Below are 57671 nucleotides of genomic sequence, written 5' to 3'. Positions count from 1 at the left end.
ACATCTAAATTTCCATCCTTATTCACATCCATGGTCACCATGGCATTTATAGAAGCCAACTGAGCAAAATGGTCCAACATAGATAATTTAAACTGCCCATCCCCTAGGTTTTTCATATAATAATGGGCAAAGCTTTTAACCTGATAGTGGGTAGATTTTTCCAAATGTTCAGTAGTATAAATGTCTTCCAAACTAGCAGTTGCATAGGCATGATAATCTTTAAATTTTGCCTTAATAGCAGGAATCTGTTGGGAGGAACACTCTCTGCCTCTGACAGGTACATTGATACCCTGTTCTTTATCAACGTAACTCAGTACCAGGTCTTGTTGCTCATTGTTATCATAATCGTAGGCATACAAGCTAAATGGAGATTCCTCTGATGCTTGGTATTTATAATTTTTTCCTAAGTTTCCTACAATAAAATCTTCCAGCCCATCCTTGTTAAAATCATCCATTACAAGACCAGACCACCAACCTGTGGCCTCCCCAATTCCCATTGCCTCGCTTTGATCAATAAATTGCCCTTCTATATTTTTCAAATAGGTGATTCCCATCCATTCTCCAACTATCATCAAATCTAGAAATGAGTCTCCATCGAGATTTACCCATTGGGCCTGTGTGACCATTCCTAAGTCTGCTAAAGTAGGTGCAATGACTTCAGTCACATCCACAAATTTAATTTTCGAAGGACTACTATCATTTCTCAGAATATAACTTTTTGGTGCATTTGGGTAGGCTCGGGGACTCACCCTTCCTCCAACGAATAAATCCAAATCCCCATCATTGTCATAGTCAGCCTGTACCACAACTGCACTACTTGCACGCATTTCTGGGATGGCTTCTTCAATTTTTTCAAAGACACCATTCCCCATATTTTGGTAAAATTTATCTTGATAAAATGGGTCTTCTTGTCTGTATTCATTCCCTCCACATACTACATACAAATCCAAAAGTCCATCCCCATTCGCATCAAAAAATACAGCTCCTGTATCTTCCTGCATTTTATCTGTTTTCCAAAGATCTTCAGACACTTCTGAGAAAGTGCCTTCAACGTTTTGACGGTACAGCTTTCCTGCAAAATTATGTGCCCCTCCAATATAAAAATCATCCAAACCATCATTGTCTATGTCCCCTACCGCCAAAGCAGGACCATATTCTGAAATTTTATGGGGTAGCAATACCTGGTATTGGAAATCATTGAATTTGTTTTCTTCGTGTTTATGGTCCAACAGTGCTTCTTCTGTAATGTCTTTGAAAAATTTCGGCTGATTTTCAACGGGCTTCTCATTGCTTGGACTGGCATTTATATAGGCCAGTTCAATTACCTGGTTTACTGACTGGTTTTCAATCACCTGGACTTTTCCATCAGGCCATAAAACTTTCAATCTGGTAATATTTTCCTTTTTCCCTACACCAAAATGAACAACAGGTTCGACGGAAGATTGAAAGCCTCGTGTGATAGACATTTCCTGAAACTGCATCTGCGATCCGTCCTCAATCCATATTTTACAGCCAATGCCAAAAACATTGCCTTCTGGACCTTTAAATTTTATTCTTAAATAATTGTTCAAGTTTTGATCACTTGCAGTGTTTTCATACAATGCACTTTCTTCATCCAGGTTATTAACCACAAGGTCCAAATCTCCATCATTGTCTAGGTCAGCATAGGCAACACCATTTGAAAAGCCGTTAAAGTTGATTCCCCAGGCTTTAGATACATCCGTAAAGGTTAGGTTTCCATTGTTTTTAAATGCAAAGTTGTCGATTTTTTCAGAAGGAATTTCCAATGTTAATTTCAACGCGTTTTCAGAATCGAAATTTTTCACTTCATCACCTCTGAAATAATCGCTATTGTTTATGTCCCTCCTAACCCCGTTGGTCACATATACATCTTTCCAACCGTCGTTATCAAAATCTGCAAACAGCGAAGCCCAGCTCCAATCTGTAGCACTCAAACCTGTAAACTTAGCTATATCTGCAAAAAATGGCAGTCCCGAAGGATTATTTCCCAGGTTCATTTGTAAGGTGTTTATAGAATATTGATGATGCATGTCATTGTCTACTATATTATAAAACCTTTCCGGATCCATGCTGTCCATATTTTCCTTAGCTCTACGGTAACTTTTTGGCATCATGTCAACTTGGTAAATATCCAATAAACCATCATTATTGAAATCCGAAACGTCAAGTCCCATTCCAAAATAGGAAGTATGGTTGGTAAGGTTCAAATTTTCATCAGTAAATGTTCCGTCTTTGTTATTGATTAAAAAATAATCTGGTGTGCTGAAATCATTTGAAACATATATATCAGGCCAATTGTCCTGATTAAAATCAGCCACTGAAACGCCAAGAGATAAGCCATATTTGGCCAATCCAGCAGCCATCGTAACATCGGTAAACTTCTGGTTGCCTTCATTCCTGTACAACCTGTCACTTCGATGGTAAGGGGCCAGGTCTCTATAGCTTAAAAACTCCAATATATTGGTTCTCGATGAAACGATTGGATAATTTATCACATAGAGGTCCATGTCACCATCCATGTCGTAATCAAGAAAAACTGCCTGTGTACTATTGCCTTCGTCTGCTAAGCCATAAGCCTCTGCTGACTCTGTAAAAGTCGGTACCCCTTCTTCATTGGCATCATTGATATAAAGGAGATTTTTGGTCGTTTCCCATTTTCCCGAAACACTTACATAAATGTCAAGCCAGCCATCTTGATTGGCATCCCCCAGGGTCACACCTGTGGCCCATCGAGCATCTCCTCCCACTCCTGCCTCTTCGGTTATGTCTTCAAATTGCATGCTTCCTTTGTTCAGGTAAAGTTTGTTTTCTACCATATTTCCGGTAAAATAAACATCTTGAAGGCCATCGTTATTTAAGTCGCCAATGGCCACTCCTCCTCCCATATAGATGTACATGTAATTGAAATAATTTACCGAATCATTCTCCGTCAAAATATTTTGGAACTCAATACCTGATTCCTTGCTTGATAATTGTTTGAATAAATGTGTCTCCTTTTTAACGGCTGAATTGTTACAACTGAATAACACTAAAAAGCCAAGGGTACAGCACCATAATTGACCTGCTTTAAATTTTCTGTTTAGCATTAGGGAAATGGAAGTACCTATAATTGTCTTACTCATTTTTTATTCTTGTTCCAATATTGACCACACCCAGAATATACATTTTATTTTAACTCCCACTAAAATCAAGAACAGAAAGTCTATTGACTATTTTGGGTTAAAATTTTAAGGCTAGATCGAATAATCAGAAATTATAAAATAACCACAGATTCAAATCTGTAATGATCTGATTGAATCTGTGGTTTCATTGTATTTAAATCAATTAAATCTTAGTCACCATAGCCAGGGTTCTGGGTAATGTTATTGTTACTTCTTTGTATTTCTTCTCTTGGAATAGGAAACAAATAGTAATAATCACCGGGCCATGGAAATCTAGGATCCACTTCATCTATAGGACCATAAGTGAAATTTAATTCCCCTAACAAATCGCCCTCCTGAGCATTTGTCCAATCCATGGTAACTTTACTCAAACCTCTTATTGGAAATAAGTCTATTTTTCCAGGTGCATCTTTCCACCTTAGCAAGTCCCAAAAATGTATGTCTTCAAGATGTAATTCAATAGCCCTTTCATTTTTATAATCCCTCATCAGCTCAGTTCCAGAACTGGTAATATCAGGCATATTCACAGAAGGCCTGCTCCTGACTTTGTTGATATATTCTCTGGCGACTTCCTCATTTCCCAAAGCAATCTGGGTTTCGGCATAATTCAAGTAAAATTCGGGAAGCCTCATAAAAACCATCAGCTGGCTATAATCGAAATCAAAACTCGCTCTTGGCCCGTTAAAATCCAGTAATTTTCTAAAGGTATATCCTGTTTGAACCCTCCAATGAAATGGGGTTAGCCCTTTGACCCAATAGGTCTCAGAATCCCTACCAAAGTCAAACAATTCCTGGTTGTTATTTGGATCAACTTTATTAGGGTTCTGATAGGGAGGTAAATTGTCTGCATTTGGATTGGCATCCTCCCAATATTCATACAACCTCATGGTGCTTTTTGATCCGTCAATAATATTCACCGGACCAGCCCCAGGATAAAGAATGTAACTGTAATACCTTGGGTCCCTGTCTATATTGGGCTCTTGCTCATCATAACCGGATGCAGGATTTACCGTGATGCCATCGGGAAGATATGGATACTCACCATTCTTCATCTGAAACATATTGATGAAGGTTTGGGTTGGCATAATTCTTTGTCTTGCATCGAAGCCACTGGGCCAGAAATCATAGTTGTAGCCCCAATCAGGAATCCTTGATCCTGCAGTAAAAGAGCGCCCAAAGATAGTTTCATCTGTTTTAACAGGTTGCTTGAACAAATCCTCATGGGTGGGATGCAAGGTATATCCAGCATCTATTACCGCCTTATTAGCGGCAGCCGCAGCCTGCCATTTGGACATGTCATTTGATGGATTATTTAATGGACTCGCCATGTACAAAAGCATTCTGGCTTTTAATCCCAGGGCAGCATTTTTACTAATCTTACCAGGTTCTTGAGAGTAACCATCCAGTAGCCCAATGGCCAATTCTGTTTCAGACAAAACAAAATTTGCACACTCTTCATAACTATTTCTACTGACGTCAAAGGAATCGTCACTCAGGCTAAAGCTGCTGGTAATTATAGGCACTCCACCAAAGGTGCGAATTAGCTCAAAATACATCCATGCTCTCAGGAAATGCACCTCTCCTTTCATTCTATCCAAGGTCTGCTCATCAATTTGAGAATCCGCTACCTTTTCAAAAAATATGTTGGCCCTCCTGATATAATCATATTCCTCTGCCCAAATATTGGTAAGTTGTGTAACATTGTCTGAATTTATATTTCCTTCTAAATACTGTCTGATTCCTCCTGATCTATTGTGCGTATCAGGTGCAGATGCAGCAATATCTGTCATGCCTATATACCCACCTGTTCCCGGGCTCCAATGGGGTTTTATTCCATTGTAAATATTGTACACATAATTTTGTAAGAACACCGGATCCGTAAATACATTTTCTTCAGAAATTGCATCTAGAGGCTGGCGTTCCAGAAGATTTTCATTGCATGAGGTGAAAATAAAGCCGGAAACAATTAGAACAACTAACCTCTTAATCATATCGATTTTATATATGTAATTTTTCATAATATTTAAAAAGTAAGGTTAAGTCCAAATCCCAGAGAGCGCATATTTGGGTAAATCCCTCCTTTACCACTAAGAAATTCAGGATCCCCTGCTCCAAACTTTTCCAAACTGTTATAAATTAGGAATAGATTTTCACCAGATAAATAAAGCCTGGCTCCGGAAATACCGATTTTATCCGAAATATTATTAGGTATGCTATAGCCCAATTCAGCAGATTTAAAACGTATCCAGGTTGAAGTATGGTACCAGAAATCATTGTTATTGGCGGCAAATCCAACAGGTCTTATCCTAGGTAATATTGTATTCGTATTATCTAAATCATAGCTGTTGTTGGCAACATATTCAAGTCCATTTCCATTGGCCCCAGAATCAAAGCCATTGTCAAGTCGAAACTTTCCTCCATCCTGCCCTTGTAGCAAAAAGGTAAGGTCAAAAGTCTTGTAGTCGAAACCAAATGTTAACCCAAATTGGGATTTGGGAAAGGGATTTGTATTGTATCTGTACCTGTCGTTGCCATCGATAACATTGTCATTGTTTAAATCCTCGAAAATTAATCCTCCCAAAGATGCATTCGGATAATTGATGTTGTTATCTAAATCTGCCTGGCTCCTATAGATACCAATTGCTTTATAGACCAGTTCCGAACCAAATTGCCTGCCTTCCTGCTTTTGATAGGGTTCGGCTTGTGGAACCTCATCAAAAAAGATCACCTTGTTATCATTGTAAGAATAATTAGCACTTACTCTGAAGCTCACCTCCCCGAGATATTGGCGGTAGCCTAATTGAAACTCTATGCCTTTGCTTTCCATCTCACCAATGTTTTCATCGGGTAACACCAAGCCTGTATATTGAGGTATTGAGGCTTGTCGTGCACCAAGGATATTGCTTGTCTTGGTTTTATAAATGTCAGTTTCAAAAGTAATTTTATCTTCTAGGAAAGCCAGTTCAAGTCCAATATCTGTCGTTTCTGAAACTTCCCAGGTTATATTTGGATTAGGCGTTGTCAATGCTGCTATTCCACGTACATCGTTTCCATCCACTACCCAGCCGGTTCCATAGCCAAATCTTCCTATGTACTGAAAAGGATTTACGCGGTCATTTCCCAGCTGACCCCAGGAAGCCCTCAGTTTAATATTGCTAAAAAGCTCATCTGAAACAAAGGATTCATTGCTGATTACCCAGCCTGCGGATACGCCGGGAAAAAATCCCCACCTGGTTTCTTTAGGAAATATAGGTGAGCCATCATACCTGAAATTGAAACCCAATAAATATTTGTTAGCGTAATCATAACTTACTCTACCAAAATAATTTCTTCTTGCACTCTGACCAGCTCCTCCACTGTTGTTCCAATTGCTCCTGTTTTCACTCCCTGCAAAAAGTTGATCTATTTGTGGTGAATCAAAGCCCAATCTTTGTGCCCAGAAAAAATTATCTTCATAGGACATTTGTTCGTAGGCCACAAAGCCATTTATTTTATGCACTTCGTTTATCGTCGTCAGGTATTTGATCTTAGAATTGAGGGTGATCCTGGAACTTTGATTAAAATCTTCCCTTAATCCAATGTCCTCTACAGTTCGAGAAGTCCTTTTGACAATTTCCCCTTGAGAATTTTTTTCATAATAATCCCAGACAAAGTCAAAGGATTTATTGTAATTAAAGGTCTTTACTATAGAAGCAAACCCATCTATACTAAGTCCTTCAAGGAATGGTACTTTGTATTCATATCTGAAAGTACCATTAATCACATCATTGGTATACTTGCGATATCCTGGGCTTAACAATCTGGCTGCCGGATTTAAATGTGACCACCCTTCTCCAGGGTACCGATAATCTCCATCAATATAAGCTTCCTGAAGGGGGCTTGTAGAAGCAAATGCTCCTATCGCTCCTGATCCTCCTTGAGGTGACCTGGTGAATTTTTCGCGTAAGGATAGATCAAGGCCCACCTCCAAATCGTCCGTTACCGTAACATCTAGGTTTGCCCTTATATTGTATTGTTTTAGTTTAGTTATGTCATCAGCTCTAAGAATCCCCCCTTGTGACACTGTTCCTATAGATGTAAAATACCTGATTTTATCAGATCCACCTCTCATGGTAAGTGATTGTCTTCCAATTATTGCAGGAGGATCTACCAGAGCCTCCCACCAGTCCTCCGCTCTTCTATCACCATTTCTAAATGCCTGAATTAACTCATCTGGAAAATCCGGTGCAGTTCCGTCTAATGCCCTACTCTGATTTAAAACATTGATGTAATCAAAAACATTGGCGGTCCTTACCCTTGTCGTAGGAGCTTGAAACAAATGACTGGTAGAAAAGTTAAAGGTAGGCTTTCCAGTTTTTCCCCTTTTGGTTGTCACCAGGATTACACCACCCGCAGATTGAGCTCCATATATGGCCGCTGATGCATCTTTCAACACGGAGATTGATTCGATATCATTGGGATCTAATCGGTTTAAACCGTCGGGATCTGCATTGGCAATTCCGTCTATTACTATTAATGCGGAATTGTCTCTAGTGGTATTGAATCCTCTAATCAAAATTTGGGCATCATCAAATCCTGGCATCGCACTTCTTTGATTGACATACAGGCCTGCTAACTTACCTGATAAGGCATTGGAGAGTGAAACAGCCGAAGACTTCTTGATATCTTCTCCTGATGCCTGAACTACGGCATTTGTCAACTCTGATTTTTTCGCTGTTCCATATCCGACCACAATCACCTCATCCAAGGCCTGGGCATTTTCTAAAAGCGTAATGTTTATGGTTGTTTGATTGGCAACGGCTATTGTTTGGGTTTGAAACCCAATAAATGAAAACACCAATGAAGCACCTTCAGGAACTGAAATGGAATATTTCCCATCTAAATCCGTGGCAGTACCTATAGTAGTACCTGGTACAGAAATGGTTGCTCCAGGGATCGGCTGGCCTCCTTCATCTAAGACAGTTCCCGACACATTGATGTCAAATACCTGTTTAGCAGTTTTGAAATTTTCATCTATAATTTTGTGTGAAAGTCCATCCAATGCCATCGCATTGGAGGTGACTACTAATTGAATCAAAAAAATCAATAACAAGTGATGAGAATGTTGATTGAAATTCTTCAATGTATACTTTGTCATTTTTAAAATAGTTTAAGTATTTACTAACATGAGCAATGTGCTTCTAAAAAGAAGTAAACTAAAAAAGATTTAGTCAACTATTTAAAGAGACAAACCTTTCTTTTGATGCTTATAGCAATACTCAATAATCCATTTACATGAAGCCATGAAAATCAATAGGATTCTACCTAAACTAAATTTTTATTTGGGCAATGTATGAAATCTGTAAGTAGGTTTTAAAGAACGTTAATTCTTCAAAACCAAGGCTATTGGGTGTATTGCATTAATGTTTTGTCAGTAAGAGTCTTCTCCTCTGGCCATACTGGGTTGTTTCATTGGGTTTACTATTAAGTTAATTCGTTTTTTTAACTAATTCTATACAAAGCTTTGAAAGCTATTTATTCCTTGAGAATGGAAATCTCTTTTTAATTGTGGGTAAATTAAAAAACCACCCTAATCAGCTACTTATTCCCATCTTTGAATTTAATTATTCAAGTTCAATGAATATAAACTTATTGTTCTATACAATTCTAAATATTACGAATAATAATTAACTTTTTTTAACTTTCACAATGTTTTAATATAAAAAATTATATTTAATACCCTATTAGTCATTAAATCTTGATTTTAATCAAACTGATAGTACATTGGAAAAACAGAGGTTGCCTTCTTAATTAAATAGTTTTAAACAGAACCTGATTGAGAATAGTCAAAATCAAAAAATTACTGGGCATTAATACTTTGCCATATTTAATAAAAAACAGGTGTTTTTAGGGAATGGAACTGGCTTTAGTTCTGAAATATGCAATACACCTTGTATTACGTGATGATCCGCCGCAGCGGAAAAAGTAAGCCAATTGTTGCTATTTTCGACCTTTCCACAATAATGCTATGACCCATTTTTCAACAGCAGGAATTTATGGTGATTACACAACTCCCTAAGAAAGACTAGGACAGGCACTGTGACCCCTACATCATAATCCGGGTTAATCGTTTCTATCTGGATATCTCTATTGCTACTTTAGAGAAAATATTAAAAAAAATGGTCAATAAAAACCCTTAGAGGTTTTTATTGACCAGTAAAATTTTCAATTCTTTATCAGTAAATTAGATCACTCGACCACCTGTTTGCCACAAGTCGGCATTGCTACCTAACTTTTCTTTTAAAGGCAGAGTGATTTCATTCAAGTGATTTTCCATGTCAGCAGTAAGCTTAACCTCCATGGTTTTTAAGTTTTTCCTGACTTGATCTGCATTTCTACCACCAACGATAGGCGCAGCAACGCCTTTCTGAGCCAAGAGCCAAGCAAGACTCAAATTACCCATAGTAATATTAGACTCGTCAGCAAACTTTTTGATATTTGCAATGGTTTGGAAAGTCAAAGCTTCACAACCTTCTTCTTGATGCCTTGATTGAGACCGACCTTTATTAAAGTGTCGCGTTCTTGCCCTGTCATCAGGAACCTGCTCGGCAGAATCAAACTTCCCGGTTAACAAACCTTGCATAATGGGAGAATAACATAAAATTGGCACATTGTCTTCTACACATTGAGGTAGGATACTGAATTCAATTGCTCTAAAAATCAAGTTATAGGCCATCTGATTGCTACTAACGGCAAAACCTGATTGCTTGCAAATGTCCAGGCTTTTGTTTCCGAAATTTGAAACACCATAGGCCCTAATTTTGCCATCCTCTTTTAATTTTTGGAGCGCTCCCATGGTTTCTTCTAGAGGAATCTCAGGGTTTGGCCAATGAAGCTGATACAGGTCAATATAGTCCGTTTTAAGATTTTTTAATCCCCTTTCGCAGGCCTTGATCACGTCTTCAGGAAGAAAATCCTGAGGACCAACCTTAGAAGCTATAATCATATCTGATCTTTTATCTCCTAATGCTTCTGCTAAAAGGTTTTCCGAAGCGCCATTTCCGTAAGCCTCAGCAGTATCAAAAGTACTAATACCCTTGTCAAAGGCTTCCCTCATGGCGTCCAAAGAGTCCTTTTTATCTTGATGGCCCCAATTAAAACCTCCAACTACAGCCCAACAACCAAAAATTAATCTTGAAATTTCAAAATCACTGTGGGGCAATTTTATTCTATCATTCATATTTTTTAGCATTTATTAGTTTAAACCCAAAATAGGCAATAATCATCTAATTAAATGCTGATCCGATGCATCGGATAAAATCAACCACTTCTTTGTAATTTTTGCCAACGCCAAAGCTATGCTCCAAATACACTGAATTTATGGTGATAACAACACAAAAAAAATGAATCCTAATTCCTACAATGGGTTGAATAAATTTTTTGACGCTGCAATTTGTATATTTTAAGATTGAATTACCAATATCAGTCCCGCAATTTCATCCTTTAAGGTTATATCCTCTTCACCAAAAACCATAATTGAAAGAAATCAATGGTATAGTTAGTCCTATTAAAGCCTTTGCTCCGTTTTATCAGCATTTAATAGATGGAAATTAGAAGTTGAATCTCATCGGATAATTGTTATTCCAGGTTACTATAATCTGTTGCCTTGCGGGTCTTAGCATCCTATTTCTGATGCTCCTAAACCAGAAATTTTTATACAATCTTCCTTATTTTGAAAATTTCCAGAGATAGATGTTTTTATAATTAATTAATTACATAAATTTTTTTGATTAATGGATCAAATAAAATATTATTTTAAATAAATATTTTAAAATTTGAAATTACCTCAATTTTAAAATTGGTTAAAATTATAACCTATTTTTATTGATTTAACTAAATTTTGACTTATACTAGTTAAATCTGTAACCAGATTTGAAATTTTTAATAAATATGAAACTATTACGGATAAAAATTTACCCTATAAAAAAAATTTTTACTTTTTTACAAAATTTTATTTTTATAAAAAATTAAATATTTATTTAAATTTTTTTAGGTTAAATTAATTTTAATTAATTTATTAATGTTTAAATTAATACTTTACCAATAACCATTAAATATATCGTTATCACCGATTAAATAAAATAAACTTTTGTAAATTTTTCTATTTCAGATTCCTGCTATATATTGAGCCAATAAGATTTTAGCAGCTGATAAAATCAAATCTTTATTTGGTGTCTGGACATTCATCCCACATTCTCTCTGGATACTTCTTTTACCTCCCAAAGTAATCTTTTCAAATTGTACCCAAAAGTAACCACTTGGGCTTTCGGTATTTTCCGAAAATGCAGATTAAAAACCACTTAATCTTAAAGAACACTATGAAAAAATTTACTAACGTAATGAAAAGGTATTTCCTTGGAATTAAACTTTACTTTGGTTTGGTTATCCTAATTGGATCTATCTTAACTAACCCGCTCTTTGGGCAGGAACTTACAGTTTCCGGAAAAGTTATTGATGAAAATGAAGAATCAATTCCAGGAGCTAGTGTACTTGTAAAGGGGACCACTAAAGGTGCTGCAACAGACATTAATGGAGAGTTTACCCTTAATTTATCTGAATCTGAAAAACTTTTAGAAGTTTCCTTTATTGGTTACAACAGGAAGGAGGTAAATATTGAAAACCAAAGCAAAATCACCGTTTTTTTGACGCCTGAAGAGACTGCACTTTCAGAAATTGTAGTAACAGCCTTGGGCGTTAAACGAGATGAAAGGGCGCTGGGTTACACTGTGCAACAGGTAGATACAAGAGGTCTAGATGAAGCTAAGGAGACCAACATCGTAAATGGATTGACAGGAAAAATTGCTGGCGTTCAAATTTCGAATTCATCAGGAAACATTGGTGGCTCTTCTCGTATCACTATTAGGGGAATTAATTCTATTTCGGGAAATAATCAACCCCTCTTTGTAGTGGATGGTACCCCCATTGATAATTCAAACTATAATTCTTCTGATCAGGTTTCCGGTAATGGTGGTAGAGATTATGGCAACGCAGCCCAGGATATTAACCCAGATGATGTGGAATCAATTTCCGTGCTAAAGGGACCTAGCGCCTCTGCATTATATGGTTCCAGAGCCTCCAATGGTGTCATTCTAATTACCACTAAAAGTGGTGCTAAAAATAAAGGCCTAGGAGTAAGTATCAATTCTTCTACAATGTTTAGCGACGTTTATTTATTACCGGAAATGCAAAATGAATATGGTGGTGGCTTTGCTCTTACGTTTGATGAAGCAGTAGATCCCTTGGATGGAATGACTTACAAAGTAGTCAATACAAACGCTAATAATAGCTGGGGACCTAGATTTGACGGGACACTGGTAAGACACTGGGATAGTATGTATCCTGGAGAACCTAATTATGGAGAGGTTCGTCCGTGGCAAGCAACTCCAAACAATATCAAGGATTTCTTTGAGACAGGGATAACATTATCAAACAATGTTTCAATAAGTGGAGGGGATGACAAAAGCACATTTAGGCTCTCCTATACAAATCTTGATCAAAAGGGAACAATGCCGAATAGCTCAATCAAAAGAAATACAGTGGCAGTAAGTGCCAAAACACAGTTGTCTGAAAAATTTTCCGCCGGAGCAAAAATTAACTATATACGTACTGAAGCATTAGGAAGACCGGCTACAGGAGATTGGTCACCGGAAAGACCTGTGAATGTATTGACCTACTGGTATGCATGGACTCAACGCCAAATAGATCCAGCCAGAATGAGGAATTATAATTCAGACAGGTATTACCATATGACTTGGAATACTCAGGGATTGGGGCGTCATTTAGATCAAAGTTATAACAATAACCCCTATTTCACACTTTTTGAAAGTTACAATAATGACCTAAAGGACAGGGTGTTTGGCAACATTAATATTTCTTACCAAATTAACCCAAAGTTATCTTTAACATTTTATGCCAGAACGGACTTTTATACTGACGTTAGAGAGGACAGGGCATCTATTGGTGGGTACCTTCAAAATGCTTATGAGAAGGATCTTTATAATTTCCGTGAAGACAACCTAGAACTTCTTGGACAATACAATTCGGATTTTGGTGAAAATTTTAACTTAGGTGTAACTTTTGGTGGAAATATTAGAAAAAACACCTTTAAAAACAACTATACAAGAACTCAAGGAGGTTTAAGTGTACCCAATTTCTATAACCTAGTAGCTTCACTTCAAAGACCCGAGATTAAAGATTTTACATCTGAGAGAGAGGTTCAAAGTATCTATGCTAGTGGTAATATAGGCTATAAAGATTATCTCTTTTTTGAGGCTTCATTGAGAAATGACTGGTCTTCCACTTTACCTGTAAACAATAATTCTTATTTGTATCCTGCAGTTTCAAGTAGTTTTGTATTTTCTAATTTGATGCGAGGTGCTGAATTCTTTTCTTTTGGAAAAATGAGACTTGGTTGGGCCCAGGTAGGTAATGATACAGACCCGTACCGGTTAATTAACACCTATGCAAATGGTGATCCATTTGGAAACACTTCTGTTTTCACTGTAGATGATGTTCTAAAAAACAGCAACCTAAAACCTGAAACCGTTTCTAATCTGGAAGGCGGATTAGACTTAAGATTCTTTGAAAATAGAATTGGTTTAGACTTTACAGTATACAAAGTGAATACCTTTAATCAAATCCTTGCACTTCCTGTTTCTTCTACTACTGGATTCAAATCACTAATAGTCAATGCAGGTGAAATGGAGAATAAAGGAATTGAAGTAATGCTTAGCGGTACTCCTATTGAAAGAAATAATTTTTCATGGGATGTAAATCTCAACTTGGCAAGGAATAGAAACATGGTATTAGAATTGGCCGAAGGACAAAATAATTTTGAATTGGGCTCGAGGGATGGAACAAACTCGATTAATGCGACAGTTGGTGAACCATACGGTACTATTATCACTCCAAACGTCATCTATCATGAAGAAACAGGAAAACCAATAGTTGGAAGTAATGGGTTTTATTTACGAAACCCAGGCGAAGTTGTAGGTAACATTATGCCAGATTTAACTGGTGGACTTTCTAATACTTTCACATACAAAGGCATAAGTCTTAGTGCATTGATCGATTTCCAATCTGGAGGAAGTTTCTGGTCAGAAACGGTACAAAATGGTATTGCCAACGGTCAGTTTATTGAATCTGTAGGGAATAATGACAAAGGAGAGCCCATAAGAAATCCTGTTTCAGAAGGAGGAGGAATAAAAGCAGACGCCGTTTTCGAAAATGGGGAACCCAATACGGTTTACCTCGAAGCCCAGAATTTTTTAAAGCAACAATACAACCTAGATGGATTGAATGTTTATGATGCTTCCTATGTCAAATTACGAGAAATAAGGCTGGGTTATAGTTTCCCTAACCGAATTTTGAAAAACATGTTTGTCAAAGGAGTCCGACTATCTGTTTTTTCCAGAAATGTAGCTTTGCTCCATAGCAACGTGCCTCATATTGATCCTTCAGAAATAGCCTATGGTTCAAGTAATGTTCAAGGATTAGAGGGAGCTTCATTACCTGCTCCAAGAGTGATTGGTTTCAATATCAATATAAAACTATAGAATATAGAGATTAAAAAATTTACAGGGTTTAATCACCAAATCTACTTGTTCATTAATTGTTTTAAAATTTAAGAATTATTGAGATGAAAAAAATTATAAATACAAATTTAATCATTTTAGCCACTAGTTTATTTCTTTTCTTATCAGCTTGTACAGAAGGCTTTGAAGAAATGAACATAGATCCCAATCAACCTGTGGTTGTGCCTACATCTAGCCTTTTGACAAGTGCACAGCGAGAGCTGGTAGCAGACCTATTTGGCAACCATGATCAGTTAGACGGAGTAGGTCTCCCAGCTATGATTTACGTACAGCAAATAGCCAGTTTAAGAGGTGGATTTTCAGATACTTATGCCACTGTTGAGGAGGATTTTTCCACATTTTACACCAGTGGATTAAAGGATCTGGAAGAGATCATTACGCTCAATACCAATGAGGAAACTATGGTCAATGCGGCTCTTTCAGGCCCTAATAACAATCAAATAGCTGTGGCCCGAATACTTAAAGCATGGGCCTTTCAGAACATTACGGATGTGTGGGGAGATATTCCTTATACGGAGACATTGCAGGGAAATAGTTATCCATTGCCAACTTACAATACCCAAGAATCCATCTATATGGATTTGCTAAAGGAACTCTCAGAGGCTGCTGAGATGATAAATCCAGGTGAGGGTAATATATCTGGAGATATTATTTATGAAGGGGACATGGACAAGTGGCACAGGTTTGCAAACAGCCTAAAAATGCGTGTTGGGTTACGTATGTCAAAAGTAGCGCCGGATGTGGCTGCTTTAGCTGTGTCCGAAGCCCTTACAGCAGGGCCTATGAATTCTACAGATGACAATGCTTTTTACCAATTTTTAGAATCTCAACCAAACAACAATCCATGGTTTTTTAGATTCGAATTGAGTGTTCCCAATTACGGTGTAGGAAGTACTATGGTAGAAATGCTAAAATCTCTCAATGACCCTCGGCTGGAAAAATATGCTGATCCAGCTTTTAACCAGGATTTAGGAGGCGGATTTATAGGGCAACCTGTAGGTCTGGATGTAGCTTCTGGCAGTGCTATCAGCGACTTCGCTGTCTCTTGGCCAAATGCCCAAAATATCTTACAACCCACCTCAACTTTTACAATTATGTCCTATGCAGAGGTAGAATTTATTTTAGCAGAGGCAGTTGAAAGAGGTTGGATTCCAGGCAATGCCTCAGAACATTATAATAGGGCAATAACTGCTTCCATGGAGCAATGGGGCATTACCGATCCGTCAGCCATATCCAATTATCTTACTCAGGAGGAAGTTGTCTACGACACCTCAGATCCTATAAAGTCTATTGGTAATCAAAAATGGATCTCTCTTTACATGCAAGGCGTACAATCCTGGTGTGAATGGCGTAGACTTCAAATTCCTGAGTTGGATATTGCTAAAGATGCTGTAATAGCTGCCATCCCAAGGAGAAGAGGCTACCCGCCAAGTGAAATCAATTTAAATAAATCCAACTACGAGGCAGCTGTGGCCAGGCAGGGTACAGATAATCTTTTAACCAGGGTATGGTGGGATAAGTAATATAGCAATTAAGCAGTAAAGCAAATTAATATGAAGTTCAAAAAGAACAATAGCAGAAGAGGTTTTATAAGCTCAACTTTAATGTTGTTTGGTAATAGGAATCTCGAATTGATGCCCCCCATTCATAATTCAAGCCTCAAAAAAAAATCAGCTCTTTTTTACAAACCCAATCATATTACAGAAGACTTAAAATTTGCCTCAGTAGTACAGATGGCCCAAATGATAAGGGATAAAGAAGTTTCCTCTGTCGATCTGGTTACTACTATGTATGAACGAATCAGTGAGGTTAATCCACAGATTAATGCTGTAGTATTATCCTGTAAAGAAAGGGCCCTTATTGAAGCTAAAAAAGCTGACGATATGCTGGCCAAAGGTGAAATAATGGGGGCATTGCATGGTATACCTATGACCATCAAAGACTCTCTGGAAACAGAAGGAGTATTAAGCACAGGAGGCACCCTAGGCAGAAAAGATTATATACCTTCAAAAGATGCTACTATAGTTGCCAGACTCCGGGCCAATGGCGCCATTCTTATAGGGAAAACCAATACTCCGGAATTTACCTTGTCAGGCACCACTGCCAATTTAATTTATGGTATTACAAGCAATCCCTATAAAGAGGGTTATAGCCCTGGGGGTAGTAGTGGAGGGGCAGGTGCAATCGTGGCATCCGGAGGTTCACCATTTGATATTGGATCAGATTTTGGCGGTAGCATCAGAGGTCCGGCTCATTTCAATGGTATAGCTGGCATCAAACCTACATCAGGGTTGGTACCTCGCACAGGCCACATTGTAGATTATGGTGGCTTGTTTGATGCATATCAAGTATTAGGACCCATAGCCAGGTATGTAGAAGACCTGAAGCTAATCCTTCCAATCATTATGGGACCTGATCAAGTAGATGCAGCTATTCATCCTGTTCCGTGGACAGATCCTGATTCTATTCAGATTGAAAATTTGAAATACTGTTGGTTTATCGATCATGGTAGCTCAAAAAGTTGTTCCACAGAAACTGTAGAGGCCATTTCAGGAGCAGTAGCCTCCTTAGTAAGTGCAGGCATACAGCCTACAGAGGACGCTCCTATTAAAGATTTTCAAGAAGCTGAAGAGGTCCGTCAGCAATTATTTAAAGCCGATGGAAGAGCATGGGTAGGTAGACTTGCTGAAAAGAATGGAACTAAGCAAACTCATCCTCTTCTTAATTTACCTGATCCTTCTACGGAAATTCTATCATCAGAATTTACAGAACTGGTTGAAAGATTAGATGGATGCAGAAGCAAATTATTGCAGTGGATCCAAAAGTATGACATCATTATTTGTCCGGTTCATTTCGATGGTGCTGCTCCTAATCCTACAGTATTCGAAAAATCCTCAGGTGCTGTAGATGACTACGGTTACATGGGTATATTCAACCTTACAGGTTGGCCTGCTGCTGTAGTACGAGCAGGAACGAGTAAGAAAGGGCTACCTATAGGTGTTCAGATCGTTGGACAGCCTTTTCAGGATCATAAAGTGTTGGCTGTTGCCCAATATTTAGAAAAAAAATTGGGTGGCTGGCAAATCCCACCGATTTGATACCTAAATACTATTTATTTCAAACATGCAGGAGGTTAATTATTTAGTACTCTGACCCTTCCAAGAGTGTAGTCAGCACAGGCTATTTTATATCCTATTGCTAAATCCGGTATAATCCGTTTCTCAAATACCTTCACAAATGAACAACCTGAAAAAACATAAAGCTAACAAGGTGATTAAGGGAGATTCCAGAAGATCTTTTATGGCCAAGTTATCTGCTGGAACCATTGCAACAGTATGCCTACCAGGCATAGCCATTGGTTCAGACAAACGATTGCTTATCAGAGAATTTGGTAAAACAGCAGAACCCTCCGAGATTATTTACAAGTCTGTAACAGCAATAGCTGAAATGATTAGAAAAAAGCAAATATCTGCTGTTGAAGTGGTGAATACTTATATTGACCGAATCGATGATATAAATTACCGGCTAAACGCGGTGACAATGGAGTGCTTCGATAGAGCACTTGAGGAAGCGAAAAAGGCAGACCAGGCATTGGCTAAAGGAAATAGCACTGGTTCGCTCCATGGGGTACCAATGACCATTAAAGACTCTTTCATGACAGAAGGAGTGGTGAGCACCGGTGGTACTATAGGTAAAATGAATTATATACCGAAAGAAGATGCTACGGTTGTGGACCGTCTCAGAAATGGTGGTGGTATTTTATTGGGAAAAACGAATACTCCGGAGTTTACTTTGATAGGTGGGGTCCTAGGGGTAAATTCTACTAATAATATCATTTATGGCATTAGTAAGAATCCATATGATCTAAATAAAACCACATCAGGTAGTAGCGGAGGAGCTGGAGCGATCGTGGCTTCTGGTGGTTCTGCATTTGATGTGGGCACTGATTGGGGCGGAAGTGTTAGGGGCCCTTCCTCAACCAATGGCATTGCCGGTATCAAACCCACATCGGTAAGACTTCCACGTACTGGACATATTGTTGACTATGGAGGACTATTTGATTTATGGCAGCAGCCAGGGCCTATGGCAAGATATGTGAAAGACCTTGATTTACTTACACCTATCATGGCAGGCCCGGATTTTAAAGATGCAGCCGTTGTGCCTATGCCCTGGCCTGATTATAAGAAGGTAGACCTTAGCCAACTAAAGGTGGCATTTTTTCCTGAAAATGGCATTGCCAAGACGGACCCAGCTACCATCGAAACAGTAAAAAAAGCAGCCAAATGGATGGATGAGATATCAATGGATGTTGTAGAAGACTGTCCAAAAAACCTTCTCATAGAATTAGGTACTATTAGGCGTGATCTGATAATTGGAGATGGTTGGCAATGGCTCAAAAGAGCCACAGATCGGGCAGGTTCTAAAACGTATGGTGCCTCTTTGAGAGAAAGACTTATCAATCAGAATGATGTCATTACCACAGCTCATTATACAAAATTATTGGAGATGCAAGATGCCAACAGAAGTAAAATGTTGCAGTGGTTTGCGCAATATGACGTAATTATCTGCCCAAGTACTAATTCACCAGCAGGTGATATCAATAGTGAGTACAATGAGGAATCTCGTTACATGGATAATCCGGGAGAAAGCTATACCAAACCGTTTAACACCTGTGGGTGGCCAGGAGCAGTGGTTAGATGCGGACAAAATTCCGATGGCTTACCTATAGGTGTACAAATAGTTGCCCAACCATGGCGTGAGGATGTGGCACTTGCAGTAGCAAGTTACCTCGAATTAAAATCAGGAGGTTGGCAAAAGCCCTCAATATAAAAATTAGGTCTGGCCAAAACTACTGCCCTAAAATCTTTTAGGAGTAGAATATACTCGAAAAATTAAAGTATACGATTTAATAGGAGGAAATTTTAAATTCCATCCTTACCCGTAAACATCTTCCAAACAAAAATCAGATGAAAAAACATACCCTTAACAATCGAAGGAAATTTATTGCTAAACTGAGTATTGGATCATTGGGTTCGGTATTTACAACTTTTGGTCAGCAGCTTCCTAAGGGAGTAGTCCTTCCACTAAAACAATTCGCTTCCACAGATGAAACAGAGGAACTTTTATACATGTCCGCCACAAAAGTGGCAAATATGATAAAGAACCAAGAAATAAGCAGTGAGGAGGTTGTAAAGTTGTGTCTGGATAGAATTGATGAAGTTAATCCTAAAATCAATGCAGTTGTTCAAATAGTTAGAGAACGTGCACTCTTGGAAGCAAAGGCAGCAGATGAAGCTGTAAAAGCTGGTGAAACTTTAGGTCTGCTTCATGGTGTACCCATGACTATCAAAGATTCTTTTGATACAGCTGGTATAATATCGACAGCTGGTACGCTGGGTCGTAAAAATTATATACCAGGCACAGATGCCACAGTGGTTAAAAGGCTGAAGGAAGAGGGTGCCATTTTATTGGGTAAAACCAATACACCAGAATTTACCATGTCCTCACTTACCTTTAACCTTATTTATGGCCAAACACTAAATCCTTATGACCTCACCCGTCACCCCTCAGGAAGCAGCGGAGGTGCAGCGGCTATTCTGGCAACTGGCGGGTCTTACTTTGATGTAGGTACTGATTCAGGTGGGAGTGTACGAGCCCCTGCTCATGCTTGTGGCATAACAAGTATTAAACCCACAAGTGGGAGGATACCGCAGACAGGTCATTTGCCTGGATATGGTGATCGGTATGGGTCCTATCAACAGCCAGGGCCGATGGCCCGGAGGGTGGAAGATCTGTTTCTCTTATTATCAATTCTTTGTGGACCGGATCAATTGGATGCAAGCATAAGCCCCGTACCTCTAAATGATCCAGCAGATGTAGACCTTTCAAAACTTAAAATAGCCTATTACACCACGAATGACGTGGCTGATCCTATTCCTGAAATTAAGAAAATGGTGGTTGATTGCGCAAACCAACTCAAAACATCCGTAAGTAATGTAACGGAAGCAAGACCACCTGTGCTTCAGGCGCTCTCCGAAAAGAGGTCTGAACTCAATAGTGCCGATGGTAAAGCTCACCTAAAACGACTCATTAAGGCCTCCGGCACCAAAGTTATTTCTCCAAATTTAAATATCACAGGTGAAATTGTTTCTGCAGATCGATATACCAAACTGGTTGAAGAGATTGATGCACTGAAAAGTAAAATGCTTCAATTTATGGATGATTTTGACATAATACTTTGCCCAGTTACTTCAACGGCTGCGATGAAGGTAGAAGCTGAAAGAATACCTGGACATTGGTACACCTCAGAGTACAATGCCACGGGATGGCCAGCAGCTGTGGTTCGGGCTGGAACTTCTGATGAAGGGCTGCCCATTGGATTGCAAATTGTCGGTAAGCCATGGACAGAAGATAAAGTTTTAGCGGTAGCTGCATACTTGGAAGAGAAGTTCGGAGGTTACTCAAAACCGGAAAACATTTAATGACACGGCTTAAAATCAATCAGTTGAAAAAGATTTCAAAAAACTAAACAAATGAAGAAAAATATATTAAAACAAACCGGTAGAAATCACTCAAGAAGAAAATTTTTGGCATTAATTGGTGCAGGTAGTACTGCCGCAATGACTTTTTCTACTACAGATTTATCTGGTGCCAGTTCACCACCAAACTCTCAATATCTGGTTTCAAAAGATAAAACAGATGATTTAATTTTTATGTCTGCTGTAAAGCTATCTGAGATGATCAGAACAAAGAAGGTTTCATCAGTAGAGCTGACCCAAGCTTATATTGATAGAATTGAAGATGTTAATTATCATCTCAATGCTGTCGTAATGCAATGTTTTGATAGGGCGATGGACGAAGCCAAGCTAGCTGATTCAGCATTAAAGAAAAAACGGATAATGGGTCCTTTGCATGGAGTTCCCATGACACTCAAAGACTCGTTTGAAGCAGAGGGCGTAATAAGTACAGGTGGTACGCTTGGCAGGATCGATTATGTTGGTAAAAAAGATGCCACTGTACTTGCCAGAATGAGAAAAAACGGAGCCATTCTTATGGGGAAAACCAATACACCTGAATTTACTCTAGCAGGTGGAGGCATGAGAGGTGTGAGAACCACAGGAAACATTATTTATGGTCTCAGTAAAAATCCATATGACTTGGCAAGAGGAACTTCTGGTAGCAGTGGAGGAGCTGGATCTATAATAGCTGCAGGTGGATCAGGTTTCGATATTGGCACAGACTGGGGCGGTAGTGTACGATTGCCTTCAAGTACCAATGGTATTGCAGGGCTTAAACCTACTTCAGTAAGGTGCCCGCGTACTGGTCATATAGTAGATTATGGTGGCGTATTTGACTCTTGGCAGCAACCTGGGCCTATGGCTCGAAAGGTTGAAGACCTGATTATGCTAACACCATTGATGAGTGGGCCGGACGGTATGGATGCTGCAGTGGTTCCCATGCCCTGGCTAGACCCTTCACTAGTAGACATTAAAAAACTAAAAGTGGCCTACTATCCCTCCAATTTAATTGCTGATACTGCAGAGGTTACTCAAGAAACAATTCGGCAGGCTGCCAGGTGGATGGAAGAAGCAGGGGCAGAAACTATTGAAGATATGCCATTGGAAATTTTCACTGAGCTAGGTGAAATAAGAAGGGAATTGGTTTCAGGTGATGCTTGGGCATTTCTGAAAAGAGCTGGAGATTTACATGGAAGCAAAACCCTTAGCGAATCCATTCAGAGTAGACTAGACAGTGGAAACCCCATCTCAGCAGATCGTTATTCTGAACTATTAACACTACAAGATAAAAACCGAACGAAAATGCTCCAGTGGTTTCAAAAATATGATGTAATCCTTTGTCCTACAACAGCCACACCTGCTGAAGAAATCGACCAAGGCATTGGTAGTGAGTGGACCAGCAGGAAACCAGGAGCAAGTTATTGTGGTCCTTACAATACAACAGGCTGGCCTGTGACTGTAGTGAGAGGAGATGTTGACAGTGCACTACCGGTTGGCGTACAATGTGTAGCACATCCCTGGAGAGAAGATGTTTCATTAGCGGTAGCACAATACCTAGAAAGCAGATCCGGAGGCTGGAGAAAACCCTTGATTTGAAAATGACTTGGTAAGACCTCTAAGACTAAATGATGCAATAAACTTTTTTAAAATGAAGTAAGCATTCCTTTAATTAAAACTGGCTATCAGGAATCAAATTGTATAATTCAGGTTTGATTTTCATAGGCAAATCCAAAAACCTTATAAAATATTTTATTTAAGGTATTTACAAAAACATTCGTCTGAATTAAAACAGATAGATCCTCAAGAAATTAGAGGCGACCTTGAATGATTTTGCCTATACACAAAAAAAAGTTATTACAGTAGGATTAACTATTCCGAACAGTAAAAAAATGAAACAAGATGAAAAACAATAAATCAAGAAGAGGGTTTTTGGAAAAATCACTCGCAGGAAGTGCCTTCGCCCTTGCTGGTTTACCTGCCTTAGCGCTAGGTAAAAGTTTCAGGAAGTCGCCAATCCAAAATGAAAACAACACTGTTAAGAAGGTTAAACCAGATAAGGTGCTTCGCTCTTTTCCTGAAAATATGGTTTGGGGGTATTTTGGTGCTGATGTTCAGCCCAAAATCACTGTTAAAGAAAGACAAATTATAGAAATCCATTCGATAAGTACTTCGGGTGTTCCAAGAGAGAATCCCGAATCTTTTTTCAAAGAAAATAATCTGCCTTTGGACGATCATGCGAATGAGCTTATTGATATCATAAAAAATGTTCCTCCGGAGCCTTCGGGGATTAGAGGACACATGCTAACTGGACCAGTTTATATAGAAGGTGCAATGCCAGGGGATAGTATTGAAATTCGCATACATGATGTCATACTAAGAAGCGAATATGGTGTAAATCATGTACGGCCAGGTAGTCGAGATGATGTTCCTCAGGAAATTAAAAACCAAGAGCGTTTTGTTTATAAGTACAATAAAAAAAGAACCAAGGCTGAGCTGCTTCCAGGCGTTGAAATCCCTCTCAAACCTTTCATGGGAGTAATGGCACTTTCTCCACCTGTTGAGACAGGCCGAGTGAGTTCCATTCCACCTGATTTTTTTGGCGGAAACCTGGATTTAAAACACTTGATTAAAGGCACTTCCCTAACATTGCCGGTATCTGTAGAAGGAGGACTTTTTACTACTGGAGATGCACATGGTGCCCAAGGAAATGGTGAAGTGAGTGGAACAGCCATAGAAACTTCAATGATACTTGTGGCTGAGTTCATCATTCACAAAAAGACCATCAAGATGCCTATAGCCGAAACTCCTGATCATTTTATTGTTTTTGGTCTCAATCCTGATTTAGACGAAGCTATGAAGCAAGCTCTCCAGCAATCTGTGATTTTCATTCATAAAAAGCTTGGCTTTACTTATGAAGAAGCATTGTCAATTGCAAGCACGGCAGTTGATTTCGAGGTCACTCAAGTCGTAGATCGTACTGAAGGAGTTCATGGAATGATTCCTAAGTCCATTTTCACGAACCGAAAATTTGAATATTGGTATTCCTCTTAACTTCCCTTTTATATGAATACGATCAAACAGTTTCCAATTGAATTTAAAATAATTCAACTACTTCTTTTTTTGTTTTGCTACAATCAAGCCTATTCACAGGAAAAGCCTAGGCTGGCCGTCTTCTCTGGTCCTACGGCAACTATTCAAAATAGCCACCCCCTGATCACAAGTAACAAAGCAAGAGCGAATAATAACCTGCCACTATTGACTAACCCAGAGGGCAAAACAATGTCTTATGATCGATTGTACTATCAAAAAATAGCAGCCCCAGTAACTTTGTACCTCGAGATGTTTACTGCCCACCCGTTGGAAAATGACGTAAAAGAACTATATGGGGAGCCTGACGGCTATGTGGATGAGAATGGTAAATTTCGAAAAAAGAAAGGTTCGCCTTCGGACAAACCAGTTCTAAAAGTCGAGTTGAAACCTGAAGATGGACTTTACCCATTGCCATACATGGCCATTCAAGCCAATGGTCAACCTTGGGATGCTACTTCTGCTTACGCTGGAGCACCCTTTTCAAAATCAAGACAGACATTCTATCCAGATGCTTCCAGAATATTGGAAGAAATAGAGAGAGCAGGGGGAAATATTTACGGCTTAGCAGTCTATGATTTTTACAGACCCGCGCCTGCAGGAGGATATACCAAAGGTTTACAAGCTATAGAACGCACTGATAGTGGTGAGGGGGATATTCCACCTGAAACCTTGGGTAAAGACTTCTTTACATATGGCCCATATGGCGCCTCACAAAACCGAATGCAATTAGCTAAAGCTACAAACATGGTACAGCAAGTGATGGCTTCAGGTGAATATGATGGCTCAATCTGGCTGGAAGGTAGTCCCAGTATAGAAAATACTTCCTATTGGATGGGGTTACTTATTGACTCGAAAGCTCCACTTGTTTTTAATGCTGCCCAGCGAATGCGTGGACTCATCAGCGCTGATGGCGATCAAAATATTATTGACGGCATTAACTATATCTTATCCAAAGTGTGGGCTAATGAAAATGGAGTAAGTAGGGTTGGCTCAGTGATGATCCAGGATCAAATTATATTTTCCTCTCGTGAAGTACAAAAAGGAGATGCAAGACCAGGTGGGTATGTAACAACAGGTGGTTATGGAGGTATAATTGGCTCAATGGGATACGGACCTAAACTTACGTTTTTGCCATTAAGAAAGCACACACATCTTTCAGAAGTAAACTTCACTAAAATCCCGAAGACTGTTCCCGGGATAAGTGAACTGGAAGATGGAACTATTTCATCTATAGCTGTTCCTGTTAAAAGTAAAAGTGGAAACCTGATCCCTGAATCCATGCCAATGGTTACGATTTTCAAAAGTGCTCGCTGGAAAACAGAAGATGATGGTAGCAATGACCCATCAAGCGAAATTGACATACTTTCCAGAATTAAGGACAACCTTACTAAATATCCGCTTGCCGGATTCGTCGGTGAGGGTATGGCACCGTATGGCTCAATGATATCACCAATGGATGCTGCATTAGAACTAGCCGCACTTCATGGGTTCCCTGTCCTTAAAGCAGCTCGTGGCAATGCAGATGGGTTTATGAACACCAATCCCGATAATTTATTTATCGAAGGGCATAATACCACTTCTACCAAAGGCAGGATGCTGTTAATGGCCTGTATACTCCGGTTTGGAACCTACCCTCCTGCAGTGGATCCATCAAATCCAACTGAAAAAGAAATAGCGTTAATTAAAGAGAAGATCAAAATGTATCAAGAAGTTTTTCACACTCACTAATAAAAAACATGTATATAACAAAAAGACTTATACAATATTCATTGATTGGATTACTACTTTTGGGTGCTTGCACAGCTAAACAAAAAAAAGAGTCCAATTTCCCTCTGGTTGAGGCCACCATTGCCGACATCCATTCAGCTATGGAAAACGGAGAGGTAACTGCCCAGTATTTAGTAGAAGGATATCTAAAACGAATTGAAGCCTACGACAAGCAAGGACCTTCCATCAATTCAATAATAATAATAAATCCAGAGGCATTGGCTACGGCCAAATTCCTTGATAGTATTTACGCCCAAAGTGGGAAGGTTGGCCCCCTACATGGTATTCCAATAATAATTAAAGATAATTTTGACTTTTATGGAATGCCAACCAGCAACGGAACACTCGCACTTAAAGAATCCTATCCGCCAGATGATGCTTTTCAAATTAAAAAACTCAGAGAAGCAGGTGCCATTATCATAGCCAAATCAAATTTAGCTGAATTTGCTTCCAGCGGATCTTTTTCGGTCAGTTCTAGGTTGCCTGGGTATACCAGAAACCCCTATGATACCCGAAGAACATCTGCAGGATCAAGTGGAGGTACAGCAGCTTCTATTGCCGCAAACTTGGCTGTTGTGGGTATGGGAACGGATACAGGAAGTTCTATAAGAGGCCCTTCTTCCCATCAAGCTTTGGTTGGCATAAGGTCGACTATGGGTTTAACAAGTAGAGATGGGATCGTGCCATTAGCCCTTACAAACGATGTGGGAGGACCAATGGCTAGAACAGTTGAAGATGTCGTCAGGGTTTTTGATGTGATTTCGGGATATGATGAAGCTGATACCGTCACCAAAAAAAGCATCGCATCCAAAGAGTCTTCATACCTTCCTTTTCTGAAAGCTGATGCACTTCAAGGGAAAAGGATAGGTGTTCTACATCAGCTTTTCCCTGAAAATAAGTCTGATAGTAGTGTATATGCACTTATGATAAATGCACTGGAGGATTTAAAAAAGGGTGGGGCCATTTTAATTGATAGCGTAAAAATTAATGACCTGGATTCTCTTAATGAATCTGGAACACGTATTCGCCAACTAAAAAGAGACTATAATGCGTACCTTGCCAGCTTAGGAGATAGCTCCAAATATAAAACACTGCAGGATATCATTGATTCGGATCAATATCATCCTTATTTGGAAAAACGATTAATTGATGCACAAAGTGATATAGATATACCTGAAAATCATGCTGACTGGGATAAAAACATGGCTTTACGGCAGACGCTTCGAGATAGAATTCTGAAAGTAATGGATAGTTTAAATCTGGATGCACTTATTTATCCTTCTTTCACCTACCCCCCTAGATTGATTGGTGATCTAAATGGTCCAAGAGGCGACACAAGCGGCAAACTTTCTCCACCTACTGGTTTCCCTGCTATTGCTGTTCCTATGGGTTATTCCTATGATAAATATCCCGCAGGGTTTCAACTTTTGGGAAGACCTTTCAGTGAAGGATTACTATTTAGTTTATCCTATGCATACGAACAGCAAACATCACATCGAAGATCCCCAAAAGGTTTTGATGAACTCTAAGTAATATTGCCATTATAATTTTACACACCTATTTAATTCTGAACCGAATCAATTTATAGAAAGATATTATGACATTAAACAGTCCATCAATATGAACCCCATTTTATAGAAAATGATTGGAAGTTTGAAGTCAAAATTAGCTTGAATTGAGATTTTGTGAAATTACTTAATAACTAAGTTTGACAAACAGAAACCCGCAGAATTAAAGGAATGAAAAGCAGGAATGGAAACATAAATATGGGAGTTAATAGTTCTGGTCCCCACTTTAAGAATGGGGATCAGAACAACCCATAATTTAAAATATTTTACTTACGTACTGATTCTTTTGAACAATTAGATGATGCGTATTATACTTGTCTCCATTACCTCATAAATTAGAAAAATCATATTAAAGATCTTAAATTCTAATATAAAAAATAGACCGAAATATTCGATTTGAAACAAACCCTCCTCCAATTAAATTTATTATTAAGAATTCATTTTAATACTATAACGTAAGAAATTTTAGATAAATACATCCTAAAATGAAAGGTTTATTTTTCTTGTCCTACCTCAATGCACCTGCAAACGGGGTTTTGCTCCCTGGCAAAATTCTTTCCTTGGCGCCACCACTTCTTCATTTGATAAGGGTCAAAAATAAGCGAGTTCTCTGTAAGTGCTGCAGGGGGGTAATAAAAATTTAACTTCACTTCTCGCTTATGACTTAACAACTCTCCTATTTTAATATCATCGCTACTGATCTGGTCAAGCATAAAATCAAATGCCCTAGTGGTCAACTCTAAAGCGTTTCGCACAGGTCTTTTAAGCTCCCTACCGGCCCGGGCTTTTAAAACAATTACATCTATTTCAGTTGCGCCACGATAAATGGCTTCAGAAATGGGTACCAAATCTGCAAAGCCCCCGTCAGCATACTCACAACCATCCTTCTCCAACAAACTCATAAAGGGAACAATATTGGATGAAGCCCAAATCCATTCACAAAAATCTATATAAGTGCAATCTTTTAATCTTTTGTACTCTACGGTATTGGTGCTTAAATTGGATACGGTTACATAAACTTCCGCTTTGTTGTTTTGCATCCTTTCAAAATCCGCGGGAGTTATGATCTTTTTTATTAACTTAAAAAGATTTTTGCTTTCACCAAAAGTCTTTTTACCCTTTAAAAACATTTTGATCGTCCCAAAATGGTTGATTCGGGTTTTGTAAACACCAGCGTCTTTGTAAACAATAAATGGATTGGTGCTAAAGATGGAATCCTGCGTTACGGATGTATATATCGCTCTGATTTTCTCAATTTCATTGATTGAAAGCAAAGGCACCAGTAAGCTACCGGTGGATGTTCCTACGAATATATCATAGTCAAAATTACACTCTCTGATCAGGTATTCAGCAATTCCGCCTCCAAAAGCACCTTTGCTTCCTCCACCAGATATTACCAACGCTCTTTTTTTATCCATTCTTTAATTACTTGAAACAAATCATTTGACAAATTGAACCTTGATGTTTTCTAATAGAATTTCAGACAAAAGCTCCAAGTTTCCATTTTTAAATAATTCGGATAAATCCTCTACAGCTATTGACTCATCTTCAGGCTTATAATTTTCATAATCCTGCAATATAAGACCTGAGACTTCGTGGGAGTTAATGGCTTTCCTAAACCTTAACCCTCCACCATCTGTATGATAGGAATAAGCGAGGTAATCGACAAGGTGCGTTTCGTTATGAATCCAATACAAAAATTCGTCCTGAAAATCCTCTCCCCCTCCATTTTCTTTAAAAGTAACTTTTACCAGGTCATAACTACTTCCTTCAAGCTGAGCCTTGCCCAAGTATTCCTTCAGTACAGCTTCATCGTTAAGCCCATAAGGCAAAAATGCAAAATACGCTACTGAATTTACTGAATTGGTATAGGCAAGGATTTTTTCATCCGAAAGGTTGACACTAACACCATCAATCGTTCGTGAGAAACCTTCATCATCTAAGACATCCACTACTTTGGCAGCCTCTTCCTCAAAGATGCGTGTGTACCTAAATGAATGAGGTGATTTGAATATTTCATATTGCCTTTCTCGAAATGTGAAATTTATTTGGGCAGATTTAAAGTGCTCCCCTCCATGTGCTTCAATTGATTGATTGATTATTTTTTCTGCTTCATCAGGTCCACTACATGCTACAAGTAACACTGCCAAAAAGAGATAAGACAAAGATTTTTTCATGGTGACAACTCTCAATTTTTCACTTACTGTAATTAATCTTAATATTAAGTTTTTACCTGCAATAATCATAACGATTCCCTATTTTAGAAGCATTTGAAGAATAGAATTAAAGGTGTTTTTAAGTCGATTTATAAAGAAAGAACGGTAACCTATGCCAAATAATTCACCACAAAGGGCCATCCCATTATCTATTATTAGGTCGAATTAATACTATAAATCATTCTAATTATAACTTTAACTAATAACGATGGAAAAGTCTCCCTCTCCTATTCCTGTTTAGCTCGATGCGAGACTATCCCTGCTAACTTATTTTTTACCTACTTAGGTTCTGAAAATATATTTGACCAACCCCCTCTCCTGTTTTAGGTAACCTTACAAATCCTACGTGCTTAAAAAAATTTACGTATTTTTTTACGTATTTTTACTTAATTTTAAAAAACATTAATTATATTAGCATTATCAAAATACAAGTACTAATGGGGATGGCTCCAAATCTTAGTCATTGATAAAAGAAAGTATTTAATTGAAAACTTGATTTAATAGTTAAAATAGCTGCAGATCGGCCTTAAATTTAATTTACAACATTACTAAGCAACCAAAGTGTGAGCTTGATGTCAAACCAGTACTAATACGTAAATTTAGTCATTTATGTCAATGAATTTTTATTATAAAGACTTCATTACCACAGCAATTTACAGAATAGGAGAAAAACTCAACTATAAGATTTGTATCCCTCATTAAATCAGTCTTTTACTCACCAAAAAGCAAAAGTTTGCATCCAAATATAAAGGTACTATCAAAATTCAGTTCTGACACAAGCCCTTATTACAGTTACCATAAATTTATTGATCCTATTAATACAAATACTTATGAAACCACAAATCAATAAAGCAACATCTATCAACCTTTTGGATTTTAAATCCCCCCAAATGCGAGCCTTCCATCTTTCATGGTTTGCCTTTTTTCTTTGTTTTTTCGGGTGGTTTGGAATAGCACCCTTGATGGCTATTGTAAGGGATGAATTGAATTTGACTAAATCACAAATAGGTAATATTATCATTGCCTCAGTATCCATAACAGTGTTGGCCAGGCTATTCATCGGATGGCTGGTAGACCGTATTGGTCCACGAATAACCTATACCTACCTTTTGACAATTGGGGCCATCCCTGTGATTTTAATTGGCCTAAGCAATAGTTATGAAAGCTTTTTGCTTTTTAGATTGGCCATAGGTGTAATAGGTGCCTCTTTTGTGATCACCCAATACCATACCTCTGTGATGTTTGCTCCCAATGTGGTAGGAACAGCTAATGCTACCTCAGCCGGTTGGGGAAATATGGGTGGGGGTGTTACACAAATAATAATGCCTGTTATTTTTGCGACTTTTGTTTCATTGGGCTTCATAGAAGCCAGTGCCTGGAGATACGCCATGATAGTACCGGGAATTGCAATGATTCTTACTGCCTTTGCTTATTACAACTGGACAACAGATTTTCCAGAAGGAAATTTAAAGGATTTAAGAAAAAAAGATCCCCATTTTAAAATCAATAAAAAAGCCAATCAAAAAGGCGCGTTAAAAGAGGCCATTTCAGACAGAAGAGTTTGGGCTTTATTTCTTATTTATGGTGCCTGTTTCGGTATTGAGCTTACCATTAACAATATTGCTGCTATTTATTATCACGACCTCTTTGATCTTGACTTGAAAAAAGCTGGATTGATAGCAGGGCTCTTCGGTTTAATGAATTTATTCGCTAGGTCGTTGGGTGGCTTTTTTGGGGACAAAGCAGGAATCAAATGGGGACTTAGAGGACGGGTAGCCTTTTTGGGAATTGTCTTATTGGTTGAAGGCATTGCCCTGGTAATATTCTCACAAATGACCATTTTGCCTTTAGCTATTGGTTCTATGATAGTATTTAGTCTTTTCGTACAAATGGCAGAAGGAGCAACCTTTTCTGTGGTTCCCTTTATCAATAAAAAATCCATCGGAATGGTTTCAGGAATCGTAGGTGCAGGTGGCAACGTGGGTGCCGTGATGGCTGGTTTTCTGTTTAAGATGGAAGGCTTAAGTTACAGTGAATCACTTTCCATCATGGGAATTACAGTAACTGCTGTAAGTGCCTGTTCGCTTTTAATTAGGTTCTCCAAAGTGGATGAAAAAGTAGCACGGGAAGATTTAGAGAAATCACTGGTACAAAAAGCTGCATTACGGACCGAAATGGTCAACAGTTAAATCTGAGCACGGGATTAGATATAATTAGATTGTTCAATAGAATGGCTTTTAATTATTCCACATTTAAATCATTGCCAAACCACTATTAACTATGTCAGCAGCAGAGGTAAAAAGTTATAAAAGTACATGTTCATACTGTGGCGTAGGATGTGGAATCATTGTCAGCAAGGATAAAAAAGGCGGTATTTCCCTCAAGGGTGACCCTGATCATCCTGTCAATAAAGGCATGCTCTGTTCCAAAGGCATGAATTTGCATTATGTGGTAGAAGACAAGTCAGACCGGCTTCTTCATCCCCAAATGCGATGGGGAAAATCACATCCTTTGGAAAGGGTTGACTGGGATACAGCTATGGATAGAGCAAGTGCTGTTTTCTCTTCTTTAATAGAAAAACATGGACCTGACTCCATAGCATTTTATGTTTCAGGACAATGTTTGACTGAAGAATACTACCTAGTAAATAAGCTGACGAAAGGCTTTCTGAAAACAAACAATATTGACACCAACTCCCGGTTATGCATGAGTGCTGCCGTAATGGGTCATATCAAAACACTGGGAGAAGACAGTGTTCCTGTCTCTTATGATGACATTGAGCTGGCGGATTGTTTTTTTGTGGCTGGAGCAAATCCAGCCTGGTGTCATCCTATTCTTTGGAGGAGGATAGAGAAACACAAGGAGGAAAATCCTAATGTAAAAATCATTGTAGCAGATCCCCGCTCCACTCAAAGTTGTTCCATTGCCGATCTCCACCTACAACTACATCCTGGTACCGATGAAGTATTATTTCTTGCCATGGGCAGGTGCATAATCGAGCAGGGTGATATCGATCTGGAATTCATTCAAAATCATACTGACGGATTTGAGGTTTATAAGAAAAAAGTGATGGAAACCTCACTAGATGAAGCAGCCACTATTTGTGGCATTCCAGAAAAGGACATTAAAACAGCAGCTTCTTTTATAGGCAATGCCAATGGGTTTTTATCTCTCTGGACCATGGGGCTTAACCAAAGTGCTGATGGTGTCAATAAAAACCTGGCCTTAATAGACCTTAATTTGATCACTGGAAACATTGGAAAGCCAGGATCAGGCCCTTTTAGTTTAACCGGACAGCCCAATGCTATGGGTGGACGAGAAGTAGGGGGCATGGCTACTTTACTGGCTTGCCATAGAAATTTAAACAATCCAGAACACCGGGCAGAAGTCGCTAACTTTTGGGGTGTTGATGATATTTCGGCAACCCCTGGAAAAACAGCTACTCAAATTTTTGAAGGAATCGAAGATGGTTCGATTAAGGCAATTTGGATCATTTGCACCAACCCTTTGGTAAGTATGCCCAATGCCAGAAAGGTAGAAGCGGCCCTAAAGAAGGCTAGGTTTGTAGTGGTACAGGACATCTCCAACAAAACTGAAACCATTCCCTATGCCGATTTAGTGCTACCCGCTGCAGGGTGGGGAGAAAAAGAAGGTACAATGACCAATTCTGAAAGAAGAATCAGTCACCTAAGCCAATTTAAAGAAGCCCCTGGGGAGGCACTTTCTGACGCTGAAATTTTGATGCGATTTGCCAAAAGAATGAAGTTTCCAGGTTTTGACTTCAACAATATGGCTGAGGTTTATTCAGAATATTGCCAATTAACTAAAAATACAAACATTGACATTTCTGGGTTAGATTATGACTATTTAAAAAACCACGGCGCTGTACAGTGGCCTTTTCTCAATAAGGTTCAAGGAGGCACTAAGCGATTATTTATAGACCGAAAATTTTATACCCCAAATGGTCGCGCCCAAATATTGGTATCAGGTATAAAAAACGATTATGAAAAAACTTCACCGGATTTCCCACTTGTACTAACCACAGGAAGGGTTAGGGACCAATGGCACACCATGACGCGTACGGGGAAAGTTAATAAACTCAACACCCACATTCCAACTCCTTTTGTAGAGATTCATCCAGATGATGCCTTGGAAAGAGGAATAAAGCAGGGCAGCACCGTACTGGTTTCTGGCTCTCGGGGAGAAGTAAGGATTCATGCACAAGTCACTGATAAAATTAAAAAGGGAATGGTTTTTATCCCCATGCATTGGGGTAAAATCCTGGGAAACGATTTCGCTCGGGCCAATAACTTAACCGGCAACGCAATCGATCCAGTTTCTAAACAGCCTGATTTTAAATATTCGGTCGTTCAAGTTGGCCTATATAAAAGTCCAAAGCAAAAAGTTGTAATTGTAGGTGCAGGGGCTGCTGCCTATCGTTTTATTAATTCCTATCGAGAATTCAATCAGAAGGACGAAATTCACGTTTTTTCAAAGGAAAAGCATCCTTTTTACAATCGGGTATTGCTTCCAGATTATGTAAACGCCCACAAAAATTGGGAAGACCTGTTAAAATTCAAGTCACCTGAAGCCATGGACAAGCTGAATATCAGGCTATTTGTTGAAAATGGGATTGAATCTATAGACCGTTCTAATAAAACAGTTACAGATGAAAAAGGGAAAGTGCATCACTACGGTACACTGGTTCTGGCCACTGGCAGCAGGGCTTTTATTCCTGGAGATGCTCCCATGCACTTACCAGGAGTTTTTACCATGCGAAATCGTGAAAATGCTGATGATTTAAAAGAATACCTGGACTATAAGGGCCATGTTTTGATTGCAGGAGGCGGTTTACTTGGTCTAGAACTGGCTGCAGCGCTCCGCGAAATAAATATAAAAGTAACCATTGTCCAATTGGGATCCCGATTAATGGAGAGGCAATTGGATCCTTTGGCAAGTTCATTATTGAGAGAGCGGCTGGAAGAAATGGGGGTACAATTATTTATGAACAATCAATTGTCCCTTTTGGAATCCTACGGAGACAAAAACATCAGGGCAAATCTCAAAAGTGGGCAAAGCATTGATTGCAACGCGGTGGTTTATGCAATTGGGACAAGGCCTAATATTGAATTGGGTAAATCAGCAGGATTGGCCTGTGGTAGAGGTATTATTGTTAACGACTACCTTCAGACGAGCGATCCGGATATTTTCGCCATGGGAGAAATTGCCGAACACAAGGGAAAACTTAATGGCGTTACCGCAGCTGCTGAATTACAAGCTGATACCGCTTCGAAGTATATTACAGGAGATTTGCTTAGTAGCTATAAGGGAAGTGTCCCCATGAATATATTAAAGTTTGCAGCGCTTGACTTGTGCTCTATAGGCACACCAGAAATCCCTGCCCATGCCGAAGGCTATGAAGAAATCCTTTTAATAGATACAGCTCAAACGTATTATAAAAAATGTATCGTATTTAAGGATCGCTTGGTAGGTGCAATACTGATGGGGGACAAATCTGAGTTTGCAGAATTTAAAAAACTTATTGAGGAGAAGACCGAATTGTCAACCAAACGTCAAGAACTTCTTCGAGGTAAGACTTCCAAAGAAGAGATGATTGGAGAAGTAGTCTGTTCCTGCGGTCAGGTAGGAAAAGGTAATATAACCAAGGCCATAAAGGAAGGATGCCAGGAATTTAGGATCCTTTGTCAGCAAACCGGAGCAGGTTTGGGATGTGGAAGCTGCAAACCAGAAGTAAAGGAAATTCTAGATGAAGCATTACTTTCAGCCATTGAAATTTAGGCATTGAAATTTTAGACCTATTTGGCTAATCGGTATTTTTGAAGAAATAGACTTTGACTTGGTAAATAAATAAAACCCAATAAATTTACTTATTGGGAAAGTCAAAAAAATTGGAAGCGTTTGTTCAGATCAATATTTTAAATCCATTATGGTAAAAAATAATAAAACAAGATGCAAAAAGAAGATTTAGTAAGGGTATTTGTCAAAGGAGGAATTATTTCTCCCGGAGATTTTCTAAAAATGATTCAAACGGTCGATACGCTGGGCACCAGTTATATTCACCTTGGCTCTCGCCAGGATGTGTTGTTTCCTTTAAAAAATAAAAACCTGGAATCACTCGACAGCACTTTTAATACAATCGATACCCCCTACGATACTGATGGAGAAGAATTTCAAAACATTGTATCCTCCTACCCTGCCATAGATGTGATGCCTACCACTCATTGGCTGGCGTCTCATACTTACCATTATGTACTGGATACTTTTGATTACAAACCAAAACTAAAAATCAACATCACTGACCCAGTACAGCGTCTGGTACCGCTTTTTACAGGTAATATTAATTTCGTGGCTTCTTCAATAGAAAATTATTGGTATTTGTATTTAAGGTTTTCAGCAGTGGACACAAAGCCATGGTGTGCTCCAGACCTCATATACGGGTACGATTTGGCTAAGATGGCCAAGGAAATAGAAGATTTAAACCCAAAAAAAGGAAATTTAAAGTACCATCAAATTTACCAAAAAGCAATAGAGGCTGTAATACCAAATGCTCAGAAAGTGGAACAGGAGCTGGATTATCCTGAAGGCACAACTCCATATTACGAAGGAATGAACCGTATTGTTGGAGGAAAATATTGGCTGGGACTTTATTGGCGGAATAATAAATTTTCCATCAATTTTTTGATTGCACTTTGTCAGCTTTGTATCAAGACCAACATCGGGAAAATATGTCTAAGTCCATGGAAATCCATAATTGTCAAGGGCATAGCTGAAAAAGACCGGCTGAGTTGGGAAAAACTACTTGGGAAATATGGGATAAACATTAGACACAGTTCAATTGAACTAAATTGGCACTTACCTGTGCTGGATGAAGAGGCACTTGAATTAAAAAACTACCTTGTAAGAGCATTGGACAAGCAAGACATCAGTACCTACGGTCTTAGCTTTTCTGTTAAAACCAAACCCATGTCTCTCTTTACTACAGTAGCCATAGAGAAAGCAGAAAAAGATAAAGAGAACGATCCAGATACATTTAACATTCTTTATTCTAAGAATTTTAACCCAAACCTTTCTGAGTATTATTATTTCGTAAAAAAAGTACCAATTGAAACGCTTCCCCCCTTGCTAATAGAATTAAGTTACAAATACTATGATCAACTGGAAATCCACAAAACCCCAGAATATCAGGATGCCAAAGCTTCAGAGATTAAGAAAAACCATAAAAAATACCAATGTAAAAGTTGCCTATCTGTATTTGATGAAAAGTATGGGGATCCTGAATCAAATATAGAGCCCTTTACTTCTTTTATAAAGCTTCCAGAAAGCTATTCCTGCCCTATTTGTGACAATCCTAAATCAGCTTTTAAGTTGATTGAAAGTTGATGCGATCCTTAAACCGGAATTGTTGTCTAATCAAATTTCGAATAGATGATAGACGTTCTAATTGAGGATGAAATTACCTTATAATTAGCCCATTGATTATGGTTTTCGAATCTTACAAACTTATAGATGCCCACGCCAAGGTTACCTACCAGTCTTCTGGCAACCCAATTTTAATTTTGTGTCATTTCTTCTTATTGGGAATGCTCTCACAAACCCTTTCATCTGTATTAAATTACGGAAACCTTTTCTACAGCGGCTATTCTAAATTCCTGTCCCAATAATTTATTGATTCGCTTTTCGGTTACCACCTTGCCAATAACAATTACTGCAGGTGAAGCCAACCTTTCTTTTTCTTGTAAGGAAAGTATATTTTTTAAATTTCCGGAAATGAATCGTTCATTTTCTTTGCTTCCATTTTGAATTATACAAATTGGCTCTTCCATTCCACGGTATTCGGTAAATAAACTAACTATTTCCCTAAGCTTATTTATTCCCATCAAAATAACCACCGTAGCAGAAGATTGGGCAGCAAAAAACAGATCTTTGGCAGTACTATGGTCCTTCAATGTACCTGTCACTACCCAAAAACTTTCATTTACCCCTCTCTTTGTAAGGGGAATACCACATAAACCAGGTACAGCCATCGCACTGCTGATCCCAGGAATATAGGTGGTCGCTATGCCATGCTTTTGAGCATATTCCAATTCTTCATGACCACGGCCGAATACGTAAGGGTCTCCACCTTTAAGCCGAACAACATGCCCATAGCTATTGGCCCAATTGACAATCATCTCATTGATCTCCTCTTGCCGGAAACAATGAGCGCCTGCTCTTTTACCTACAAAAATCTTTAATGAATCTGCGGGAGCGTAATCCAGCAACACCTCATTTGCCAAGGCATCGTACAATACAATGTCAGCACTTTCCAGTGCTTTAATGGCTTTTAAAGTGATCAAGTCAGGGTCACCTGGCCCAGCTCCTACTATAGACAATCTAGCTTCGATACTTTTCATTACGTCTAATTACTTGTTTTGAGAAACAAATTTAAGTAATTTATTACGTATTTATACGTATTTTAAAAAATATATTTTAACTTAGCAATCTAATTATTAGGTAAAATTAATCAGGCTACTTAGTAGGACATTCAAGCAACCATAATTTAATAAGTATGACAAAGATAGTAGTAATCGGAAACGGAATGGTAGGCTACAAGTTTTGCGAAAAACTCCGAGAAGCCTCTCCTGTAAGTGACTTTGAAATCACTGTTTTTGGGGAAGAACCCTGGCCTGCTTACGATAGGGTTCATTTAAGTGAGTATTTTACCGGATCTACCGCGGATGACCTGATCTTGGCGCCACTTTCTTGGTATGAAGACAATAAAATTGATCTGCGAAGAAATGAACTCATTGTAACAATCAACAGAGAACAAAAAACGGTAACCAGTCATACTGGAACAGTGATGCCCTACGACAAGTTGGTTCTGGCTACTGGTTCGGCTGCATTCGTTCCCCCTATAGAAGGGGTTGAAAAGAAAGGGGTTTTTGTATATAGAACATTGGAAGACCTGGATGCCATTATAAACTTTGGTAAAAATATCAAATCAGCGGCAGTAATTGGAGGTGGCCTTCTTGGGCTTGAGGCGGCGAAAGCTGTTCGTGACTTGGGGCTTAAAACCCATGTTGTTGAATTTGCGTCAAGATTGATGCCTAGACAGTTAGATGAAGAAGGTTCTTCAATTCTTAAATCAAAGTTGGAAGATTTGGGGCTATTCATTCACCTCAACAAGAACACCCAAAAAATCAAAGGAAATGGAAAGCTAAGTGGCTTAGACTTTAAAGATGGATCCAATTTAGCTGTAGACATGTTGGTTATTTCTGCCGGAATAAAGCCCCGTGACGAGCTCGCAAAAAAATGCGGCCTATCTTCTGCTCCACGAGGAGGAGTGGTAGTGAATGAATTCCTCCAGACGGTAGAAGACAAAGATATTTATGCCATTGGTGAAGTAGCGTCCTACCAAAGCATGGTATACGGGCTTGTTGCACCAGGTTATGAGATGGCTACCCAGGTGGTAAACCAACTTACAGGAAAAGAAGTCAGGCCATTCCTAGGTTATGACATGTCAACGAAATTAAAACTTATAGGGGTAAATGTTGCCAGCTTTGGAGATTCCTTCGGAACACTGGAACCATCAATACCCATAGTGTACCAGAACAAAAATTCAGGCCAATACAAAAGAATAAATATATCAATGGACGGCAAACGGCTATTGGGTGGGATATTGGTAGGGGAAGCTTCCGCTTACGGCATGCTTTTACAGATGACGCAAAACAAAATGCCCTTACCGCCTAATCCTGAAGACCTGATCCTTGGCGCTAGAGGTGGCAAAGAGTCTTCCGGCGCAGGAGTTGCAGACCTTCCATCAGAGGCACAAATCTGTTCCTGCGAAAATGTAACCAAAGGAGCAATTTGTAAAATTATTGAAGTGGATGGAGCAACCAAATTGGATGAAATAAAAACCTTTACCAAAGCAGGAACGGGATGTGGGGGCTGTATTCCTATGGTCAGCGACTTGTTGAAAAGCCAACTCAAAGCCATGGGCAAGCAGGTCAAAAATAACCTTTGCGAACATTTTCATTATTCCAGACAAGAACTTCTGGATCTTGTAAAAATAAAATCCATCAAAACTTACGATGAATTGCTAAACCAATATGGCAATGGAGATGGATGTGAGGTTTGTAAGCCTGCTGTGGCCTCCATTCTTTCCAGTACTTGGAACGAGCTCATTACCAATCAAGACACCATTCAAGATTCCAATGACCGATATTTGGCCAACATACAAAAAGGGGGTACCTATTCTGTTGTTCCACGAATACCAGGAGGAGAAATTAGCCCTTCAAAATTAATTGTTATCGCTCAGGTAGCAGAAAAATACGGTCTATATACAAAGATCACAGGGGGGCAAAGAATAGATATGTTTGGCGCAAGAGTAGACCAGCTTCCTGATATTTGGGAAGAATTGATCCTCGAGGGATTTGAAAGTGGCCATGCCTACGGTAAATCCCTTAGAACTGTTAAAAGCTGCGTTGGGTCAACATGGTGTCGTTACGGCGTGCAGGATGCCGTTTCCTTTGCCATTCAGGTAGAAGAAAGGTACCGAGGTTTACGTTCTCCCCACAAATTAAAAGGAGCCGTATCCGGATGTATCCGTGAATGTGCTGAAGCACAAAGCAAAGACTTCGGCTTAATCGCCACTGAAAAAGGCTGGAACCTTTATGTAGGAGGCAATGGAGGCTCAAAACCTCAACATGCCAAATTACTCATCAATGATGTAGATAATGCTACCTGCTTGAAATACATAGACCGTTACCTTATGTTTTACATCCGAACAGCAGATCCCTTAACAAGAACGTCAACCTGGCTCAATAAACTGGAAGGTGGCATAGACTACCTTCGAGATGTAGTGGTCAATGATTGTCTCCATATAGGAGAAGAACTGGAGAAAGAAATGGAATTTACGATCCAAACCTATTCCTGTGAGTGGAAAGAAGTAGTGAACAATCCTGTATTAAGGGCTAAATTCAAGCATTTCGTAAATGATGATAATGGAGATCCCCAAGTGAAATTCAAGCAAATGCGTGATCAAAAAATCCCTGCTACCTGGTAGTGTTTTTTAAATTCAGTAGAAAAAATTTCTTTCAACACTAAAATTACTAATATGACACCACTACAGGAAATGTATAAAACAACAGACCATTCAAAAATAACCACATGGTTTAAGGCAGCCCCTGTATCGGCCCTGCCTGAGAATGGGGGAGCTTGTGTTAAATACAAAGATCTCCAAATTGCCATTTACAATTTTACGAGAAGAAAAGAATGGTATGCATGTCAAAACTTATGTCCTCATAAAATGCAAATGGCACTTTCACGAGGTATGATTGGGTCTGATGGAGATGAACCTAAAGTTGCTTGTCCCTTTCATAAAAAAACATTTTCATTGCGATCTGGAAAAAACCTAAATGGCGACAGTTGTGACATCGCCACTTACCCCATAAAGGTTGAAAATGGGTATGTTTACATAGGTTTTGAAGAATAAAGCACAATGCATAAAGGAAAGGAACAGGTATGTAGGATTTATGTATTGGATTCTACTTACCTGTTTTTATTTATTCATTAACAGATGGGAATTTTAAGTGGTTTTACGTATTTTTGACCAGCCAAAACCACTGATGGAAAGTCAATTATTGTCAAAAAAACCTAAATTTAATAAACTAGGTAAGTATTACCTTGTAGCATTATGTGCTATAGCACTAAGTATTATACTAAGTCAAATCCTGATTCAAAAATTCATTAGTGAACAGGAGAATGATTCCCGTGTCATTAACCTTTCTGGCCGGCAACGAATGCTTAGCCAAAAGATAAGCAAGTGTGTTCTATTATTGGCTGACACCTCCTACATATCAAACGATAGGTCAACATTAACGGAACTTGAGGAAGCCTTAGAGGAATGGAAAGAAGTTCATCATTTATTACAATGGGGGGACAATTCATTAGGAGAAAAAAACCAAAACAGTAAAAAGATTACGGAACTTTTTAGTTTAATCCAACAAGATTATGAAATCATAGTAAAAGCAAGCGAGGAAATTATCCGATTGTTAAAAAACGACATTAACATTCCTAAAAACCAGGTTTTAAAAGGGGCTGAAGTCGTCATCTCACAAGAAGCCAGTTTTCTAAAGAAAATGGACCAGATCGTTTATCAGTTTGATAATGAAGCAAAAACCAGGGTAATGAACCTGAAGAACATAGAGGCATTTTTTTTAGCCCTTTCGTTAGGAGTCATTTTATTTGAAATATTTTTTGTTTTTATTCCATCCGCTAAAACCATCAAAAAAACGTTTGAGATTCAAGAACGGTCTCAAAAGAAGTCCAAAAAAATGACCCTAGAATTAGGCTCCTTGTACAGTTCTCTCGAGCAGGCCTATCAAGATCTTTTAGAGGTAGATGTAGCAGTAGATGATTTTACAGTCTATGGAAAATGTGAATTAAACGGTGACTTTATAAATTTTTCACCGAAATTCATCTCGCTCATGGAATTTGAAGATGACAGGCCAAAAAACTTTTTTGAATGGATTCAATACCACGGTTATGATGCAGCCTATCTGCAAAATATAAAAGAAATGATCCTCAATGGCAATCCTTGGAATGGAGAAATCAAAGTGGTCAATGAGGGGGGGGATTTTGTATGGTTAAAGGTGAATCTAATCCCAACTCAGAATGAACAGGGTCAACCAGACAGTGTCCTAATGATTACAACCGACAAAACCGAGAAAAAAGAAGCGGAGATCATTTCCCATGAAATCAATAAGGAAAAAATAGAAAAAAAGGTTAAAGAGCAGCAATTTCGTTCCGCTCTGATATTAGAAGGGCAGGAAGAGGAGCGAAAAAGAATATCCAGAGACATGCACGATGGCGTTGGTCAAATGCTATCGGCAATGAAATTCAACCTCGAAGCAATTCACCATGTTGGTTTAGAATTTGAAAAGGAAAAACTGTTAACTGTTAAGGATTTACTAAAAAATGTCATTCAAGAGGTAAGGCGGATTTCCTTTAACTTAACCCCAAGTGTTCTCTCCGATTATGGGATTGTGCCCGTTCTCAATAAGTTTGCCAGAGAAATCACTAAAATCTCCACCCTTGAAGTGACTTTCGAAAATAAAACCGGCTTTCTTACCAGATTAGAAGGGAAAACGGAAAACAATATTTACCGTATTTGCCAGGAGGCAGTAAACAATGCCATCAAATACTCGGAAGCAAGAGAAGTAAAAATAACCATTTCTCATAATTCACAATTTCTGAACCTAGAAATTACAGACAATGGCAAAGGGTTCGACATTCAAAAGCTTGAAGAAAAAGGTCATTTTTCTACGTCAGGACACGGCATTTTCAATATTCGTGAGAGAGCAAACTTGATAAATGGGAATTGTCAGATTCACTCTGAGAAAGGCAAAGGCACCACAATAAGCATTAGTGTACCCTTGGATTAAATGAATTATATTGTAAATAATGGAAAAAATTAAAGTTGTATTAGCAGATGACCATGTAGTTGTTCGAAGCGGTATTAAAAACCTCTTGGAGAATGAGGGTGATATAATAGTTGTGGGTGAAGCCTCGAATGGAATAGAGGCTTTGGAGATCGTTGAAAAACTAAAGCCTGACATGCTAATTATAGACATTCGTATGCCAGAAATGAACGGATTGGATGCCACTAAAGAATTGAAAAATATCGGTACGACAATAAAAATCCTCATTTTATCGATGCACGATGACGAAGATTATATTTTACAATCTATAGAATGTGGCGCTTCCGGATACCTATTAAAGGACACCAGTAAGGAGGAGTTTTTAAAAGCAATTAAAACCATACATCAGGGAGGGAAATATTTTAGTGGTGACATTAGCCAGGTATTGGTGAATAATTATTTAAGTGGAAAAGACAGGAAAAGCATCAAAAAAACCTCAACTCCCAATCATTATGATGTTACCAAAAGAGAAAAACAAATCCTTAAAATGATTGCGAGTGGAATAGGTAATAAAGAAATAGCTGAAAAATTAGGTAAAAGTATTCGAACCATAGAAACACACCGCTTTAATATTATGAAAAAACTTAAAGTAAACAATGTGGTGGAGCTCCTAAAACGGATAGAAGATGAGCCTGGATTGAAAGACCATATCGAGGCATAATTAAATTAAATCACTGGTCAAAGTTTCTTTTAGTATAAACCGCAAAATTCATAAAGGGAGATTCATCCTATAACAGGGAACAATGCTAAAAACAAAGAGCAGCTACTTTCCACGGAACAACGATTCCCTTCGTTGTATTCTTTTAATTAAAGATTAATGAGGAATTTGCGACTTTTTATTTTTGTGATACCGATAGCCAATTAGTACCAAAGCAATTAGCAACAATAAATACTCCAAAGCGATCATTCGAAAATCCTCCTTGAATACCTGCTGAGAATAAGCATGGTAGGACAAAAATACCGAGCCACTCCAAACAATAAACAGGTAGTTAGCAGTAAATAAACTTATCCCTAATGCGGGAATCAAATACCAAGGGTGAACAGTAGTCTGTAGCAGTAAAAAAACCAAATACATCCATACTATATTGCTTGCTAAATCGGAAGTAGTCAAGGTCTTTTTAAAGAACCCTATCCCTAGCAATAATGCTGCTGCAAAAAAGTTAAGACTTGGGCCAAGTAAACCTATGGGATTATAATCTATAAAAAAACCTGAAAACCATCTTAACCCATAATATATGGAGGCATTAAATTCGAAACTACTTTGATAAAGACGAAAACTAGTATAGAAATTGGCTAACTGCCCTCCCAGTAATAGGGGAGCAAACAAAACCAGAAGGGCTAAACTCGTAATCAATGTGAATTTAATGAAATCAGATTTTTTCCAGGACTTTATCCAGATTGGCGCAGTGAGAAGAGGACTTAATTTAATACCTACTGCCAAGCTCCAACCCAAAGCAGTGAATTTCACGTTTTTTCGACTATAAAAGTAAAGTGCAAGGAGCAAACCGGTCAAAACCATGCCTTCAAAATGTAGGTTACCTGTCAGCTCCAAAATAATGAGTGGGTTAAATGCATACCAGGCCAATCTGTATGTGGGAATTTTTAAATTGATTAATAGCTCTTTTATCAGCCATAGGTTGATCATTTCAAAAACCAAAACAATACTTCTTAAAGAAACAATGTTATGGAAAATATCCTCTCCTATCCAAGTAGAGATCCAGAAAAACAACTGATGTAAAGGAGGATATACTGAAAAATAATTGGGTGAATTCATTTTATCTAACAATGTTTCCCAATAAACACTTCTCGGAATGGTTCCATTTGCGAGTAAATCTCCTGGTAAAGCTGCGTAGGGATTAATACCAAGGCCAATCAATTGACCGTCAAAAAAGTACCTGTAAAAATCATCAGAAAGTACTGGCCATGCTCCCATCAAGAGCAACCGCAATACTAAAGCACTTATTAGAATAAAATTTAAGGAATATTTTTGATTTTTAAAGGTATAAACCAAAAACAGATAAGCACAAAAACTTATCGAATACAAAGTCAATTGCGGAATAAATGCAGAACGGGGTAAAAAATACCCCATCCCAACGATTGCCATGGAATATAATGAAAGCGTTAAATAAGTTTTCAAAAATCTGTACTTAATTGTTAAGTTTCAATTCATCTCGAAGGAACTCATCTTCTACTGCTTTTCTATCCCAGTAATCAATGACTTTAGTACCTTTTCGCACAGCTTTGGTCAACTCCTTTTCACCATTTTTATTGGTATGTTCTTCTTCCCAACCCAGTATTTGGTAGGGAAACTCTTTTTCATAATTAATTCGTAAAATACGGTTACCAGAGCTATAGGTTACTTCAATTTGACTTCTGTTTTCACTAATATCAACTGCTCTAATAAAAACTTCTTCTGCAATAAATTCTTGGTGAGTAAAACGTTGGTGAATCAATGATGGCCACATCATAACGCTCCCAATTGGTACTTGATTAGGGTTTATCCTAATTAGGTTCCACAAATCATCTTCAGCAATACCATTCATAGAAAATGACATTTCACCTTCTTCTTCAAAATAGGAAAACAATTCCCCACTATAGCTATCCCCACTTTTCAAATTGAGTTGGGTAAAGGATTGTCCACACCATTCTTGAGAAGATGAGGTAAATTTGAGGCCTTGAGAGGCTTCTTTGGTTGGTGTAAAGGCTGACAACATCATGTGGTAGGGATAAATACCTGTGACAAATTCCCTAGTTTGATTCATTTTAAGAACAGAAATTTTATCTCTTCCCGCTGCATCCGGATCATCTAGCTTTACGTGCTTTTTTCTGGAAAAATCTTCTGTAACGAAAATAAGCACCGCTTCCCCCTCTCTTTCTTCTCCATACCGGTACTGGCTAAGGTCATAGCTGTTGATTTCTGCTTTTCCTTGAAACCAATAATCGCCCCATTCTTTAAAATCAACATTTTCCCTTTGGGGCTTATTACAAGAAAACCCTAGCAATACTATTAGTAAACCTATTAAACTTCTCATAACCTTTATTTTAATGTTTAATTTAAAGAAAATAAACGAAATTGACACTTGTATTTTAGAAAGGGTTGCACAGATTTTATCTATACTTCCATATGGTGTAAAGTATTTTATACCCAGCACCAAACACGCCCTTCACCGTACCACTAACCTTGGACACGCCTATTCTTTTTCTATAATTAACTGGCACTTCGGTGTAGGACAATCCACTTTTCACCGCTTTGATCTGCATCTCTATCGTCCATCCATAATCAACATCCTGCATGTTCAGTGCTTGCAATTTGTCCCAACGAATGGCACGAAATGGCCCCAAATCGGAGAATTCTGCCTCAAATAACCTACTCATTAATTTTGTTGCCAACCAGTTACCAAATACCTGGGGCACCGTCATTGAGCCATTTTCTCTACTACCTTTAGCCCTTGACCCAATGACCATATCCATGTCCTCATGGAGAATAGGTTGAATGAGTTTTTCCATTTCCTCAGGATAATCACTGTAATCGGCATCCAGAAACACGACCAACTCAGGTGGCATATCCATCTGTTCCAAATAAGACAAACCTTTAAGGCAGGCTTTGCCATACCCTTTTTGGGGTTCATCCAAGACTATAGCTCCAGCCTTCAAACCAACTTTTTTGGTATCATCTTTGGAATTATTGTTCACCACGATGATGTTTCTCACAAAATCAGGAATATCAGCAATTACTTTACCAATGGCATTGGCTTCATTAAAAGCTGGAATGATTACATCTATCAACATAAATTGAATCTAAAAATCTATTATAAGACTTTTTTAACAAACTGGTTATTTATTAATTATCTACCGCTAGCCAAATAACTCCTAAAGGAGGTGATACTTACCAATGTAAAACCTACTGCTAGCATACTGTGAAACACTAGCATTTCATAGGTAGCAGTGAAAAGTGAGAAAATGACCATCGCACTAAACACCATTGCTAGGATAGCTTCCAGGTAAGCTGTAGGAGGTATTTTTAATTGATTGTAGGTATTGCCTACCCAATTCTTCCCAGCACAAGTTAAGTTGTATTTGGGAGTCCGAATAAAAGGTGACTTTTTCCCTGTCAAGCCTTCCCATACCGCTTGCGCATTGTGAACGGAAAGTCCCATAGATACCGCTAGAAAAACAGGAAGCTCCCAAAGAAATCTAAAAAAACTTTTAAAAGTGAATTTCTTTAGATTCAGATTTGCAAAAAAGTATACCGAGGCAATGATCACAAAACCAAAAAGGAAGAAAGCGGCAAGCTTAAAGTATTCCAAAGGAATTAAGCCTTTGTAAAAACCCCACCAAACTGGAATACTCGACAAACTAACCAATAGTATGGCTATAAAAATCGTTGAATTCAATAAATGTGCCGCCGCATGTAATTTCACTTTCATTGGAAAAGCCCCTGTCAAAACATGGCCTAAATGTTTCTTCGCACATTCGGCGCCACCCTTTGTCCAGCGAAATTGTTGGGATTTTATAGCAGACATCACTGGTGGCAACTCAGCTGGAGAAACCACATCAGGTCTGTATACAAATTCCCAGCCCCTTTGCTGTGCCCTGTAGCTAAGATCAAGGTCCTCTGTTAGCGTATCTGCATGCCAGTTACCCGCATCTAGAATGCAGGTCTTTCTCCAGATACCTCCCGTTCCATTAAAATTAATAAAGGCCTTTTGTGCATTTCTTCCCATCTGTTCCACCATAAAATGGGCATCTAAAGCAAAAGCCTGAAGACGGGTAAAAAGCGAATATCCTTCATTGAGATGTCCCCACCTGGATTGGACCATCCCTACTTTTTTATTTTCAAAATGGCCAACTGTTTTTAATAAAAATTGAGGGTCTGGAACAAAATCAGCATCAAAAATGGCTATAAGCTCTCCTTTCGCCACTTCTAACCCTTCTTTCAACGCTCCGGCTTTAAATCCAGCTCTATTTTCCCTATGGATGTACTTAAAGTCAACATTGGGATACATTTTCAAACATTTTTTAATGATAGCTGAAGTTTCATCAGTGCTATCATCCAACAGCTGAATTTCAAGCTTATTTCTGGGATATTGCATTTTTGCAATGGCATGAACAAGCCTTTCTATAACATATTTTTCATTGAAAACAGGCAGCTGAATGGTAACAAAGGGGAGCGCTTTGTTTTCAATCGTAACCAATGGCATTCTATTGTCTTTAAACCTAAAAAAATGCCATAATAAATTTGCTTGCGCAAAGCTGTAAAATAAAATGAAACACATGGCTAAGCCATATATCACCAAAAACACATTAATCAACATTTCTATAGTTTTGCTTTAACTGAGTCATTGCCTATAATAATCGGCATATCATTGATTCGGCCTTCCTCATCGCCATTCTCCAATTTCAGTACTCCCCGAGGGCAAACTGCAGAACAGACTCCGCAACCTACACAAGAAGATCGTACTATATTTTGGCCTCTTTGGGCATACCACCTTACGTCAATTCCCATTTCACAATAAGTGGAGCAATTGCCACAGGAAATACACTGACCTCCATTGGTGGTAATCCTAAACCTTGATTTAAACCTTTGGACCAATCCAAGGTAAGCCGCCAATGGACAACCAAATCTACACCATACTCGGTTCCCCATAAATGGATAAAACCCAGTACCTACTACGCCTGCAAAAATGGAACCTATAGCAAATCCGTAAATGGAATGCAATTGATCAGTTGCTTGGCCTAATAGCTCAAAGCCCATGAAATAATTGGTAATGGTGAGTCCAGTCATAACGACAGCAAAAACAAGTACACCATGAACTAGGTATCTTTCTATTTGCCAGGATTTTAAAGATTTGTCGGACAATTGACGATAAGGGTCTCCTAAAGTTTCTGCCAGACCGCCACAACCACATACCCAGCTACAATACCATCTCTTGCCATAGAAATAGGTAAACAATGGTACTCCTATCACTATTAAAAGAATGCCAAAAATAAGCATAAACATTCCCAGAGCACCTGAATTGATCATTCCATCCAGCCTATATTCATAGAAAAAGGAATAATCTAGCGGCCATATATTTTTAAAATCATGCCAAGGCTTATTAAATAAAACTAATATTTCAGGTAGGATAAAGGCAAATGACAATTGGAAAAACATCACGGAAGTTGTTCGAATCAATTGGTAATTATTCCCTTTGTATTTCCTGAACATCCTAAGTCCCATTACCACAATAGCAAAAGAATAAATAAAACCATATAAAAACCATTGGCTGGCTGGCCCTCCAGAAAGAAATACGCTTATAGGGTCTACCATTAAAACCAAATTGGTAAGGTATTCTGGAAACCAGTACAATATGATGTAAAAAAGAATAAGGTAAGCACCTGTAATCATGCCTAACCATCCTCTTGCCATCATGGACGAAAAAAATATACCATCGTTCTTAATGCCTTCCGGAACACCGCGATACAATGGTAAAATGTATAAAAGACCTCCCAAAATGGTAAGCCCAATGGATATCGATAAGAAAATTAGGGGTTGCTCATTTACTGGGCCCATTGATGAAGCCTTGGTGATTGAAAAAGCATAATCATCCCAGATAACCTTGTCCCATTCTTGATTACTCTTTAACGCCTCATTATAGGTGCTAAAGTACTCCTTAAAGGAAGCAATAAAAGCTATATTGGAAGTATAAATTTTCCCAAACATGGGTTTGAGTACTTCTACCATGGCCTCACTGTGAATGTCTTTAGTGCTGGCAATAGTAGTTGCTTCATCTAGTTGGTAATTACCCAGAAAAGGTATTACCGTGAAAATCACCAACCCTAATATGGTAAGCAACACCCCAATTTTTTGTAACATTTTCATGAGTTGTATCCAAATAATTTATGAAATATAGATCTTTTAGAAAGTTGCACATTTCTGCCCTTCTCTTGATTGTATTTATTGACAACTTCCATGTGGTAGTCTTTATAAAACTCCGGATTAAAGCTGGCCTCTCCTAGATTTTTCATAACCCTGTCGGAGCTCCAACCTTCCTTAATTGCAGTATCAAAAAATTCGTGTCTCATCCGCCAACCAAATACATTAATAGCTAGAATACGGTCTTCTGCGTCAAATAGTAATCTTATGGCTATTTTCCCTTGTTTCTCCTCCCAATAAAAAGACCACTTATCCTCTCCCCAAGAAGTTGGTAAAAATCCATAGGTCTGGTACTCAATATCAAAAAACTTAGCAGAATTAAACCAAATCCCGGGTTTATAATCTACTTGGATGTCATGTGTAAGATTATAGGCCAGTGTTTCCCCATGCATTCTGCCCGTATACCAGACTTGCTCAATGTTTTTTCTATCAGGACCAGGGGCTTCTTTAAATTCCACACAATCTCCTATGGCGTAAACTTCAGAAATATTGGTTTGAAACTTTTTATTGACAACGATACCTCTATTGGTTTCTAAGCCTGAATTTTTCAAAAAATCAATGTTTGGACTGACTCCAGCGGTTAAACCAACAAACTCACACCGAATAATTTCTCCAGTCGATGTTTTGATCTCCTTTACCTCACCATTACCATCGTCTAAAATCTCGGACAATTCGGTCGATAACCTAAGATCTATATGGTGTTCTCTAATATGCCTGGCAACCAATTGAGCTTCTTCAGGAGGCAGTACATTGCTCCAGAAACTTTTCTCTCTCACCAAAAAAGTAACTGGGATTTTTCGGGTTGCAAACATTTCAGCCATTTCAACACCTATCAAACCACCCCCAACAATTACCGCTCGGGTAATGGCACTTGTACGTTTTTCCATGCTGTTTAAATCTTGCATGCTATACAATCCCTGAACGCCTAAGAGATCCTGTCCCGGCCATCCAAATTTATTAGGTTTGGAGCCAGTAGCTAGGACTAATCTATCATAAGAAAGCTCTTCCCCATTTTCAAAAGTTAAAGACTTATGGTCAAAGTTCACTTGTGTCACCCAACCAGATTTTAGTTCAATTCGGTTTTTACTCCAAAAATCATCAGCATATGGTTTGGTATGTTCATACTTCATATGCCCCATGTAGATATACATCAAGGCTGTACGAGAGAAAAAATAATCCGTTTCTCCTGAAACAATTATGATTTTCACATGTGGGTCTACCTTTCTAATGTGCCGAGCACAAGTAACTCCTGATATACCATTACCTACAATAACAATCTGGTTAACTGCTTTCATAAATCATTTAATGACAAAATTTCCACTTGACCCCGAAATGTCCCATGTCCGTTTTATTCCGTGATGGAAACGCTTCCTGTGAAGAATCAGAAAACACCATTACAAAATTCCAGTTTTAAATTAGCTGCTTCGTTGCTATTTTCGGTTGCTTCAAAAATATACAGACCAATTGGACATTCTTGGTGATTCTGTACCAATTGGCATTACAATATATCTAGGTAACGGATCTAAAGATAAAATAAATCATTTTGAGCCAAATAAATCTAAAAAAATAATTTGCACTAAAATTTCACACTGAAATAGGCAATAGGCAATCTATTAGGTACTGATCCGGTATAGCGGTCAAAACCAGCCACTTTGTTGCTATTTTCAATTTCACCATAACGATACTAGGCTAAAATCTCGAAACAGCCTATTTTTATTGCACTGACTACACTTCCCGTCAAATTGGGACAGGCTTTAAGCTCATTACATCATCTGGACTAAAGGGGTAATTTATTTCTCGCTAGCTTTTTAACTATTATTTTTGAAATAAATAACAAACTCAGTTCCTTTATCAAGTTTGCTCTTGACCTCAATTCTACCACCAAGTGCCGTGACATTATTATGCACCAAATACAAACCTATGCCTTGGCTTTCTTCATTGTCATGAAACTTTTGATCGAATCCGAAAATCTTCTTTTCCACTTTCTCCATATCGAATCCTATGCCATTGTCTTTCACGGATAGTCTGGTTATACCGGCCTTAGTGTAAGATCGTATTTTAATTATAGGATTTATCTCAGGCCTGGTATACTTGATGGAATTGGAAATTAAATTCAAAAAGAGACTTTCTAAATAAGATTTATTAAAATCTACTGTGGGGGCTTCTGAAAAATCCGCGATAATTTTTGCGTTGGAGTTTTTGATTAATGATTTGATGGCACTCGTTGATTGATTCAATATTTCTTGAAAAGAAAGTGGTTCCACTTTAATAACCAGCAATTCTTCTTTTTTAAGAGAAGTAAGGAAATCGTCGAGATGCGTTTTTAGTCCCTTGGTAGATTTTTGGAGCAGGTCCACTATTTCAAGGTTTTCTTGGTCTTTAATTTTCTCAAGGTCCAGCAATTCAATAAGCGCCATTAAATTATTTACTGGGGACCTTAGATCATGAGAAATAGTGATGGCCAATCTTTTAAGCTTATCATTGGTACTAGAAAGTTCTTTAATCAATTCATTCCTCTTGGCCTCCATCTCTTTTTTAGGACTTAAAAGCCTCGCTATCCCATAAATCAACTTTTTTTCAGGTACAAGCTTTGAAGTCCATGCTAGCCATAATACTTCTCCAGATTTGGACAAGTACCGATTTTCAAAATTGTTTAACGAAGTGCCTTTTTTTAAATTTTCTCTGATTTGGTGAGTAGACGCTTTGTCATTAATATGGATAAAATCATTAAGCGGTCTTTTCACCAATTCCTGCTCTGTGTAGCCGAGCACTTTTTGAAATGCAGGATTAACTTTTTCAAAACATCCATCAAACCCCACCAAGCAAAGTAATTCGGGTGATAAATTAAAAAACACATCAAAATCAAAATCTGCGTTCAGCACAATTTTCTAAATAACACGTATTGAGTTTAAAACATTACCCTACATATAAAGAAGGCATGACTATCAAATATAACTATTTATAAAAAAAAAGATACATAATGGAATCTTTTTCTATAATTAAAACAATTAATTCTCAAAAAATTCTGTTTTCGATTTTTTTGAATTAATAAAATTTTCAAAAATTACAATCTATTTAATTTTAATATGTTATGACTAAGATTGCTTCTGATTGCTATTCTTGTGAAACAATTTCAGATATGGGTAAAATCTGAAATGTCATATGTGCTTGACTACTCTCGTATATTATTCCTAGATTTTCCTCATCTATCATGGTCATACAACTATAACCCCAACCTTTTTGATCATCCAATAAAACTTGATGGGCTTCGGGCCAGGTTAGCCCCTCATCTTTGCTAGCTTTCACGGTAATATTATACCTCCCTTCAGTGGCCGCTGGATTAGAAAAAAGTAACCAATCTTGGTTGTACCTGATAAGACTTGCCATACAAATTGGCTCAATTAAAGCGCTTCTGTTAGAGGGGTGCTCTTGCCAGGTTTTACCCATATCTGGCGTTGTTAATACTGCTCTTGAACCACCCCTGTCGTCTCTCATATTTAACATTAGCTCACCATTCAACAATTCTACGACCTGAGCTTCGGTAGTTTTTGATCTTGCTCCAGCGCCTACCTGCCAGGTTTCTCCTTGATCCTGACTATAGATAATGGTACTGTGTGGAATTTGTTCATGGTCTTTATATTGTGCAGCAAAGACAAGGGTACCATCTTTCATACTGATACCCTTTCCAGGCCCATTAAAAAACAATTGCCAGGAAGCATCCTTCATCGGTTGTGTTATATTTATAGGCTCGGTCCAAGTCAACCCATCATCCTCAGATTTTACAATCATCAATTGCCCTGTTTCTTCAGGCTTCAGACCAGGTTCTGAACTTCTCCATGCTGCCGTCCCGGGTTTACCATGCAGCCAAAGGGCCACAACATAAATGTCCCCACTAGCTTCATCTACTAAAATGGAAGGATCCCCTATTCCATTTTGGTCTTGAGGTAACCCTCCCCATTCATTCATATCCATAATAATTTGCATCGGCTCCCAAGTATTGCCTCCATCTACACTCCTACTCAATCCTACATCTATGTCACCTTGTAAATCAGACGAGTCATCATACCTAACATCATACACCGCCAACACTGTCCCGGAATTGCTCGTGGCGAGACCAGGAATTCGGAATGCTGCTACCCCGTCGTCTCCTTCATCGCGGAGTGCTTTACCAATCCTGTAGGCCAAAGAATTTTGCTGTCCTCCAGGTATTACTTTACTCCCAGAAACCTCAATCATTGGTACATTAAGCGAAAAACGACTGTTTAGAGGTGTATTATCAGGGATAGTCACTTTTATAGTTAGTTCAATGTTTCCACGCAGCAAGCTTTTCTCTTCTAGCAACTTCCACCTATTTTCTCCTTTGATAAATTCACCTTGAAGTGTTTCTTCTTCCCCATCTTCATGGACGATAGCTATTGACAAATCGGTTATATCGCTATCTGCGTTTATTGCTACTTCAAGGCTGTTAAGTACATCCTCCTTTTTTGATTCCAATTGTAACCTAGCTATAGTAGTCGTACTCCCCTGTATTACAGGAACATAAATCTGTTCATAAGTAATGCTTTCGGAGACAGGGTAATCCTTTTCTCCACCACAGGAAATAAAATTAATAAGAAGTGTACAAACCAATAAAATTTTGAGTTTAGAAATAGTCTTTGCGTTCATAATGCTAATTTATCTTCGAAAAGGATTTTACCTACTAATTTCGACCAATTTTATAAGGAAAATGTAATGCCCAATCTTAAAATTGAATGAATTTTTTCCTAAAAAAGGTTATTTATCCTTATCACATTCTCCGAATTTAAAGATAATCCAATTTTTTTGATAAAATTTAAAAGTTGACCCATCACTCATTGCTAATTATACCATTCTTATTCTTCAAAAAAACAACTACTATTCATTCGTTGATGGACTTAAAGGATGAAATAAAAGTGAAACCTCTGTTTCATTAATACATCTAACAAAAAATTAAGAATGGGTGCTGATCATTTCAACAACATATTGAGACATAATTCCACTAAATATGATTTAAAAAGATACAAATTAACTATCTAATTATCGAAGTTAGGTTTCGGGTCAAAATAAAAGACTACTCTCCTTAATGATAGGAGAATAGCCCAATATGTATTTTTTAAAGCAACAAAAACCTATATTTCATCAAGTTCATTCTTTAACTTTTCAATCGTTTTTTCAGCTTCTTTTTCTAGCATTTTGAATTCCGATTTGATTTGAACCTTGCGTTTATCTGAAGCTTTTTCAAACTCCCTGGCTTTAACTTCAAGATTTCTGATATTTTTATCCGCTATTGCTAGAAACTCATTAATCGTGGAATTAGCTGGTTCGATCTTATCTTCCTTTATCTCTTCCTTCAACTTTTCCAGCTCTTCCTTTAATTCAGTTTTCTCTTTGACAATTTCATTCTCAAAAGAATTGATAGTCTCCTCAAATTCTCCTTTGGCTTCAGCGCTACCTGCTTCCACCTCTTTCTTTGTGTTATCCAAATGATCCTCAGCAGATTTGTTTTCACTACATGAAGAGAACATTAAGAATAACGCTGCTCCAGTACCGAAATAAATTGCATTCAATTTCATAATTGCTATTGGTTTAATTTCATTAATGATTTACACGCTAGCATCAAACATTCTAATGGTCCAGCGTAGTTAACTGTATCAAATTGTTCAAAAACGATGCCATTACCTTTGTTTGAATTGAACAAATCGTAGCAGGAAAACTTCAAAAAAGTTTCCCTTTTTCAATAGGCCGCTTATCTCTACTAAAATCGATTAATTAGCGGTTTTACTTGATGTTTTAAACCTTAATGCCGTTGATTAACGTATGTTATGGAGTGAATGCCTAGGTTGATTAACAGTGAGGAATTATTAAAATAAACTTCCCATTCTTATGGCTTAGCAAATCTTTATTGAACAATTCTTGCGTTTATCCCGTTTTTAGTCTGGATTTAAAAATTATTTATTTATGAATTATCCCATAAAATCAATGGTAGCGGCTTTTTCGCTACTTTTAATCGCCGTTACCTCGTGCAATGGATCGGAGAAATCCGCTGAAAATAATAAAACAGCTAATTTAGTGTCTTATCCTGGAAACACTGAAAAAGCTACTTTTGCCGGTGGCTGTTTTTGGTGTATTGAATCTCCATTTGAAGGTATTGATGGCATCGTTTCCGTAGTTTCTGGCTATGCAGGAGGCAAAGAGAAAAACCCTTCTTACCAGCAGGTTTCTTCTGGCAAAACCAGCCACAAAGAGGCCGTTCAGGTAACCTTTGATCCGGACGTTATCAGTTACAGCGAAGTTATTGATATCTTCTGGCAACAATATGACCCAACAGATGATGGTGGTAGTTTTTATGACCGAGGAAGCCAATATCAATCTGCGATTTTTTACCACGATAATAAGCAAAAGAAAGTAGCCCAATCACTTAAAGAGGGAATTGACGATTCTGGAATTTTTGATAAACCTGTGGCTACTCCTATTGTCAAGTTCACTAATTTTTATCCGGCTGAAGATTATCATCAGGATTATTATAAAAAAGAACCTGCAGCCTACAAATCATACAGGGTAGGGTCTGGCAGAGACCGTTTTATCAGTGAACATTGGGAAATCCCAAAAGAAGGTAAATATCCAAAGCCGTCAAAAAAAGACCTGAAAGAAAAATTAACCCCTCTTCAATATCAGGTAACCATGGAAGATGCTACAGAACGTTCATTTGACAATACTTATAATGGTAATAAAGAGTCAGGTATATATGTATGCATTGTCTCTGGCGCTCCATTATTTAGTTCAAGTGATAAATATGAATCAGGCTCAGGCTGGCCAAGTTTTTCCAAACCTATAGATGCAAGGTATTTGGAAAAACCTACTGATCGAGGCCATGGAATGGTAAGGGTAGAAGTAAGAAGTAAATTTGGTGATTCCCACCTTGGGCATGTATTCAACGATGGTCCCGAACCTACGGGTTTAAGGTATTGTATGAATTCAGCTGCCATGAAATTTATTGCTAAGGAAGACATGAAAGCTGCTGGCTACGAACAGTTCTTGTGGAAAATAAAATAGAAACGTAAACCAACAATTACCATAAAAAGGCTAGAAAAATCATTTTCAAGCCTTTTTCAATTTCTTCCGGAATAAAAATAGACTTCGTGATCCTTGTTTCTACCAGCCGTCGATAAGCTCAGATAACACCTTTTACAAGCTCAGGGAGCAAACGAACTGAGCCGAAAAAAGGGTTCGCAATGAATTGTGTATAATATCAAGTTTTAGTTCAAAATTTTATTTTGCCACT

Annotated in this window: 33 protein-coding genes (1 of these 33 running past the window's edge); 17 read left to right on the top strand and 16 right to left on the bottom strand. The window is 38.3% G+C overall.

What is annotated here, in order from left to right; genetic code table 11:
• The 4 genes from AAC073_RS20575 to AAC073_RS20560 all read right to left on the bottom strand — a co-directional run.
• Nucleotides 1–3143, bottom strand: the 5' portion of a protein-coding gene (locus tag AAC073_RS20575) for a VCBS repeat-containing protein (protein WP_339925697.1). The gene continues 241 nt to the left of window position 1, outside the view; the window shows 3143 of its 3384 coding nt (coding positions 1–3143); the start codon lies at nt 3141–3143; its stop codon lies beyond the left edge, outside the window.
• A gap of 209 nt (nt 3144–3352) precedes the next feature.
• Complete coding sequence (locus tag AAC073_RS20570; RefSeq protein WP_339925696.1) at nt 3353–5200, bottom strand: RagB/SusD family nutrient uptake outer membrane protein; 1848 nt, start codon at nt 5198–5200, stop codon at nt 3353–3355.
• Between the two features lie 5 nt (nt 5201–5205).
• Nucleotides 5206–8319: a TonB-dependent receptor gene (locus tag AAC073_RS20565; RefSeq protein ID WP_339925695.1), complete on the bottom strand. Its 3114-nt coding sequence runs from the start codon at nt 8317–8319 to the stop codon at nt 5206–5208.
• Nucleotides 8320–9405: 1086 nt separating this feature from the next.
• Nucleotides 9406–10401, bottom strand: coding sequence for an aldo/keto reductase (locus AAC073_RS20560; protein WP_339925694.1), 996 nt, complete (start codon nt 10399–10401; stop codon nt 9406–9408).
• Nucleotides 10402–11539: 1138 nt separating this feature from the next.
• Here AAC073_RS20560 and AAC073_RS20555 point away from each other — a divergent pair.
• From AAC073_RS20555 to AAC073_RS20515, 9 genes are all read left to right on the top strand, one after another.
• Complete coding sequence (locus tag AAC073_RS20555) at nt 11540–14776, top strand: SusC/RagA family TonB-linked outer membrane protein (RefSeq protein ID WP_339925693.1); 3237 nt, start codon at nt 11540–11542, stop codon at nt 14774–14776.
• 83 nt (nt 14777–14859) lie between these two features.
• Nucleotides 14860–16338: a SusD/RagB family nutrient-binding outer membrane lipoprotein gene (locus AAC073_RS20550; RefSeq protein WP_339925692.1), complete on the top strand. Its 1479-nt coding sequence runs from the start codon at nt 14860–14862 to the stop codon at nt 16336–16338.
• 30 nt (nt 16339–16368) lie between these two features.
• Entirely contained in the window at nt 16369–17913 is a 1545-nt protein-coding gene (locus tag AAC073_RS20545) for an amidase (protein WP_339925691.1), read from the top strand.
• Between the two features lie 139 nt (nt 17914–18052).
• Nucleotides 18053–19645 carry an amidase gene (locus AAC073_RS20540; RefSeq protein ID WP_339925690.1) on the top strand — a complete coding sequence of 531 codons (1593 nt, stop codon included), beginning with the start codon at nt 18053–18055 and terminating at the stop codon, nt 19643–19645.
• Between the two features lie 137 nt (nt 19646–19782).
• Nucleotides 19783–21297 (top strand): amidase, encoded by a 1515-nt coding sequence (locus AAC073_RS20535; RefSeq protein WP_339925689.1) that lies wholly within the window; start codon nt 19783–19785, stop codon nt 21295–21297.
• A 51-nt stretch (nt 21298–21348) separates the two neighbouring features.
• The gene (locus AAC073_RS20530) at nt 21349–22929 is read left to right on the top strand and encodes an amidase (RefSeq protein WP_339925688.1); all 1581 of its coding nucleotides are present in this window, start codon (nt 21349–21351) and stop codon (nt 22927–22929) included.
• A 303-nt stretch (nt 22930–23232) separates the two neighbouring features.
• Nucleotides 23233–24384: an acetamidase/formamidase family protein gene (locus tag AAC073_RS20525; protein WP_339925687.1), complete on the top strand. Its 1152-nt coding sequence runs from the start codon at nt 23233–23235 to the stop codon at nt 24382–24384.
• Nucleotides 24385–24396: 12 nt separating this feature from the next.
• Nucleotides 24397–26151: an asparaginase domain-containing protein gene (locus AAC073_RS20520; protein WP_339925686.1), complete on the top strand. Its 1755-nt coding sequence runs from the start codon at nt 24397–24399 to the stop codon at nt 26149–26151.
• Between the two features lie 8 nt (nt 26152–26159).
• Nucleotides 26160–27719, top strand: coding sequence for an amidase family protein (locus AAC073_RS20515; RefSeq protein WP_339925685.1), 1560 nt, complete (start codon nt 26160–26162; stop codon nt 27717–27719).
• Nucleotides 27720–28252: 533 nt separating this feature from the next.
• Here the strand turns inward: AAC073_RS20515 and AAC073_RS20510 are convergent.
• Nucleotides 28253–29176, bottom strand: a complete 924-nt coding sequence (locus AAC073_RS20510; protein ID WP_339925684.1) for a patatin-like phospholipase family protein — start codon at nt 29174–29176, stop codon at nt 28253–28255.
• A 21-nt stretch (nt 29177–29197) separates the two neighbouring features.
• Nucleotides 29198–29935 carry a DUF6503 family protein gene (locus AAC073_RS20505; RefSeq protein WP_339925683.1) on the bottom strand — a complete coding sequence of 246 codons (738 nt, stop codon included), beginning with the start codon at nt 29933–29935 and terminating at the stop codon, nt 29198–29200.
• Between the two features lie 869 nt (nt 29936–30804).
• On the opposite strand from AAC073_RS20505, the gene AAC073_RS20500 reads away from it, so the two are divergent.
• The 3 genes from AAC073_RS20500 to AAC073_RS20490 all read left to right on the top strand — a co-directional run bounded on the left by AAC073_RS20500 (nt 30805) and on the right by AAC073_RS20490 (nt 37375).
• Nucleotides 30805–32163: a NarK family nitrate/nitrite MFS transporter gene (locus AAC073_RS20500; protein WP_339925682.1), complete on the top strand. Its 1359-nt coding sequence runs from the start codon at nt 30805–30807 to the stop codon at nt 32161–32163.
• A 91-nt stretch (nt 32164–32254) separates the two neighbouring features.
• Entirely contained in the window at nt 32255–35773 is a 3519-nt protein-coding gene (locus AAC073_RS20495; protein ID WP_339925681.1) for a molybdopterin-dependent oxidoreductase, read from the top strand.
• A gap of 171 nt (nt 35774–35944) precedes the next feature.
• Nucleotides 35945–37375 carry a rubredoxin domain-containing protein gene (locus AAC073_RS20490; RefSeq protein WP_339925680.1) on the top strand — a complete coding sequence of 477 codons (1431 nt, stop codon included), beginning with the start codon at nt 35945–35947 and terminating at the stop codon, nt 37373–37375.
• A 227-nt stretch (nt 37376–37602) separates the two neighbouring features.
• On the opposite strand, the gene cobA is transcribed toward AAC073_RS20490, so the two are convergent.
• The gene (gene cobA / locus AAC073_RS20485) at nt 37603–38388 is read right to left on the bottom strand and encodes a uroporphyrinogen-III C-methyltransferase (RefSeq protein WP_339925679.1); all 786 of its coding nucleotides are present in this window, start codon (nt 38386–38388) and stop codon (nt 37603–37605) included.
• 155 nt (nt 38389–38543) lie between these two features.
• Between cobA and nirB the strand changes: the two genes are divergently transcribed.
• From nirB to AAC073_RS20465, 4 genes are all read left to right on the top strand, one after another.
• Nucleotides 38544–41039, top strand: coding sequence for a nitrite reductase large subunit NirB (gene nirB, locus AAC073_RS20480; RefSeq protein ID WP_339925678.1), 2496 nt, complete (start codon nt 38544–38546; stop codon nt 41037–41039).
• Nucleotides 41040–41090: 51 nt separating this feature from the next.
• Nucleotides 41091–41468 (top strand): nitrite reductase small subunit NirD, encoded by a 378-nt coding sequence (gene nirD / locus AAC073_RS20475; protein ID WP_339925677.1) that lies wholly within the window; start codon nt 41091–41093, stop codon nt 41466–41468.
• 133 nt (nt 41469–41601) lie between these two features.
• Entirely contained in the window at nt 41602–43419 is a 1818-nt protein-coding gene (locus tag AAC073_RS20470; protein WP_339925676.1) for an ATP-binding protein, read from the top strand.
• Nucleotides 43420–43438: 19 nt separating this feature from the next.
• Nucleotides 43439–44116, top strand: a complete 678-nt coding sequence (locus AAC073_RS20465; RefSeq protein WP_339925675.1) for a response regulator transcription factor — start codon at nt 43439–43441, stop codon at nt 44114–44116.
• Nucleotides 44117–44269: 153 nt separating this feature from the next.
• On the opposite strand, the gene mptB is transcribed toward AAC073_RS20465, so the two are convergent.
• From mptB to AAC073_RS20420, 9 genes are all read right to left on the bottom strand, one after another.
• Complete coding sequence (gene mptB / locus AAC073_RS20460) at nt 44270–45592, bottom strand: polyprenol phosphomannose-dependent alpha 1,6 mannosyltransferase MptB (protein WP_339925674.1); 1323 nt, start codon at nt 45590–45592, stop codon at nt 44270–44272.
• Nucleotides 45593–45602: 10 nt separating this feature from the next.
• Nucleotides 45603–46487, bottom strand: a complete 885-nt coding sequence (locus tag AAC073_RS20455; protein WP_339925673.1) for a hypothetical protein — start codon at nt 46485–46487, stop codon at nt 45603–45605.
• 76 nt (nt 46488–46563) lie between these two features.
• On the bottom strand, nt 46564–47244 hold the full coding sequence (locus tag AAC073_RS20450) for a glycosyltransferase family 2 protein (RefSeq protein WP_339925672.1): 681 nt from the start codon (nt 47242–47244) through the stop codon (nt 46564–46566).
• 56 nt (nt 47245–47300) lie between these two features.
• The gene (locus tag AAC073_RS20445) at nt 47301–48770 is read right to left on the bottom strand and encodes a cellulose synthase family protein (RefSeq protein ID WP_339925671.1); all 1470 of its coding nucleotides are present in this window, start codon (nt 48768–48770) and stop codon (nt 47301–47303) included.
• 2 nt (nt 48771–48772) lie between these two features.
• Nucleotides 48773–50317, bottom strand: coding sequence for a 4Fe-4S binding protein (locus AAC073_RS20440; RefSeq protein WP_339925670.1), 1545 nt, complete (start codon nt 50315–50317; stop codon nt 48773–48775).
• Nucleotides 50314–51666, bottom strand: a complete 1353-nt coding sequence (locus AAC073_RS20435) for an FAD/NAD(P)-binding oxidoreductase (protein WP_339925669.1) — start codon at nt 51664–51666, stop codon at nt 50314–50316. The genes AAC073_RS20440 and AAC073_RS20435 overlap by 4 nt, the downstream gene beginning before the upstream one ends.
• 513 nt (nt 51667–52179) lie before the next feature.
• Nucleotides 52180–53253, bottom strand: a complete 1074-nt coding sequence (locus AAC073_RS20430) for a PAS domain-containing sensor histidine kinase (protein ID WP_339925668.1) — start codon at nt 53251–53253, stop codon at nt 52180–52182.
• A gap of 232 nt (nt 53254–53485) precedes the next feature.
• Nucleotides 53486–55036: a sialidase family protein gene (locus tag AAC073_RS20425; protein WP_339925667.1), complete on the bottom strand. Its 1551-nt coding sequence runs from the start codon at nt 55034–55036 to the stop codon at nt 53486–53488.
• Nucleotides 55037–55518: 482 nt separating this feature from the next.
• On the bottom strand, nt 55519–55962 hold the full coding sequence (locus AAC073_RS20420) for a hypothetical protein (protein WP_339925666.1): 444 nt from the start codon (nt 55960–55962) through the stop codon (nt 55519–55521).
• Between the two features lie 385 nt (nt 55963–56347).
• Here AAC073_RS20420 and msrA point away from each other — a divergent pair, with 385 nt between their 5' ends.
• Nucleotides 56348–57442 (top strand): peptide-methionine (S)-S-oxide reductase MsrA, encoded by a 1095-nt coding sequence (gene msrA, locus AAC073_RS20415; protein WP_339925665.1) that lies wholly within the window; start codon nt 56348–56350, stop codon nt 57440–57442.
• Nucleotides 57443–57671 lie beyond the last annotated feature (229 nt).

Source organism: uncultured Cyclobacterium sp. (genome assembly GCF_963977555.1).
Lineage (GTDB): Bacteria > Bacteroidota > Bacteroidia > Cytophagales > Cyclobacteriaceae > Cyclobacterium.
The sequence above is the reverse complement of the archived record's forward strand: the minus strand, read 5'-3'. Positions and strand labels throughout refer to the sequence as shown.

Excerpts from the sequence above, each read along its gene's own strand:
- AAC073_RS20570 (WP_339925696.1), bottom strand. The coding sequence starts at position 5,200 with ATGAAAAATTACATATATAAAATCGATATGATTAAGAGGTTAGTTGTT.
- AAC073_RS20565 (WP_339925695.1), bottom strand. The coding sequence starts at position 8,319 with ATGACAAAGTATACATTGAAGAATTTCAATCAACATTCTCATCACTTG.
- AAC073_RS20560 (WP_339925694.1), bottom strand. The coding sequence starts at position 10,401 with ATGAATGATAGAATAAAATTGCCCCACAGTGATTTTGAAATTTCAAGA.
- AAC073_RS20555 (WP_339925693.1), top strand. The coding sequence starts at position 11,540 with ATGAAAAAATTTACTAACGTAATGAAAAGGTATTTCCTTGGAATTAAA.
- AAC073_RS20550 (WP_339925692.1), top strand. The coding sequence starts at position 14,860 with ATGAAAAAAATTATAAATACAAATTTAATCATTTTAGCCACTAGTTTA.
- AAC073_RS20545 (WP_339925691.1), top strand. The coding sequence starts at position 16,369 with ATGAAGTTCAAAAAGAACAATAGCAGAAGAGGTTTTATAAGCTCAACT.
- AAC073_RS20540 (WP_339925690.1), top strand. The coding sequence starts at position 18,053 with ATGAACAACCTGAAAAAACATAAAGCTAACAAGGTGATTAAGGGAGAT.
- AAC073_RS20535 (WP_339925689.1), top strand. The coding sequence starts at position 19,783 with ATGAAAAAACATACCCTTAACAATCGAAGGAAATTTATTGCTAAACTG.
- AAC073_RS20530 (WP_339925688.1), top strand. The coding sequence starts at position 21,349 with ATGAAGAAAAATATATTAAAACAAACCGGTAGAAATCACTCAAGAAGA.
- AAC073_RS20525 (WP_339925687.1), top strand. The coding sequence starts at position 23,233 with ATGAAAAACAATAAATCAAGAAGAGGGTTTTTGGAAAAATCACTCGCA.
- AAC073_RS20520 (WP_339925686.1), top strand. The coding sequence starts at position 24,397 with ATGAATACGATCAAACAGTTTCCAATTGAATTTAAAATAATTCAACTA.
- AAC073_RS20515 (WP_339925685.1), top strand. The coding sequence starts at position 26,160 with ATGTATATAACAAAAAGACTTATACAATATTCATTGATTGGATTACTA.
- AAC073_RS20510 (WP_339925684.1), bottom strand. The coding sequence starts at position 29,176 with ATGGATAAAAAAAGAGCGTTGGTAATATCTGGTGGAGGAAGCAAAGGT.
- AAC073_RS20505 (WP_339925683.1), bottom strand. The coding sequence starts at position 29,935 with ATGAAAAAATCTTTGTCTTATCTCTTTTTGGCAGTGTTACTTGTAGCA.
- AAC073_RS20500 (WP_339925682.1), top strand. The coding sequence starts at position 30,805 with ATGAAACCACAAATCAATAAAGCAACATCTATCAACCTTTTGGATTTT.
- AAC073_RS20495 (WP_339925681.1), top strand. The coding sequence starts at position 32,255 with ATGTCAGCAGCAGAGGTAAAAAGTTATAAAAGTACATGTTCATACTGT.
- AAC073_RS20490 (WP_339925680.1), top strand. The coding sequence starts at position 35,945 with ATGCAAAAAGAAGATTTAGTAAGGGTATTTGTCAAAGGAGGAATTATT.
- cobA (WP_339925679.1), bottom strand. The coding sequence starts at position 38,388 with ATGAAAAGTATCGAAGCTAGATTGTCTATAGTAGGAGCTGGGCCAGGT.
- nirB (WP_339925678.1), top strand. The coding sequence starts at position 38,544 with ATGACAAAGATAGTAGTAATCGGAAACGGAATGGTAGGCTACAAGTTT.
- nirD (WP_339925677.1), top strand. The coding sequence starts at position 41,091 with ATGACACCACTACAGGAAATGTATAAAACAACAGACCATTCAAAAATA.
- AAC073_RS20470 (WP_339925676.1), top strand. The coding sequence starts at position 41,602 with ATGGAAAGTCAATTATTGTCAAAAAAACCTAAATTTAATAAACTAGGT.
- AAC073_RS20465 (WP_339925675.1), top strand. The coding sequence starts at position 43,439 with ATGGAAAAAATTAAAGTTGTATTAGCAGATGACCATGTAGTTGTTCGA.
- AAC073_RS20455 (WP_339925673.1), bottom strand. The coding sequence starts at position 46,487 with ATGAGAAGTTTAATAGGTTTACTAATAGTATTGCTAGGGTTTTCTTGT.
- AAC073_RS20450 (WP_339925672.1), bottom strand. The coding sequence starts at position 47,244 with ATGTTGATAGATGTAATCATTCCAGCTTTTAATGAAGCCAATGCCATT.
- AAC073_RS20445 (WP_339925671.1), bottom strand. The coding sequence starts at position 48,770 with ATGTTGATTAATGTGTTTTTGGTGATATATGGCTTAGCCATGTGTTTC.
- AAC073_RS20440 (WP_339925670.1), bottom strand. The coding sequence starts at position 50,317 with ATGAAAATGTTACAAAAAATTGGGGTGTTGCTTACCATATTAGGGTTG.
- AAC073_RS20435 (WP_339925669.1), bottom strand. The coding sequence starts at position 51,666 with ATGAAAGCAGTTAACCAGATTGTTATTGTAGGTAATGGTATATCAGGA.
- AAC073_RS20425 (WP_339925667.1), bottom strand. The coding sequence starts at position 55,036 with ATGAACGCAAAGACTATTTCTAAACTCAAAATTTTATTGGTTTGTACA.
- AAC073_RS20420 (WP_339925666.1), bottom strand. The coding sequence starts at position 55,962 with ATGAAATTGAATGCAATTTATTTCGGTACTGGAGCAGCGTTATTCTTA.
- msrA (WP_339925665.1), top strand. The coding sequence starts at position 56,348 with ATGAATTATCCCATAAAATCAATGGTAGCGGCTTTTTCGCTACTTTTA.